Source organism: Pseudomonas sp. RP-B7, assembly GCF_059803535.1.
The window spans coordinates 111,785-164,605 of sequence record NZ_JAPFHC010000012.1 but is presented as its reverse complement, the minus strand read 5'-3'; the positions used below and the strand labels follow the sequence as shown (position 1 = coordinate 164,605).

At 59.5% G+C, this 52,821-nt stretch carries 59 protein-coding genes and 3 pseudogenes (1 of these 62 running past the window's edge); 43 read left to right on the top strand and 19 right to left on the bottom strand.

What is annotated here, in order from left to right:
* Positions 1-109: 109 nt before the first annotated feature.
* The 6 genes from OPU96_RS13930 to OPU96_RS13905 are packed head-to-tail and all read right to left on the bottom strand — an operon-like array spanning position 110 to position 6,270.
* Positions 110-1,624 carry an ABC transporter substrate-binding protein gene (locus OPU96_RS13930; protein WP_498559247.1) on the bottom strand — a complete coding sequence of 505 codons (1,515 nt, stop codon included), beginning with the start codon at positions 1,622-1,624 and terminating at the stop codon, positions 110-112.
* Between the two features lie 32 nt (positions 1,625-1,656).
* Positions 1,657-2,628 carry an ABC transporter ATP-binding protein gene (locus tag OPU96_RS13925; protein WP_226455352.1) on the bottom strand — a complete coding sequence of 324 codons (972 nt, stop codon included), beginning with the start codon at positions 2,626-2,628 and terminating at the stop codon, positions 1,657-1,659.
* Positions 2,625-3,581 (bottom strand): ABC transporter ATP-binding protein, encoded by a 957-nt coding sequence (locus OPU96_RS13920; protein ID WP_498559246.1) that lies wholly within the window; start codon positions 3,579-3,581, stop codon positions 2,625-2,627. The genes OPU96_RS13925 and OPU96_RS13920 overlap by 4 nt, the downstream gene beginning before the upstream one ends.
* A complete protein-coding gene (locus OPU96_RS13915) occupies positions 3,578-4,435 on the bottom strand; it encodes an ABC transporter permease (protein ID WP_305392280.1) in 858 nt (285 codons plus the stop codon). The genes OPU96_RS13920 and OPU96_RS13915 overlap by 4 nt, the downstream gene beginning before the upstream one ends.
* The gene (locus OPU96_RS13910; RefSeq protein WP_192298675.1) at positions 4,432-5,379 is read right to left on the bottom strand and encodes an ABC transporter permease; all 948 of its coding nucleotides are present in this window, start codon (positions 5,377-5,379) and stop codon (positions 4,432-4,434) included. Before OPU96_RS13910 ends, OPU96_RS13915 begins: the two co-directional genes overlap by 4 nt.
* Before the next feature lie 3 nt (positions 5,380-5,382).
* A complete protein-coding gene (locus tag OPU96_RS13905) occupies positions 5,383-6,270 on the bottom strand; it encodes a proline iminopeptidase-family hydrolase (RefSeq protein ID WP_192298674.1) in 888 nt (295 codons plus the stop codon).
* Between the two features lie 183 nt (positions 6,271-6,453).
* Here OPU96_RS13905 and OPU96_RS13900 point away from each other — a divergent pair, with 183 nt between their 5' ends.
* The gene (locus tag OPU96_RS13900; RefSeq protein ID WP_192298673.1) at positions 6,454-7,218 is read left to right on the top strand and encodes a LuxR family transcriptional regulator; all 765 of its coding nucleotides are present in this window, start codon (positions 6,454-6,456) and stop codon (positions 7,216-7,218) included.
* A gap of 94 nt (positions 7,219-7,312) precedes the next feature.
* The gene (locus tag OPU96_RS13895; protein WP_498559245.1) at positions 7,313-8,245 is read left to right on the top strand and encodes a proline iminopeptidase-family hydrolase; all 933 of its coding nucleotides are present in this window, start codon (positions 7,313-7,315) and stop codon (positions 8,243-8,245) included.
* 99 nt (positions 8,246-8,344) lie between these two features.
* Here OPU96_RS13895 and OPU96_RS13890 read toward each other — a convergent pair whose 3' ends face one another.
* The gene (locus OPU96_RS13890; RefSeq protein ID WP_498559244.1) at positions 8,345-9,847 is read right to left on the bottom strand and encodes a nucleobase:cation symporter-2 family protein; all 1,503 of its coding nucleotides are present in this window, start codon (positions 9,845-9,847) and stop codon (positions 8,345-8,347) included.
* A 172-nt stretch (positions 9,848-10,019) separates the two neighbouring features.
* On the opposite strand from OPU96_RS13890, the gene OPU96_RS13885 reads away from it, so the two are divergent.
* Both OPU96_RS13885 and OPU96_RS13880 read left to right on the top strand, forming a co-directional pair.
* Positions 10,020-10,967 carry a LysR family transcriptional regulator gene (locus OPU96_RS13885; RefSeq protein WP_305392278.1) on the top strand — a complete coding sequence of 316 codons (948 nt, stop codon included), beginning with the start codon at positions 10,020-10,022 and terminating at the stop codon, positions 10,965-10,967.
* 143 nt (positions 10,968-11,110) lie between these two features.
* On the top strand, positions 11,111-11,944 hold the full coding sequence (locus OPU96_RS13880) for a nucleoside-binding protein (RefSeq protein ID WP_192298669.1): 834 nt from the start codon (positions 11,111-11,113) through the stop codon (positions 11,942-11,944).
* A gap of 145 nt (positions 11,945-12,089) precedes the next feature.
* Here OPU96_RS13880 and punC read toward each other — a convergent pair whose 3' ends face one another.
* The gene (punC, locus tag OPU96_RS13875) at positions 12,090-13,274 is read right to left on the bottom strand and encodes a purine nucleoside transporter PunC (protein ID WP_498559243.1); all 1,185 of its coding nucleotides are present in this window, start codon (positions 13,272-13,274) and stop codon (positions 12,090-12,092) included.
* A gap of 122 nt (positions 13,275-13,396) precedes the next feature.
* Here punC and punR point away from each other — a divergent pair, with 122 nt between their 5' ends.
* Complete coding sequence (punR, locus tag OPU96_RS13870) at positions 13,397-14,317, top strand: DNA-binding transcriptional activator PunR (protein ID WP_226455345.1); 921 nt, start codon at positions 13,397-13,399, stop codon at positions 14,315-14,317.
* Here punR and OPU96_RS13865 read toward each other — a convergent pair whose 3' ends face one another.
* Positions 14,318-15,487, bottom strand: coding sequence for an aspartate aminotransferase family protein (locus OPU96_RS13865; RefSeq protein ID WP_226455344.1), 1,170 nt, complete (start codon positions 15,485-15,487; stop codon positions 14,318-14,320). It abuts the gene before it with no gap.
* Positions 15,488-15,590: 103 nt separating this feature from the next.
* Between OPU96_RS13865 and OPU96_RS13860 the strand changes: the two genes are divergently transcribed.
* On the top strand, positions 15,591-16,496 hold the full coding sequence (locus OPU96_RS13860) for a LysR family transcriptional regulator (protein ID WP_498559242.1): 906 nt from the start codon (positions 15,591-15,593) through the stop codon (positions 16,494-16,496).
* Here OPU96_RS13860 and OPU96_RS13855 read toward each other — a convergent pair.
* Positions 16,493-17,116, bottom strand: coding sequence for an HAD family hydrolase (locus OPU96_RS13855; protein ID WP_226455343.1), 624 nt, complete (start codon positions 17,114-17,116; stop codon positions 16,493-16,495). The genes OPU96_RS13860 and OPU96_RS13855 overlap by 4 nt on opposite strands.
* A 293-nt stretch (positions 17,117-17,409) precedes the next feature.
* Between OPU96_RS13855 and OPU96_RS13850 the strand changes: the two genes are divergently transcribed.
* Entirely contained in the window at positions 17,410-18,645 is a 1,236-nt protein-coding gene (locus OPU96_RS13850; protein ID WP_498559241.1) for an anthrax toxin-like adenylyl cyclase domain-containing protein, read from the top strand.
* Positions 18,646-18,720: 75 nt separating this feature from the next.
* On the opposite strand, the gene fabV is transcribed toward OPU96_RS13850, so the two are convergent.
* A complete protein-coding gene (fabV, locus tag OPU96_RS13845; RefSeq protein WP_498559240.1) occupies positions 18,721-19,917 on the bottom strand; it encodes an enoyl-ACP reductase FabV in 1,197 nt (398 codons plus the stop codon).
* Between the two features lie 308 nt (positions 19,918-20,225).
* Between fabV and OPU96_RS13840 the strand changes: the two genes are divergently transcribed.
* The 5 genes from OPU96_RS13840 (at position 20,226) to OPU96_RS13820 (ending at position 23,841) form a co-directional block, all read left to right on the top strand.
* Complete coding sequence (locus OPU96_RS13840) at positions 20,226-21,050, top strand: aspartyl/asparaginyl beta-hydroxylase domain-containing protein (protein ID WP_226455341.1); 825 nt, start codon at positions 20,226-20,228, stop codon at positions 21,048-21,050.
* Positions 21,051-21,199: 149 nt separating this feature from the next.
* On the top strand, positions 21,200-22,573 hold the full coding sequence (gene ppnN, locus OPU96_RS13835) for a nucleotide 5'-monophosphate nucleosidase PpnN (RefSeq protein ID WP_226455340.1): 1,374 nt from the start codon (positions 21,200-21,202) through the stop codon (positions 22,571-22,573).
* 172 nt (positions 22,574-22,745) lie between these two features.
* Positions 22,746-23,003: an AbrB/MazE/SpoVT family DNA-binding domain-containing protein gene (locus OPU96_RS13830; protein ID WP_226455440.1), complete on the top strand. Its 258-nt coding sequence runs from the start codon at positions 22,746-22,748 to the stop codon at positions 23,001-23,003.
* Positions 23,000-23,395, top strand: coding sequence for a type II toxin-antitoxin system VapC family toxin (locus tag OPU96_RS13825; protein WP_226455339.1), 396 nt, complete (start codon positions 23,000-23,002; stop codon positions 23,393-23,395). The genes OPU96_RS13830 and OPU96_RS13825 overlap by 4 nt, the downstream gene beginning before the upstream one ends.
* A gap of 71 nt (positions 23,396-23,466) precedes the next feature.
* Entirely contained in the window at positions 23,467-23,841 is a 375-nt protein-coding gene (locus tag OPU96_RS13820) for a hypothetical protein (protein ID WP_192298657.1), read from the top strand.
* A gap of 8 nt (positions 23,842-23,849) precedes the next feature.
* Here OPU96_RS13820 and OPU96_RS13815 read toward each other — a convergent pair whose 3' ends face one another.
* Together OPU96_RS13815 and OPU96_RS13810 are read right to left on the bottom strand one after the other, a co-directional pair.
* Positions 23,850-24,179, bottom strand: coding sequence for a hypothetical protein (locus OPU96_RS13815; protein WP_226455338.1), 330 nt, complete (start codon positions 24,177-24,179; stop codon positions 23,850-23,852).
* An 88-nt stretch (positions 24,180-24,267) separates the two neighbouring features.
* Entirely contained in the window at positions 24,268-25,194 is a 927-nt protein-coding gene (locus tag OPU96_RS13810; protein ID WP_226455337.1) for a LysR family transcriptional regulator, read from the bottom strand.
* 99 nt (positions 25,195-25,293) lie between these two features.
* Here OPU96_RS13810 and OPU96_RS13805 point away from each other — a divergent pair, with 99 nt between their 5' ends.
* Complete coding sequence (locus tag OPU96_RS13805; RefSeq protein WP_463984334.1) at positions 25,294-25,965, top strand: NADPH-dependent F420 reductase; 672 nt, start codon at positions 25,294-25,296, stop codon at positions 25,963-25,965.
* An 85-nt stretch (positions 25,966-26,050) separates the two neighbouring features.
* Here the strand turns inward: OPU96_RS13805 and mqo are convergent, their stop codons facing one another.
* Complete coding sequence (mqo, locus tag OPU96_RS13800) at positions 26,051-27,697, bottom strand: malate dehydrogenase (quinone) (protein ID WP_192298653.1); 1,647 nt, start codon at positions 27,695-27,697, stop codon at positions 26,051-26,053.
* A 497-nt stretch (positions 27,698-28,194) separates the two neighbouring features.
* Here mqo and OPU96_RS13795 point away from each other — a divergent pair, with 497 nt between their 5' ends.
* The 3 genes from OPU96_RS13795 (at position 28,195) to OPU96_RS13785 (ending at position 31,288) form a co-directional block, all read left to right on the top strand.
* Positions 28,195-28,830 (top strand): Wzz/FepE/Etk N-terminal domain-containing protein, encoded by a 636-nt coding sequence (locus OPU96_RS13795; protein ID WP_498559239.1) that lies wholly within the window; start codon positions 28,195-28,197, stop codon positions 28,828-28,830.
* A 288-nt stretch (positions 28,831-29,118) separates the two neighbouring features.
* Positions 29,119-30,306 (top strand): MFS transporter, encoded by a 1,188-nt coding sequence (locus OPU96_RS13790; protein ID WP_498559238.1) that lies wholly within the window; start codon positions 29,119-29,121, stop codon positions 30,304-30,306.
* A 142-nt stretch (positions 30,307-30,448) separates the two neighbouring features.
* Positions 30,449-31,288: a protein kinase family protein gene (locus OPU96_RS13785; RefSeq protein WP_192298650.1), complete on the top strand. Its 840-nt coding sequence runs from the start codon at positions 30,449-30,451 to the stop codon at positions 31,286-31,288.
* A 359-nt stretch (positions 31,289-31,647) separates the two neighbouring features.
* On the opposite strand, the gene cysC is transcribed toward OPU96_RS13785, so the two are convergent.
* Together cysC and OPU96_RS13775 are read right to left on the bottom strand one after the other, a co-directional pair.
* Positions 31,648-32,268, bottom strand: coding sequence for an adenylyl-sulfate kinase (cysC, locus tag OPU96_RS13780; RefSeq protein WP_498559237.1), 621 nt, complete (start codon positions 32,266-32,268; stop codon positions 31,648-31,650).
* Positions 32,269-32,463: 195 nt separating this feature from the next.
* Positions 32,464-32,649: pseudogene (locus OPU96_RS13775) on the bottom strand (hypothetical protein); the annotation flags it as partial.
* A gap of 103 nt (positions 32,650-32,752) precedes the next feature.
* Between OPU96_RS13775 and OPU96_RS13770 the strand changes: the two are divergent.
* The 4 genes and pseudogenes from OPU96_RS13770 to OPU96_RS13755 all read left to right on the top strand — a co-directional run.
* Positions 32,753-32,851, top strand: a pseudogene (locus OPU96_RS13770) (hypothetical protein); the annotation flags it as partial.
* Between the two features lie 185 nt (positions 32,852-33,036).
* Complete coding sequence (locus OPU96_RS13765; protein ID WP_498559236.1) at positions 33,037-33,249, top strand: hypothetical protein; 213 nt, start codon at positions 33,037-33,039, stop codon at positions 33,247-33,249.
* Between the two features lie 1,117 nt (positions 33,250-34,366).
* On the top strand, positions 34,367-34,705 hold the full coding sequence (locus OPU96_RS13760; protein ID WP_498559235.1) for a hypothetical protein: 339 nt from the start codon (positions 34,367-34,369) through the stop codon (positions 34,703-34,705).
* A gap of 25 nt (positions 34,706-34,730) precedes the next feature.
* The gene (locus OPU96_RS13755; RefSeq protein ID WP_498559234.1) at positions 34,731-35,411 is read left to right on the top strand and encodes an SOS response-associated peptidase; all 681 of its coding nucleotides are present in this window, start codon (positions 34,731-34,733) and stop codon (positions 35,409-35,411) included.
* Here OPU96_RS13755 and OPU96_RS13750 read toward each other — a convergent pair.
* The 3 genes from OPU96_RS13750 to OPU96_RS13740 all read right to left on the bottom strand — a co-directional run bounded on the left by OPU96_RS13750 (position 35,408) and on the right by OPU96_RS13740 (position 39,168).
* A complete protein-coding gene (locus tag OPU96_RS13750) occupies positions 35,408-36,202 on the bottom strand; it encodes a DNA adenine methylase (protein ID WP_498559233.1) in 795 nt (264 codons plus the stop codon). The genes OPU96_RS13755 and OPU96_RS13750 overlap by 4 nt on opposite strands.
* A 156-nt stretch (positions 36,203-36,358) precedes the next feature.
* Positions 36,359-37,411 (bottom strand): phage portal protein, encoded by a 1,053-nt coding sequence (locus OPU96_RS13745; RefSeq protein ID WP_498559232.1) that lies wholly within the window; start codon positions 37,409-37,411, stop codon positions 36,359-36,361.
* Positions 37,411-39,168 (bottom strand): terminase ATPase subunit family protein, encoded by a 1,758-nt coding sequence (locus OPU96_RS13740; protein ID WP_439856410.1) that lies wholly within the window; start codon positions 39,166-39,168, stop codon positions 37,411-37,413. Before OPU96_RS13740 ends, OPU96_RS13745 begins: the two co-directional genes overlap by 1 nt.
* Positions 39,169-39,319: 151 nt before the next feature.
* On the opposite strand from OPU96_RS13740, the gene OPU96_RS13735 reads away from it, so the two are divergent.
* From OPU96_RS13735 to OPU96_RS13625, 23 genes and pseudogenes are all read left to right on the top strand, one after another.
* Entirely contained in the window at positions 39,320-40,198 is an 879-nt protein-coding gene (locus tag OPU96_RS13735; protein ID WP_498559231.1) for a GPO family capsid scaffolding protein, read from the top strand.
* Positions 40,199-40,243: 45 nt separating this feature from the next.
* Entirely contained in the window at positions 40,244-41,251 is a 1,008-nt protein-coding gene (locus OPU96_RS13730) for a phage major capsid protein, P2 family (protein ID WP_439856412.1), read from the top strand.
* Positions 41,252-41,262: 11 nt separating this feature from the next.
* Positions 41,263-41,979: a phage terminase small subunit gene (gpM, locus tag OPU96_RS13725; RefSeq protein WP_498559230.1), complete on the top strand. Its 717-nt coding sequence runs from the start codon at positions 41,263-41,265 to the stop codon at positions 41,977-41,979.
* Between the two features lie 98 nt (positions 41,980-42,077).
* Positions 42,078-42,374, top strand: a complete 297-nt coding sequence (locus OPU96_RS13720; protein ID WP_498559229.1) for a hypothetical protein — start codon at positions 42,078-42,080, stop codon at positions 42,372-42,374.
* Positions 42,371-42,832 (top strand): head completion/stabilization protein, encoded by a 462-nt coding sequence (locus tag OPU96_RS13715; RefSeq protein WP_498559228.1) that lies wholly within the window; start codon positions 42,371-42,373, stop codon positions 42,830-42,832. The genes OPU96_RS13720 and OPU96_RS13715 overlap by 4 nt, the downstream gene beginning before the upstream one ends.
* On the top strand, positions 42,832-43,044 hold the full coding sequence (locus OPU96_RS13710; protein ID WP_065945722.1) for a tail protein X: 213 nt from the start codon (positions 42,832-42,834) through the stop codon (positions 43,042-43,044). The genes OPU96_RS13715 and OPU96_RS13710 overlap by 1 nt, the downstream gene beginning before the upstream one ends.
* 27 nt (positions 43,045-43,071) lie before the next feature.
* Entirely contained in the window at positions 43,072-43,425 is a 354-nt protein-coding gene (locus tag OPU96_RS13705) for a putative holin (protein ID WP_498559227.1), read from the top strand.
* A gap of 1 nt (position 43,426) precedes the next feature.
* Positions 43,427-43,705, top strand: coding sequence for a phage holin family protein (locus OPU96_RS13700; RefSeq protein WP_498559226.1), 279 nt, complete (start codon positions 43,427-43,429; stop codon positions 43,703-43,705).
* On the top strand, positions 43,702-44,547 hold the full coding sequence (locus OPU96_RS13695; RefSeq protein ID WP_498559225.1) for an N-acetylmuramidase domain-containing protein: 846 nt from the start codon (positions 43,702-43,704) through the stop codon (positions 44,545-44,547). The genes OPU96_RS13700 and OPU96_RS13695 overlap by 4 nt, the downstream gene beginning before the upstream one ends.
* Positions 44,544-44,747 (top strand): hypothetical protein, encoded by a 204-nt coding sequence (locus OPU96_RS13690; protein ID WP_498559224.1) that lies wholly within the window; start codon positions 44,544-44,546, stop codon positions 44,745-44,747. The genes OPU96_RS13695 and OPU96_RS13690 overlap by 4 nt, the downstream gene beginning before the upstream one ends.
* Positions 44,744-45,229 (top strand): hypothetical protein, encoded by a 486-nt coding sequence (locus tag OPU96_RS13685; RefSeq protein WP_498559223.1) that lies wholly within the window; start codon positions 44,744-44,746, stop codon positions 45,227-45,229. The genes OPU96_RS13690 and OPU96_RS13685 overlap by 4 nt, the downstream gene beginning before the upstream one ends.
* A complete protein-coding gene (lysB, locus tag OPU96_RS13680; protein WP_498559222.1) occupies positions 45,226-45,669 on the top strand; it encodes an Rz-like lysis system protein LysB in 444 nt (147 codons plus the stop codon). Before OPU96_RS13685 ends, lysB begins: the two co-directional genes overlap by 4 nt.
* Positions 45,584-45,769: pseudogene (gene lysC / locus OPU96_RS13675) on the top strand (Rz1-like lysis system protein LysC); the annotation flags it as partial. The gene lysB and the pseudogene lysC, both read left to right, overlap by 86 nt.
* Positions 45,766-46,248 (top strand): phage tail protein, encoded by a 483-nt coding sequence (locus OPU96_RS13670; RefSeq protein WP_498559221.1) that lies wholly within the window; start codon positions 45,766-45,768, stop codon positions 46,246-46,248. The pseudogene lysC and the gene OPU96_RS13670, both read left to right, overlap by 4 nt.
* Positions 46,238-46,705: a phage virion morphogenesis protein gene (locus tag OPU96_RS13665; RefSeq protein ID WP_498559220.1), complete on the top strand. Its 468-nt coding sequence runs from the start codon at positions 46,238-46,240 to the stop codon at positions 46,703-46,705. Before OPU96_RS13670 ends, OPU96_RS13665 begins: the two co-directional genes overlap by 11 nt.
* A gap of 62 nt (positions 46,706-46,767) precedes the next feature.
* Positions 46,768-47,652, top strand: coding sequence for a hypothetical protein (locus OPU96_RS13660; protein ID WP_498559219.1), 885 nt, complete (start codon positions 46,768-46,770; stop codon positions 47,650-47,652).
* Between the two features lie 98 nt (positions 47,653-47,750).
* Positions 47,751-48,323, top strand: a complete 573-nt coding sequence (locus tag OPU96_RS13655) for a phage baseplate assembly protein V (RefSeq protein ID WP_498559218.1) — start codon at positions 47,751-47,753, stop codon at positions 48,321-48,323.
* Positions 48,320-48,664, top strand: a complete 345-nt coding sequence (locus tag OPU96_RS13650) for a GPW/gp25 family protein (RefSeq protein ID WP_498559217.1) — start codon at positions 48,320-48,322, stop codon at positions 48,662-48,664. Before OPU96_RS13655 ends, OPU96_RS13650 begins: the two co-directional genes overlap by 4 nt.
* Complete coding sequence (locus OPU96_RS13645) at positions 48,661-49,572, top strand: baseplate J/gp47 family protein (RefSeq protein ID WP_498559216.1); 912 nt, start codon at positions 48,661-48,663, stop codon at positions 49,570-49,572. Before OPU96_RS13650 ends, OPU96_RS13645 begins: the two co-directional genes overlap by 4 nt.
* On the top strand, positions 49,572-50,189 hold the full coding sequence (locus OPU96_RS13640; protein ID WP_498559215.1) for a phage tail protein I: 618 nt from the start codon (positions 49,572-49,574) through the stop codon (positions 50,187-50,189). Before OPU96_RS13645 ends, OPU96_RS13640 begins: the two co-directional genes overlap by 1 nt.
* A complete protein-coding gene (locus tag OPU96_RS13635) occupies positions 50,186-52,090 on the top strand; it encodes a phage tail protein (RefSeq protein ID WP_498559214.1) in 1,905 nt (634 codons plus the stop codon). The genes OPU96_RS13640 and OPU96_RS13635 overlap by 4 nt, the downstream gene beginning before the upstream one ends.
* A gap of 8 nt (positions 52,091-52,098) precedes the next feature.
* The gene (locus tag OPU96_RS13630) at positions 52,099-52,536 is read left to right on the top strand and encodes a phage tail assembly chaperone (protein WP_498559213.1); all 438 of its coding nucleotides are present in this window, start codon (positions 52,099-52,101) and stop codon (positions 52,534-52,536) included.
* A 120-nt stretch (positions 52,537-52,656) separates the two neighbouring features.
* Positions 52,657-52,821 carry the start of a phage tail sheath protein gene (locus OPU96_RS13625; RefSeq protein ID WP_498559212.1) on the top strand. It continues 1,011 nt past the right edge of the window, so 165 of the gene's 1,176 nt are visible here — the first part of the coding sequence; its start codon is at positions 52,657-52,659; its stop codon lies beyond the right edge, outside the window.

Below are 52,821 nucleotides of genomic sequence, written 5' to 3'. Positions count from 1 at the left end.
CCCCCCCCCCCCCCCCCCCCCCCCCCCCCCCCCCCCCCCCCCCCCCCCCCCCCCCCCCCCCCCCCCCCCCCCCCCAAGCCCGCTCCCACATTTTTTATTGCGGTGTTAGCTAGTTTTTCACCACTTCTTCAAGGGTGAAGCGGCCCAACGGGTTCTGCAGGAAGTTACTGATATTGCTGCGCGAGATATTGATATACGGGCTGTAGTACAAGTCGATCCAGTTCACATCCTGCTTCGCCAACTTCTGCAATTGCACATACATCTGCTCACGCTTGGCCGGGTCCGCTTCGATCCGCGCGGCTGCCACCAGGCCCTTGACCTTGTCGTTCTTGTAGCGAGTCATGTAGTTCTGGTTGGTGTCGTGGCCCAGCACGAAGGTGGTCTTCTGGTCCGGGTCGAGGATGTCGTTGGTCCAGTACATCACCGAAATATCGTACTCACCGTCCACCAGCATCTGCCAGCTCTGGGTCGGGTCGACCTTTTGCAGGTTGGCGGTCACGCCGACCTTGGCCAGTTGGTCCTTGATGATCACCGCGATCTGCTCGTCGGCTTCGTTGCCGGCGTTGACCACATAGTTGAGCTTCAAGTCCTTGGCACCGGCAGCCGCCAGCAGTTTCTTGGCTTCGGCCGGGTCGTACGGGCGTTGCAGGTTGTTGGCGTAGTGGTACAGCGAGCCCTTGGGGATATAGGAATACGCCACAGTGCCCTGACCGTAGGTGGCGGTCTTCACCAGCGATTGTTTGTCGATGGCCAGGTCCAGTGCCTGACGCACTTCGGGCTTGGCCAGCAGGCCGTGCTCGTGGTTGATCAACAGATGATCTTCACGGGTCGACGGGTCGGCGTGGATCACCACGTTCTTGTCTTTCTTCAGTTCTTCAACCCGCGAGAACGGCACGAAGATCGCCGTATCCAGCTCGTTGTTCTGCACCATGCGCATGCGCGTGTTGTCGTCGGTCACCGAGACCCACTCCACGCCATCCAGGCTCACGTTCTTGGCCTGCCAGAAGTTCGGGTTCTTCTTCAGGATCACACGATCGCCCTTGCGCCACTCGTCTACGGTGAACGCGCCGGAGGTCACCGGGTTTTCCGAATAGGCGTCTTCGCCCATCTTGGTCATGGCTTTTTCCGACAGGATCGATACCGTCGGCGACGCCAATTGCGAGAGGAAGGCTACGGCCGGAGTCTTGAGGGTGACCACCAGGGTTTTCGGATCCGTCGCCTTGGCCGTGTTGATCAGGTTGAACGGGTCAGCCCACAGCGAAGCCTTGTTGTCGCGGATGCGCAACAGGCTGAACGCCGCATCCTCGGCGGTGATCGGCGAACCGTCGGAGAACTTCGCATCCCGCAGCTTGAAAGTGTAGGTCAGGCCGTCCTTGGAAATATCCCAACTTTCTGCCAGCCCCGGCTCCATCTTGGTGCCCAGGTTATCCACGCGCACCAGGGTGTCGTAAACGTTGGCGAACACCCAGGTATCGCGGTTTTGCGCGCTTTTGATCGGGTCGAACGTGGTGCTGTCTTCACGACAGCCGATGGTCAGTACCCCAGCGGCTTGCGCCAACCCGGTAGTCAGGGACCATAGGGTCAATGTAGCGGCGGCGAGAGACTTCAAGTGGCGCGATTGCATATCACAACTCCTTGTTAATGAATGGCAGAGGGTTAAAGCAAGGGTTCTTCAAGCACGCAACTGTATCGATGCTCGTGCAGGAAATGGGTGGGCGGCAACACCGCGGCACACATCGTTTGCGCATGCCGGCAACGCGGGTGAAAGGCGCAACCAGTAGGCAGATTCAGTGGGCTCGGTGGCTCACCAGGCAAGGGTTCAGTAGGCAAAGGTTTGTGCGGATCGATCTCGGGAATCGCCTGGATCAGCGCAGCCGTGTACGGATGGCGCGGCGTGGTGAAGACCGCTTCCACCGGCCCTTCCTCTACGATCTTGCCCAGGTACATCACCGCCACCCGGTCGCACAGGCGGCGCACGATGGCCAGGTCATGGGCGATAAACAGGATCGCCAGGTTCATGCGCTGTTGCAGTTCCAGCAACAGGTTGATGATCTGGCCCTGGATCGACACATCCAGTGCCGCCACACACTCATCGGCAATGATCAAGCGCGGCTCCACCGCCAGCGCCCGAGCGATGCCGACGCGCTGGCACTGGCCGCCGCTGAGGGCGCCGGGCTTGCGGCTGGCCAGTTCGGGGCGCAGGCCCACCAGTTCGAGCAGTTCATCGACCCGGGCCGGGATCTGCCCTGGCGCGACCTTGCGCTGCACCCGCAGCACTTCGGCGATGGTTTCACCGACGGTGTGGCGCGGATTCAGCGCGGCGTAGGGGTCCTGGAAAATCATCGCGGTTTCATGGCGCAGGCGTGCGATGTCGATGGGGCTGCCATGGGCCATGTCGACGCCATCGAACAGCACCTGCCCGGCGCTGATCGGATTGAGGTGCAAGATCGCCCGGCCCAATGTGCTCTTGCCGCTGCCGGACTCGCCGACCAAGCCCAGGGTTTGCCCCGCCGCCAGGTTCAGCGAAACCCCGTTCACCGCCCTCACCCACTGCTTATTCAAGCCGAACAAGCCGGTGCCGGACGCGGCGAATTTCACTTCCAGGTCCTTGATCTGCAACAGGCTCATGCCGGCCCCCCCAGTGGGTAATGACAGGCGACTCGCGCACCTTCCGGCAGCACTTGTGTGCACAAGGCGCCGACCTGCGGGCAGCGCGGGCTGAAGCGGCAGCCGGCGGGCAATGCATCGAGCAGCGGCGGTTGCCCGGCGATGGTGCGCAACAAGGCGTGACCGCTGCTATGGGCCGGTTGGCAATCAATCAGGCCCGCCGTGTACGGGTGTTGCGGATGGGCCAGCAGTTCGTACTTGCTGCCGTGTTCACACAGGCGCCCGGCGTACATCACCGCGATGGAATCGCAGGTCTGCGCCACCACGCCGAGGTCGTGGGTGATCATGATGAGCGACAGGCCGCGACGGTCGCGCAGGTCCAGCAGTAGCCGCAGGATCTGCGCCTGCACGGTCACATCGAGCGCAGTGGTCGGCTCGTCGGCGATCAGCACTTTCGGGTTGCAGCCCAGGGCCACGGCGATCATCGCGCGTTGGCGCATGCCACCGGAAAACTCGTGGGGGTAGTTGTCGACTCGCGCCTGGGGATCGGGAATGCCGACTTGGCGCAGCACCTCGATGGCTTGCAGGCGTGCGTCTTTTTTCGAGGCACCCTGATGCAGGCGAATGCCCTCGGCGATCTGTTCGCCGATGCGCATCAGCGGGTCGAGGTGGCTGCTCGGGTTCTGGAAGATCATGCCCAGTTGCCCACCGCGCACAGCCCGCATGCCGGCATCGTCCAACTGCAACAAGTCCTGTCCGGCAAGCCGGACGGCGCCGCCCTGCACGCGCAGGTTCGGCGACGGCAACAGGCGCATCAGGCCGCGACAGGCCATGGTCTTGCCCGAACCGCTCTCGCCCACCAGGCCGAGGATTTCGCCTTCGGCCAGCTCAAACGACACGCGATCCACCAGGGTCACATCGCGCCCGGCATTGTTGGCAATCACACTCAGGTCCTGCACCTGCAACAGGCTCATGAACGATCCCCCAACACTTGCGCGACACCATCGGCCAGCAGGCTGAAACCCATGGCCAAGGTGACGATGGCCAGGCCGGGGAACGTACAGATCCACCAGGCGGTGGTGATGAACGCCTGCCCTTCGGCGACCATCGTCCCCCACTCGGCAGTGGGCGGTTGCACACCCAGCCCCAGGTAGCTCACGGCCGCACCGTTGAGCAGCACCAGTACCGCGTCCGACATGGAAAACACAATCGAGCCAAACATCGCATTCGGCAGCAGATGCCGGAACAGAATGCGCCCATGACCAAAGCCCAGGCTCTTGGCGGCCAGGGCAAAATCGCTTTCCTTGAGCACCAGGATCTGCGAGCGGATCAAGCGCGCATACGACACCCAGCCCACAAGCGCCATGGCGATGTAGAAACTCTTCAGGCCCGGCCCGAGGATGGCCATGATCGCCAGCATCAGCACCAGGAACGGAAACGCCAGGATCACGTCGATCACGCGCATGCAGAAGCTGTCGAAGCGCCCGCCGATATAGCCCGACACCGCGCCGACAAAGGTGCCGATCATGAACGGGAAGATCACCCCGACAATCGCCAGTTGCAGATCGATGCGTGCGCCCCAGATCACCCTGGAGAGAATGTCGCGGCCGTAGTTATCGGTGCCGAAAGGATGCGCCCAGCTGGGGCCCAACAGGCTGAAATCGGTGTTCTGCGCAATCGGGTCATAGGGCGCGATCCATGGCGCAAGCAACGCCAGGACAAACCACAACAGCAGGATCAACAACCCCCACGCAGCGGTCAGCCGACCATTGCGAAAACCCAAGCGCAGGCGCAAGCGCCAGGGTGCAATCAACGGGCGGCTGCTCATTGCATCTTCACCCGTGGGTCGAGGGCCACCGTCACCACGTCGGCGACAAAGTTGACCAGCACCGTCGCACACGCCAGCACCATGGCCACGCCCTGCACCACCATGTAGTCACGGGTGAAAATGCCGCGCACTAGCAATTGGCCGATACCGGGGATGGCGAACAGGCTTTCGATCACCACCGTGCCGCTGATCAGCCAGCCGATATTCACCGCCAGCAGGTTGACCGCCGGCACCAGGGAATTGGGCAGTACATGCCGGCGAAATACCGCGGCTTCTGACAGACCCCGTGCCCGAGCGGCGGTGACGTGATCGGCTTGCAACTCCATCAGCATGCTCGCACGCAGGTTGCGCACCAGCACCGCCGACAGCGCCAGGGCAATGGTCAGGCACGGCAAGACCATATGGTGCGCCTTGTCGAGAAAGGTGCGGCCGTAGCCGGATACCGGGAACAAGCCCCACTGCACGCTCAACAACAGAATCAGCATCAAGCCCAGCCAGAATGCCGGCATGCCCAGGCCGACCGTGGTGAACACCCGGATCAGGTTGTCCACCCAACCGCCTTTATTGCGCGCCGCCAGGGTGGCCAGCGGCACCGCGATCAGCAACGCCAGCAGTACGCTGCCGAGCACCAGCACCAGGGTCGGCTCGATGCGGGTGACGATCAGTTTCAAGGCGTCAACCTTGTATAACAGCGACTGGCCGAGATCGCCCTTGAGCAGGTTCTTCAGGAAGTAGAAATATTGCAGCCACAGCGGCTGGTCGAGGCCGTACTGGGCGCGGATCTTCAGCAACGCATCCGGCGTGCTGCGCGAGCCGAGCAAGGCGCGCGCCGGGTCGCCGGGGATCGAGCGCACCAGGATGAAGGTGATCAGGCTGATGCCAAACAGCACCGGCAGCAATTGCAGTGGCCGGGACAGCACAAAACGGTAGCGCGCCAGGTTCATCCGTCAGCCTCGGTGACGCGCGAGGAAGTCGAGTAGCACCGGGAAGTACGCCTGGGGCTCTTCGTAAAACGGCATATGGCTGCTGTTGGGGAATACGTGCAGTTCAGCGTGCTTGACCGCCATCTTCATGCGCATGGCGCAGGCCGGGGTGAGTTCGTCGTGTTGGCCGGTGGTGATCAGTGTCGGCATCTTGAACTCGGCCATTTCGGCGATGCGGTTCCAGTCCTTGAGGTTGCCGACGTAGAGGAATTCGTTGGGGCCTTGCATGGTTTCGTACGGGCCCATGTTCCAGTCGCCGAGGGAGCGCTTGACCGGCTCCGGCCACTCGTCCAGGCGGCACACGTGACGGTAGTTGAGCAGGGTGATTGCGGCCTGATACTGCGGATGATCGAGGGTGCCCATGGCTTCATGGCGCTGCATCATTGCCACGGTTTCGCTGCCAAGGGCACCGCGCAGGCGTTCAAGTTCCTGGGACAAGTGCGGAATGTCGCCGACGGTGTTTTCGAGGATCAGGCTTTTCAGCGCATCGGGGTAATGAATGGCGTATTCGATGCCGAGCCAACCGCCCCAGGAGTGCCCGAGCAAATGCACACGCCCCAGGTTCAGGGTTTGGCGGACGGTTTCGACTTCTTCGACATAACGGCCGATTTCCCACAGGGAAACATCGGTGGGTCTGGCTGATGCGCCCGTGCCAAGCTGGTCGAATGCAACCACTCGCAGGTTATGCTCCTTGAGCCAGCCATGGGCGTCGCGCAAATAGTCACACGGCAGGCCCGGGCCACCGTTGAGACACAAGAGCACCTCATCGCCGTCGCCGAAGCTGTAGACCACGAGGTTGTGGCCGTCGACTCTCACGTTGTATTGCTGGTCGGGGGCAATTTCACGCCACATGCATACGTTCCTTGTGTGGTATCAGCCTGGCTGGCAGCGGCCGTTGATCAGGCCAACACTACCGAGGTTGCCGTGCGTCCATAACCTAGTATTTCTTATAGGTTTGGCCTGGCAGTCCTTCGCCGGGGCGTGGCATTCTACTTGCCGCAAGTCGAGATTCAAATGAATTCGGGAGCAGAACGGATGCTGGCCAAGCTTACTGCCTTCAATAATCGTCTGATGCCGGGCAGGAGCCTGGACGAACAGATGGACAACACCTTTATCCTCGCCCAACAGTTGGGTTTCGATGCGCTGGTGTACGACTACACCCCGGTGCCCATCGATCACGACGGCGCCTTGATCACCCCCTCGGTGCTGGAGTTGCGCAACACCCCACCAGACTGGCACGCCTTGTGGTGCAGCGAAGGCTTCTACCAGATCGACCCGGTGCAACACCTGGCCTTGAGCACGGTATCGCCGTTTGTCTGGTCCTACGAGGCAAAAGCCCAGACGGCCCTGCAAAAGATCATCGACCCCTGCCATGCTCCTGTTTCGTCCTACCTGCACGAACGCCAACTGACCTGCGGCGTCAGCGTGCCGATCCACCTGCCCCGCGGCGGTTTCGCCTCGTTGACGGGCTTGCGCATCGGCAAGGCGCGCAGCGTACTGGAGGATGCACAGCAGACCCTCGCGGATTTCAGCCTGATTACCCACGCCTTGCAGGAAGCGGCCTACCCGCTGTTCAGCAAAGAGCTACGCACCTACCCGCATATTCACCTGACCAAACGCGAACGCGAGTGCCTGAAATGGGCCGCCGACGGCCTCACTGCGGCCGAAATTGCCACGCAACTGAGCCGTTCGCTGGCCGTTGTGACCCTGCACCTGGCCTCGGCGATGCATAAACTGGGGGCCAAGAACCGCGTGCAAGCGGTGGTCCGTGCCACCCATTACCGGCTCCTGGAAGATTGACCAGAGAGTAAAACCTAGCTGTTTTGCTAGTTACCTAAATTTGGCGTGCCGACTATCGTGTCCCTGATCCTTTTTTTCACGAGCAGGGTACGAAATGGAATTCATCGAAAAAATCCGCGAAGGGTATGCGGCGTTTGGCGCCTACCAGACTTGGTACCGTGTTACCGGCGACCTGACCACCGGCCGCACGCCGCTGGTGATCATCCACGGCGGCCCCGGTTGCACCCACGACTACGTAGACGCCTTCAAGGACGTCGCGGCCAGCGGCCATGCCGTGATCCACTACGATCAACTCGGCAACGGCCGCTCCACCCACTTGCCGGATAAAGACCCGTCGTTCTGGACCGTCGAGTTGTTCCTCGACGAACTCGACAACCTGCTCGACCAACTGAACATCAGCGACAACTACGCAATCCTCGGCCAGTCCTGGGGCGGAATGCTCGGCAGTGAACATGCGATCCGCCAACCCAAAGGCCTGCGCGCGTTTATCCCAGCCAACTCGCCGACGTGCATGCGCACCTGGGTCAGCGAAGCCAATCGCCTGCGCAAGCTGTTGCCCGAAGGCGTGCACGAAACCTTGCTCAAGCACGAAGCCGCCGGCACCTACCAAGACCCGGAATACCTCGCCGCCTCGCGGATTTTCTATGACCAGCACGTGTGCCGGGTCAACCCGTGGCCGGAAGAAGTGGCGCGCACCTTTGCCCAAGTCGACTCAGACCCCACGGTGTACCACGCCATGAGCGGCCCGACCGAATTCCACGTGATCGGCAGCTTGAAGGACTGGAAGTCGATTGGCCGGTTGTCGGCGATCCAGGTGCCGACCCTGGTGATCTCCGGCCGGCACGACGAGGCCACGCCATTGGTGGTCAAGCCGTTCCTGGACGAGATCGCGGACGTGCGCTGGGCACTGTTTGAAGACTCCAGCCACATGCCCCATGTGGAAGAACGCCAAGCGTGCATGGGGACTGTGGTGAAGTTTTTGGATGACGCCTGTTCTGTAAAACACCAAGCGCTGAAGACGGGCTGAATTCCACATGTGGGAACGGGCTTGCTCGCGAAGGCGGTGTGTCAGTCAACAGATTCATTGGCTGATCCACCGCCTTCGCGAGCAAGCCCGCACACATTTTTAAACCTCGGTGGCCTCGGGCAGGGCCGTGCGCTTCTGCACCTGCGCCACCAACGGGATTTCCTTGCCCTCGGCATCAAACAATTTCCCGCCCCGGAAGTAATCCCCATCACGCAACGCCGCCACATCTTGGAAGCACAAGCTGCGTTCCGTCCCCGCCACGAACACCGATTGCTGATCCGAATTACCCGCCGTGAAGTGGTTGAACGCCAGGTTCAACAGGATCGCCATGATCGCCGACGAGCTGATCCCCGAATGGAAGATGGTCGCGAACCAACTCGGGAAATGATCGTAGAAGCTCGGCGCGGCAATCGGGATCATGCCAAAACCGATGGAAGTGGCGACGATGATCAGGTTCATGTTGTTGCGGTAGTCAACCTTCGACAGCGTGCGGATCCCGCTCGCCGCCACGGTGCCGAACAGCACAATCCCGGCCCCGCCGAGTACTGACGTGGGCACCGCCGCAATCACTCGGCCCATGAACGGCAGCAGGCCGAGGATCACCAGGAACAACCCGCCCGTGGCCACCACAAAGCGGCTCTTGACCCCGGTAACCGCCACCAGGCCGACGTTCTGCGCAAAGGCGCTCTGGGTGAACGAGCCAAAGATCGGCGCAAACATGCTCGACAGCATGTCGGCGCGCAAGCCGTTGCCCAGGCGCTTGGAGTCGACCTTGGTGTCGATGATCTCGCCGACCGCAAGGATGTCCGCCGAGGTTTCCACCAGCGTCACCATCACCACGATGCACATGGAAATGATCGCGGCCACATGGAAGGTTGGCATGCCGAAATGGAATGGCGTAGGAAAACCGAACATCGGCCCCTGGGTCACGCCGGAGAAGTCGGCCATGCCCAGGAACACCGCGATCACGGTGCCGATCACCATCGCCAGCAGGATCGACAGACGGGAAATGGTCGCGCTGCCGATCTTGCTCAACAACAGCACCAGCACCAGGGTCAGCGCCGCCAGGCCGATATTCGACATGCTGCCAAAATCCGCCGCACGGCTATTGCCGCCCATGGCCCAGCGCGCCGCAACGGGCATCAGGGTCAGGCCGATGGTGGTGATGACGATGCCGGTCACCAACGGCGGGAAGAACTTGGTAATTCGCGAAAACACCGGGGTAATCAGCAACCCGATGAACGACGCGGCCATCACCGCGCCGAGAATCGCTGGCACCCCGCCAGCGCCGTCGCTGCCAACGATTGCCACCATGGTTGCCACACCGGCAAACGACACGCCCTGCACCAGCGGCAACTGACAACCAAAGAACGGTAAACCCAGGGTTTGCAACAGCGTGGCCAGGCCACCGGCAAACAGCGACGCGGCGATCAACAAGCCGATGTCCGCCGGCGACAGCCCGGCCGCCTGGCCGACGATCAACGGCACGGCAACGATGCCGCCGTACATGGTGAGGACATGCTGCAGGCCGTAAGCCATGTTGGCGGCGACGCCGAGATTTTCATCTTCAGGCCGCTGCGGTGAAGCCTTCGGGATAGTCATGGTGAGGGGATCTCTGTTTTTGTTGTGCAATCACTGTATGCAAAGGAAACAGAGGATGTCCATAGAGTTGTATACAATCAATTTCACAACAAGCTGGTAATCGCCGTTACAAAAATCCATTCAGCCGCCCTGCCCTGTGGCTCGAACACCTGCGCAAAAGGACCTGAAAAAAATGCTCAACCGCAAACTGCGCATCCACGCCCCGGCCATCTACTACTTCGACATGGTGCGACGCTGTCACTCGATCCGCGAAGCCGCGCGGCGCCTGAACGTGGCGTCGTCGGCGGTGAACCGGCAGATCCTCAAGCTGGAGGACGAGATGGGCGCAACATTGTTCGAGCGTTTGCCCGGCGGCCTGCGCGTGACGGCGGCGGGCGAGATCCTGACGCGCCACATCAGCTTGCTGCTGCAGGATGTGGAACGGGTGCGCGGCGAACTGGATGGCTTGCATGGTGTGCAGACCGGCCACGTGGAGATCGCCACGGTGGAAGGTGCCGCCGTCGAACTGCTGCCCACCGCACTCAAGCGCATGCGCGAGCGCTATCCGAAGGTCACGATTGGCGTCACGGTGCAGGGTTCGCAGTCGATCCCCAGCGCGGTGATCAACGGCCAGGCGGATCTGGGGCTGGCATTTGCCCTACCCCGCAGTGGCGAAATCACCCAGCTGTGTGTCGGCCATTTCCGCTTGGGTGCACTCATGGCACCGGCGCACGCGTTGGCGGGAGAAAGCTGTGTCAGCTACGGGCAGTGTTGCGAACACGGAGTGATCCAGGCCAAGAGCGAGCTGTCGGTGCACCACCTGATCGCGCCGCTGCACAAACGCGCAGCACCAGGCAAAGCCCTGCTGCACAGCAACTCGATGGAACTGGCCCGTCAACTGGCACGCCAGCAATTGGGCATCGCCTTCCAGACCCGTATCGGCATCGAGGCCGACCTGGCGCGCGGCGAACTGCTGCATATCCCGTTGAGTGACCAGGGCGGCATCTTCAGCGATTTGGGCGTGTATGCACGCAAGGAACGCGACCTGCCGGTGGCCGTGCAGGCGCTGGCGCATTTGTTGGGCGAAGAAATCGCCCTGCGCGAACGCGACGAAACCGGCGCAGCGCCACGTATTTCCTGACTTCTCAGGCAACCCGGCTGCTGCCGTTTCGGCATCGGCCCAGGCGAGATTCTGTTCTTTGGTGCGCGCCAGCGTTGTGTCGATACTGCGCCCGGCGGCCCCTGCAAGGCCGCCATGAGCCAAACGCCAAAGGAACTAAAACAATGAAAAAGGCACTGCACGGCGCAACCGTTTTACTCGCACTCCTCGGCGGCGGGGAGGCTGTCGCGGTGGAATGGATGAACAACAGCGTAGGATTCCGCTACGGCCAACAGTTCACCAATCCGAACAACCCCGACGAATTCAGCAAGCGCATCTACAGCTTCACCCACGCCAGCGGTTACGCGTACGGCAGCAACTTTCTGAACCTGGATGTATTCCTCTCCGACAGCAGCGACCCACGCAAGGGTACTGACCATGGCGGCAGCGAGGTGTATGCGGTGTACCGCCACCAACTGTATGCCTCACGGGTATTTGATGTGCCGCTGGGCACCGGCCTGATCAAGGATTACGCGCTGACCCTGGGCTTCGATGCCAACCGCAACAACAACTTCGCCTCGGCGAAAAAACGTGCGGTGGTGATTGGCCCGACCTTGAAGTTCAACACCGTCGGTGTGCTGGACCTGAGCCTTTTGTACTACAAGGAAAAGAACCACACCGGCATCCCTGGCGCGCGGGAGTCGAACCACACCTTCGACGACACCTACATGCTCAACCTGACCTGGATGCGCCCATTCGAAATCGCCAACCATGCGGCGAAATTCCAGGGTTTCATCAACTACGTCGGCGAGAAAGGCGAGGACTACCACGGCCGCGACACCGCGCCGGAAGCGCTGATGCGCAGCGCGTTGATGGTGGCGGTGCGCCCGGGTAAAAGCGTGAAGCCGAACCTGTATCTCGGCGTGGGTTATGAGTATTGGCACAACAAGTTTGGTGTGGACGGCGGCCGGGGCAGTCGTACGTCGACGCCGACGGTGAATATGGAAATCACCTTTTAGCCTACCGCCAGGCAACTGAAGAAACCGGATCAAAATGTGGGAGCGGGCTTGCTCGCGAATGCGGTGTATCAGTTGGAACAGCATTGACTGATCTAGCGCATTCGCGAGCAAGCCCGCTCCCACATTTTTTCATCGAGTTTTCAGGTCAAACGTTCGCCAGTTCGCCATTGTCAGCCTTCGGCCGCGCCAGCCAATAACCCAACACCGCCAGCGGCGCGGTCGCCAACATCACAATCACAGTAATCAATAGCGGCTGGTCGATCAGCGACGACACCAGCAAGCTGCTGAGAAAGCACAGCCCCAGTTGCAGGGTGTTTTGCAGGGCGGCCGCCTTGCCGGAGTTTTCGGCAAATGGCATCAGTGCATTCGCCACCACGATGGGGTAACTGGCACCGTTGACCAACGCCATCAGGCAGAACGGAATCAACAACGTGGTGAGAGTCGGCACGCTCAACGTCGCCACCAGGTACAACGCCAAAATGCTGATGCAATACGCCACCAGCAACCAGGGCAACAGCGTCTTGCCCTGGAAACGCTGCAAGGCGCTGCGGCAGCTATAACCTCCGACCAGAAACGCCAACGTGGGCAACACGTAGCTCAGGCCAATATCGTTCGGGCTGTAGCCCATGTCGCCAAGGATGAAGGGGGAAGCCGTCAGCCAGGCGAAGAAACTGGCAGAGCAGGCAGCGAAGATCATTACGTTGCCGGTAAACACGCGGGAACCGAGCAACTGGCCATAACCGAGGCGCACAGGTTCGCTTTCTTGCGTCCGACGTTTCGGCAAAGTGCGCAGGAACAATGTCGGCAATAACAGCAGCAGCGACACACCGAGCAATACCCCGAAGATCGCCTGCCAACCCAAATGGTTCAACACCAGCGCCCCCAGCAACGGCGCCAGGGCCGGCGACAGAGACATCAACGGCATGATGCTGGCGAACACGCGATGAGCCTTGTCGGCCGGATAACGGTCAATCACCAGCGCCTGCCAGCTCACGGCGGCGGAACACACGCCAATCGCCTGGATAAAGCGCAGCGCAAGCAACTGCGCCGCCGTCTCGACCCAGAACATACCCGCGCAACCCAGCACAAACAGGCTCAAGCCCGCGAGCAGGATCGGCTTGCGCCCCAGGCGGTCGGACAACGGCCCCCATACCAACTGCCCCAGCGCAAAACCGCCAAGGAAAATACTCAAGCTGGCGCCCACCGCCCCCGCGCCAATCTGCAACTGCGCGCCCATGGCGCCGAACGCCGGTAAGTACATGTCCATGGCGAGGTAACCGAGCATGCTCAGCCCCGCCAGATACCAAGTGAAACCAAAAGAATTTTTCATCGAAGCCTTGTTGATCCTGCCATCAAACTATTTGCTGACTGGCGCCTATTATGAAGCTGACAGTTCCTGTGTGAAGCGATAATAATTGGATACTCTTATCAATAATTTTGAAGGCAGCCGTCATGTGGTCCGAATACTCCCTGGATGTAGTCGATGCGGTGGCCCGGCATGGCAGCTTCAGCGCTGCGGCGCAGGAATTGAACCGCGTGCCGTCGGCCATCAGCTATACGGTGCGTCAGATAGAGGAGTGGTTGGCCGTGCCGTTGTTTGTGCGGCGCCACCGTGATGTCGAGCTGACTGCGGCCGGCCGACTGTTCGTCGACGAAACCCGTGGGGTCATGAAAAAAATGCTCGGCACCCGGCGCATGTGCCAGCAGGTGGCCAACGGTTGGAGCGGCCAGTTGAAAGTCGCGGTGGATTCCATCGTCAAACCCCAACGTTGTCGGCAATTGGTGCTGGATTTCTATCGCCAATTTCCCGAGGTGGAACTGCTGCTGGAATACGAGGTGTACAACGGCGTGTGGGATGCCCTGGCGGACGAACGCACCGACATCGTGATCGGCGCCACCAGTGCGGTGCCCGTGGCCAGCCATTTCACCTTTCGCGACATGGGGCTGTTGAATTGGCTGTGCGTGGTCAGTGCACAGCATCCGCTGGCGGCGGTAGAAGGCCTGCTCAGTGACGATCAACTGCGGCCCTTCGCCTCGCTGTGCATGACCGATACCTCGCGCAATCTGCCCAAGCGCGACACCTGGACCCTGGATAATCAGCGGCGGCTGGTGGTGCCGAATTGGCCGTCGGCAATTGATTGCCTGCGCGACGGCCTGTGTATCGGCATGGCGCCGGCGCATCAGGTATCGCCATGGATCGAGCGCGGCGAGTTGGTGGCGCTGCAACTGACCCGGCCGTTTCCGGCCAGCCCTTCGTGCGTGGCCTGGGCGCCGAACAAACTGTCGCCGGCGATGGCGTGGCTGTTGGAATACCTCGGAGACACTGAGACCCTGAACCAGGAATGGCTCAATGGGCCCACACTCACCCTGTGATCAATTCAGTAGGCGGGTGATGGCTCGCACGATCATCTCGACCTCTTTCGCCTCCAGCGTCAGCGGCGGCAGCAAACGGATGACCTTGCCCCGCGTCACGTTGATCAACAGGCCATGCTCCTGGGCTGCACGCTGGGCCAGGTCGCGGTAAGGGCTGGCCAGTTCGATACCGATCATCAGGCCCTGCCCGCGAATCGCCAACACTTGCGGATGCTCGCTCAATTCCACGCGCAGCCGCGCCAGCAAGCGTTCGCCCTGTTGCGCGGCGTTCTGCAGCAAGCCTTGCTCCTCAATAATCTCCAGCACGGTGCAGCCCACGCGGCAGGCCAGCGGGTTGCCACCAAACGTGCTGCCGTGGCTGCCGGGCGTGAACAGTTGCGCCACCGCCGCGCGCGCCAGGCAGGCACCAATCGGCACGCCATTGCCGAGGCCTTTGGCCAGGGTCATCACATCCGGCACGATGCCTTCATGCTGGAAGGCAAACCAACGCCCCGTGCGGCCAATGCCGGTCTGGATTTCGTCGAGCATCAGCAGCCAACCGTGGCGCGTACAGTGATTGCGCAGGGCTTGCAGGTAACCCGGCGGTGCAGGCAGTACGCCACTTTCACCTTGGATGGGTTCCAACAGTACCGCTGCGATACGCGTGCCGAACGTTTGGGTGATGGCTTCTATCGCCGCCAGGTCCCCAAAAGCCACCTTGAGAAAATCCCCTGGCAAACGCTGGAAGCCCAGGCGTACCGATGGCCCATCGCTGGCGGCCATGGTGCCAAGGGTGCGGCCGTGGAAAGCGTTTTCCATGACTACCACCAGAGGCTCTTCGATGCCTTTTTTCCAGCCATGCAAACGCGCCAGCTTCAACGCCGTCTCGTTGGCTTCGGCCCCCGAGTTGTTGAAGAATGCGCGGTCCAAGCCGGACAGTCGGGTCAGGCGCTGGGCCAGCCGTTGCTGCCAGTCGATGCTGTAGAGGTTGGAGGTGTGCAGCAGCAAACCCGCCTGTTCGCTGATGGCTGTCACCAATTTTGGATGGGAATGCCCGACGTTGGTCACGGCCACGCCCGCCACTGCGTCCAGGTATTCGCGGCCCTGGTGGTCCCATAGGCGCGTGCCCAGGCCGCGGGTAAAGCTCAGGGCCAAGGGTTGATAAGTGCTCATCAGGCAGGCGGCGGTCATGGTGTCAGGCTCCAGTGCTTCATTGTGATGCCAACAGTATCGTTAGCCACCTGAGCTGGATAAACTGCGCTTTCCTGCAATAACTTTAAACCAGGGATTGATAATGGACCTGTTCCAGGCGATGTCGGTTTACGTGAAAGTAGTGGAAGCCGGCAGCATGACCGCCGCCGCCCAGGCCTGCGGGATGTCGACCACCATGGTCGGCAATCACCTGCGCGCCCTGGAGCAACGCCTGGGCGTCAGCCTGCTCAAGCGCACCACTCGCAAACAGAGCCTCACGGAATTCGGCGGGCAGTATTACCAGCGTTGCCTGGAAGTGCTGGGGCTGGTGGCCGACTCCGAACAACTCGCCGAACAAGCCCACAGTGATGTGCCCAAAGGCACCTTGCGCATCACCGCCCCACCCGCCTTCGGCACCGAGCGCCTGGCCCCGGCCTTGAGCGAATTCTCCCAACGCTACCCGCTGATCAAGCTGTATGTGGTGCTCAGCAATCAACGCATGGACATGGTCGACAGCGGCTTCGACGTGGCCATCCGCCTGGGCGAACTGGAACCCTCAAGCCTGATCGCCCGGCCGATGCAGGATTACACCATCACCCTCTGCGCCTCACCGGGCTACCTGGCGCGACATGGCACACCACAGACTCCCGAAGACTTGCAGCAACATGACTGCCTGGCGTTCGCCTACCCGTCCACCGACGATTGGCGCAACGCCGACAAGCTGTGGCGCATGAGCGGCGCGGCAGGCGAAGTGGAAATCCCGGTGTCCGGCTCGCTGACCATCAACAGCTCCCAGGCCTTGCGCCAGGCAGCCGTGCAAGGCATGGGCATCGTCATGCTGCCAGATGCCCTGGTGCAGCCCGACTTGCAGGAGGGAAAACTGGTGGCCTTGCTGACGGCCTACCAACTGCCCAGTCGCCCCATGCATTTGCTGTACGGCCAGGACCGTTACCGCCTGCCCAAACTGCGAGCATTCGTCGATTTCGCCATGGAAAAGTGGGCGCGCTAGAAGCCCACTCCCAACTCACGCAACCGCGCTGCGGTGTGCTCGGCCGACACATGGTGAATGCCTTGCCAACCGAGGGCGACGGCGGCGTCAATATTGCCGGCGACATCGTCGATAAACACGACTTCAGCGGGCTGAATATCCGGCAAGTGCGCGCGGACCTGGCCAAGGCTTGCCTGATAGATCGCCGCATCGGGCTTGATCAGTTTCAATTCGCCTGACACGACGATGTCGCGAAAGCACTGCAGGAACGGGTAGTTGGCCCGCGCATAGGGAAAGGTCTCGGCAGACCAGTTGGTCAGCCCGAACAACGGCATGCTGGCCTGGTGCAATGCCTTGAGAATCGCCACGCCTTCGGGCAAGGAGCCACGCAGCATCTCGTGCCAACGCTCGTAATAGGCCTGGATCAGGCGTTCATGCTGGGGAAATTGCTCGATCAGGCTGCGGGTGCCGTCCGCCAGGCTGCGACCGGCGTCCTGCTCGGTGTTCCAGGCTTGGGTGCAGATGTTGTCGAGGAACCATTGCCGTTCGTGGTCATCGGCAATCAGCTTGCGGTACAGGTGGTGCGGGTTCCAATCGAACAGGACACCGCCAAAATCAAAAACTACTGCACGAATAGCCATACCCACCTCCGTTAGTGTGATACGCCAGTCTCCCATGCGCATGGCACGCCCCGGCAAGCAAACATGCGTACGACTGTTCTGATAATTTCACGGCACATGAACAGAATACAGAGCTATGCCCCTTGTATTACGGCCTTGAACACTTCCTCTGCGCTTCTTTTTCAAATCGTTAGTAACACTCACTTCTCCCAACAAAATAACAGTTGCTCTAGTGTTTCCTACGTGACCGAAGGAGCGCTTTGGGCTGGAAGGGAACATCCAACGTCCCGACGAACACGAAGTGGAGCAATTCAATGACCGGTTTACTCACCTCGGCTATTTCACCTTCTGCGCTGAGCTTGAACACTTTGCAACACACCCTACCCCATCAACCGGCTGGCCCCCTCCAAGACATGAATGATCCGGTATACGCGGCGTTCGAACGTGTCCGAGGAAAGACCGGAATAGTCCCGAGCCACCTTGTGCCCTTGCAGAGGATTGCGGCGCAGACCAACTCCATCATCGGCGTACGCCCCGTGGAAGCGGTCGCTACCGGATTGATTGAGAACGGGCATCCCACCAAGGACTATCATATCAAGGGAAAAAGCGCCAACTGGGGGCCGCAAGCGGGCCTGATCTGCAAGGACCAGGCCTTCAGCAAGCTTGAAAAGTTCAAGGTCTGCGAGCCCGAAAAGGTTGCGCGAGCCAATAGACAAGTCGAGGAATGCATAAAGGACAAGCATGCGGTTGCGATCCCCTTGAAGCTCTCACGCAACCGCCTCGGCGAGTTGATACAACTCGGTCAGATCACTCAGCTGGCCGTGAACGAGCAGGACGGCACGCTGCGTTTCAACGCCAGAGCGCCAAGCCAGGAGGTGTATGCATTCGAAGGCAAGCGCACAGCGCCAACAGAAGACAGCTATGCCATTACCCATAAGGACAAACCCGTCGAAGTCCTGGCCAAATCCGAAACAGGCAAGGCGTTGACAGCCGACTATGACCTGCACATGGTCGCGCCCCACCTCAGCGATTTCGGATCACAGGATAAGATCCCGGTGCCCGATATTGCGCACAGTGTTTTCACGCAGAGAATTGATCGCTACAGACTGCAACAACCAGACCCGTCGGTGTTCGAGGTGCCCGAAGCGTTACGCGCAGACTATGAAGACACCGAACATTTCTATCGAAAGGAAGACTTCGACCTGGGCAACGCCACACAGCGAATAACGGACATGATAAAGCTGATCAATCACCAGTTGGTCGGTGATGGAGAGCGGGTGGTTCACCACAATGCGGACTCTGGCAGCCCTGCGACGGACGTTGCCGCCAATTACCCGGCAACGTTCTTCCTGCCGACCCGGCTAGGGCGATATGACGAAATCTGCATCATCAACGACCGCAAAGAGATGGCTGAACTGATAAGAACAGCCAAGGACAGCGGCTATCACGTGCCCCTGAATCCACTTTGGGAAAGCGAAGTGAACAGTATCAAGCGCTCTGGCTTCGTCCAGGCCCAAGGACGGTTGGCGTCAGCCTTTGGCCAAGGCTGACGCTGTGAGGCGCAAACAAGACAGCAGCCTCATGACACGGCGATTGAGGCTGCTGTTGTCGACCCCGACACCTATTTATGCAGAGACAAGACCATTGATTTTCACGGTCGGATTCACATCAGCGTCGTAGTCCACGCCCTCGACCTCGAAGCCGAACAAGCGCAGGAATTCAGCCTTGTAGCCGGCGAAATCGCTGATCTCGTCGACGTTGTCATCGGTCACCTGATCCCACAATGCTGCCACGGCGTCCTGGACCTTCGGCTCCAACTCGGCCAGGTCGGCACGCAGGCGGCCGTCGGCGTCGAGTTTCGGCTGGCTGCCGTACAGGCTGTCCTTGAACAGGCCGTAGACCTGCTCGATGCAACCTTCGTGGGTGCCCTGCTCTTTCATCACTTTGAACAGCAGCGACAGGTACAGCGGCATGATCGGGATTGCCGAGCTGGCCTGGGTAACCACGGCCTTAAGCACCGACACACGGGCATCGCCCTTCAGCGCAGCAAAGTTGTCGCGCAGGGTCAGGACTTTCTTGTCGAGGTCTTTCTTGGCTTCGCCGATGGAGCCGTTCCAGTAGATGTCCTGGGTCAGCTTTTCACCGAGGTAGGTGAACGCGGTGGTCTTGGCGCCTTCGGCCAGAACGTCGGCGTCACGCAGGGCGTCGATCCACAGCTGCCAGTCTTCACCGCCCATCACTTTGACGGTGCCGGCGATTTCTTCCTGGGTCGCAGGCTCAAGGGTGGTATCGACCACCACGCCCTTGTCGGTGTTGATACCCCGCAGGGTCACAGCCTTGCCGATCGGCTTGAGGGTGGAGTTGTACACTTCACCGGTTTTTGGATCGGTGCGGCGTGGTGCGGCCAGGCTGTAGACCACTAGGTCGATCTTGCCCAGGTCTTTCTTGATGGTCTCGATGGTCAGGCGCTTGATCTCGTCGGAGAACGCGTCGCCGTTGATGCTCTTGGCGTACAGGCCTTTCTCGACGGCAAACTTTTCGAATGCAGCGCTGTTGTACCAACCGGCGGAGCTGAGCTTGCCTTCTTCGCCCTCTTTCTCAAAAAACACGCCCAGGGTGTCGGCGCCGCAGCCAAACGCAGCACTGATGCGCGCGGCCAGGCCGTAGCCGGTGGAAGCGCCGAGGACCAGCACCTTCTTGGGGCCGCCTTCGATGGCGCCGTGTTGGGTCACGTAGTCGATCTGTTCCTTGACGTTCGCTTCACAGCCAACAGGGTGAGCGGTCACACAGATAAAGCCACGAACCCGCGGTTTGATGATCATAAAATTTCTGCCTCTTCCAAGGGGTCGATGGCCAGTGGTGGCCATTCAACTTCAATCGTACCGGTCTATGACGTCCGAAAAACCGAAGCGTCACGATAGTCGCAAATCTTCTGTTTACAAAATCCAATCGGTAAAACCCATATCCGGTGAAAAACTGTGTAAAGCCTTCACAATTTTGCAATATTTAAAACGACTCTGCGGCACCGGACGCCTTATCATGGCGCGATTGTTTCAACATGTTTCAAACCCCACCACTCGCGGCCACGGATACGGACCTGTCGAATGGCGTCCTGCCGGAGCTGAGCTGCATGAACACGTCTGCCCTACGCAAAAAAGCGGTGTCGATCGCCTGGATACTCGGCGTTTTGCTGATCATTTGCCTGTTCCCCCTGACCACCGCGGTGTTTCTTGGCCTGGTACTGGTCTGTGGGATCTACGACTTCCTGCGCAATGGGCTGTATGACGCCCCCACCATCAAGAAGTACTTTATCGGCAGCGGCCGCAACACCTGGCTGCTGGCGCCGTTCAACACGCTGTTCGACCTGTTGAGCTCGCGCAATCGCCACGTTTATACGATGCACGACCTGCCGCCCGCCTGGCGCGAAGACTTGCAGCAAGTGATCGATGAGGCCATGGCCCACAAGGGTGAAATCATCGGTTACCTGGATGAACGCATGGCCGAGAAAAAACGCGGCATGTTGTTTTTCCAGTGGTACGGACGCCCAATCGAAACCACGCTGGACATCCCGAAACTGCGGGAAAAACTGCCATTCGTGAAGACCGTCGGCGTATCGGTATTCAACGAAAACCGTTCGACCTCCTTTCACTTCGGCCCGCTGCGCATGATGTTTCGTGTGCTTTACAACATGGCACCTGCCCCCCATCACGAGGGCGTGTACATCCAGGTGGGCCAGCACAAACATTACTGGCACGACGATCCACTGTTTATTTTCGATGACACGTTGATGCACGCATCCTTCAATAAAAACGACGCCAAGCGCTACTGCCTGTTTATCGACATCGTGCGACCAACGCCGCTGCCTTCGGTGCTCAAGGCCGTGATCGCGGGGTTTGCCGGGATGGTCTTTACCCTGCGTCGGGTTTTCTACAAAAACTGGAAGCTGATTCAGTAAGTTCTGCGGCATGATGGTGCGGGACGGTGTTTGCACTCGGCCTTGGGCCTGAGGTAAATATCCGTCTCGTGCGACCGAGTTCGGCGCCCATTCTTCTCTAGCCATCGCAGCCCATGGGGGTGCGATGGCTGCGCTTTCAAGGAATCAGAATGCCCCAACGTCAAGTCATCAATGCCTCCGTCAGCCCCAAGGGCAGCCTCGAAACCCTGTCTCAACGTGAAGTGCAACAACTGAGCGAAGCCGGCACCGGCAGTATCTACACCCTGTTCCGCCAGTGCGCCCTGGCGATCCTCAACACCGGCGCGCATATCGACAACGCCAAGACCATCCTCGACGCCTACAAAGATTTTGAAGTGCGCATCCACCAGCAGGACCGCGGCGTGCGCCTGGAACTGCTGAACGCGCCAGCCGACGCGTTCGTCGATGGCGAAATGATCGCCAGCACCCGCGAAATGCTGTTCAGCGCCCTGCGCGACATCGTCTACACCGAGAACGAGCTGGACAGCCAGCGCATCGACCTGAGCAACTCCCAGGGCATCACCGACTACGTGTTCCACCTGTTGCGCAACGCCCGTACGCTGCGCCCCGGTGTCGAGCCTAAGATCGTGGTGTGCTGGGGCGGGCACTCGATCAACACCGAAGAATACAAATACACCAAGAAAGTCGGCCACGAACTGGGGCTGCGCAGCCTGGATGTGTGCACCGGCTGCGGCCCGGGCGTGATGAAAGGTCCGATGAAAGGCGCGACCATTTCCCACGCCAAACAACGGATTACCGGCGGGCGCTACCTGGGCCTGACCGAGCCGGGCATCATTGCGGCGGAAGCACCGAATCCGATCGTCAACGAACTGGTGATCCTGCCGGACATCGAAAAACGTCTGGAAGCCTTCGTACGTGTCGGCCACGGCATCATCATCTTCCCGGGCGGCGCCGGGACGGCCGAAGAGTTCCTGTACCTGCTGGGCATCCTGATGCACCCGGACAACAAGGACCTGCCGTTTCCGGTCATCCTCACCGGGCCGAAACACGCCGCGCCATACCTGCAGCAACTGCACGCGTTCGTCGGAGCAACCCTTGGCGAAGCGGCGCAGGCGCACTACCAGATCATCATCGACGACCCGGCCGAAGTGGCCCGCCAGATGACGGCCGGGCTCAAGGCAGTGAAACAGTTCCGTCGCGAGCGCAACGACGCGTTTCACTTCAACTGGCTGCTGAAGATCGATGAAGGTTTCCAGCGCCCCTTCGACCCGACCCACGCCAACATGGCCAGCCTGCAACTGAGCCATGCGCTGCCGCCCCATGAGTTGGCGGCCAACCTGCGCCGCGCGTTCTCGGGCATTGTGGCGGGCAACGTCAAGGACAAAGGCATCCGCCTGATCGAAGAGAACGGCCCGTACGAGATCCACGGCGATGCGGCGATCATGAAACCGCTGGACGAGCTGTTGCAGGCATTCGTCGCCCAGCACCGCATGAAGTTGCCGGGCGGCGCGGCGTATGTGCCGTGTTACCGCGTGGTGCAATAACGCCATCAGTTGGTCATACGTTGTAGCGCTTTGGCCACGTTGCCGGGCGTGCTGATGCGGTGAATCGGACTAGGGTTCAGTTATTCCGATTCACACACTGCACGAGGCGCAACCTATGGACCAACGGATCTTGTCCTCCATAATTCCTTACCCTAAGGTAAGGAATATCACCATGGAGATTCTCACTATGGCAACCGCCACACTTACCTCAAAAGGGCAAATCACTATTCCCGTTCAGGTCAGGACCGCCCTGGGCCTGGAAACAGGCGACCGCGTGGAATTTGTCGAAATGGAAGACGGCCAGTTCTCGCTGATTGCGGCGAGCAAAACCGTGCATGACCTCAAGGGCCTGATCCGCAAACCCGCCAAACCCGTGTCCCTTGACGACATGAGCCGCGCCATCGCGGCGCAAGGGGCAAAAGCGCGATGATCGGCCTGGATACCAATGTGCTGGTGCGCTATGTCACCCAGGATGACCCTGTGCAATCGCCCAAGGCATCCGCGCTGATCGAATCGCTCACCACCCTGTCGCCGGGCTTTGTCAGCCTGGTGTCGGTAGTTGAACTGGTGTGGGTTCTGCAAAGTTGCTACCAATGCCTCAAGCAGGAGGTGGTGACGGTGCTGGAAACGCTTTTGCGCACCCGTGAAATCACCCTCGAGCATGCCGAGATCATCTGGCAGGCACTGCGCCGCTTCAGCGCGAACAAAGCCGATTTTGCCGACTGCCTGATCGAACGCTGCGGCCACGCGGCGGGGTGTGAGTACACGGCCACCTTTGACATTGAAGCAGCCAGGGCACCTGGCATGAAACGACTGGGCTGAACCGTAGTGTTGCGACGACATTGAGGCTTTGGTAAAAATCCCGTTCAACGTTGATCGAGAGAAAGACCCACGTGCGTACGCTTCTTCTCGCAATCCTGAGCATTGCATCGCCCTTGGCCAGCGCCAACACCATCATCTGGCCCGACCTCCCACAAACCTGCTTTGTCAGTGGCCGCTCCGCCACCAGTGCGGACGTCGATACGGGTTGTGCGGCGTTTCTTATCAATGTGAAAGGTGAAGCGGCGGGTACGCCGATCAAGCTGGATATTCCGCAGTACGCGATGCATGTCGACGAAACCACCGGCAAGGAAACGCCGGTGATCATCATCCAGGCGGAAGAGAACGGCGAGATCAAGGCGGTGGGTTACAAGGAACTGGGCACCGATCAGCTCGGTGCCGCGCTATTGCGGGAAGTTCGGCTGCTGGGTATCAAGAAGCCGAGCTAGCCTGGGGCTCAACGCACCCAGCCACCACCCTGCCAGTGGTAACCATCACTACGTTGCACCCAATGCGGATGCACGTAGCGATACCCCTCGCGCACCGGCTCCCAATGGCCGTGAACCGCAACGTAACGCCCACCCGCCCAACGCCAGTAACCGCGCGACCATACGTAGCCATAACGGACTGGCGGCTCGACTTCGATCACCTGCACGGGCGGCGGCTGCGGGGCAATCACCTCGACGTATTCACGCTGAACCGGCCTGCGTTCATGCACGACACGCTCTTGCACACACCCGGATGCCGCGACGACCACCGCCGCCAATGCCGCATAACGTAGCAACATACAAACCCCTCGGGCGTCATCGCCCTACACCTGCACCGACAAAATCCCCCCTTGCTGCAGCCACGCTCCTGCTTGGCCTGGAGTATTTTTAACAGGTCGTGTCTGTCGGGTTGCTGAACCCATCACCGCCGAAACGCTGCAACACGGCCTCGACAAATCGCCGCAGCTTGGCCGTACGCTGCCGGTTGGCGGTATAGACCAGATGCATCGGCCGACTTGGCGCATCGAAGTCAGGCAGTACCCGGACCAACTCGCCCTTGGCCAACGCCACACGCAAGAAATCTTCCGGGCCGAGGACGATACCAAAACCATCCAGCGCAGCGGACATCAGGGCCCTGCTTTCGTTGATCCGCAAACGACTGGCAACCGGCACGGTGTACGACGTCGCGCCCTGGTGAAAAACCCACTCGCGATCCGCCGGGCGAGACCAAAAGGCGTAGCCCAGGCATTCGTGGTGCTCAAGGTCTGCCGGCGTCAGCGGTAGACCTCTCGCTGCGAGGTAAGCGGGTGCCGCGCAAACCACCAGACGATAAGGCGCAAGTGGTCGCGCGGTGAGGCCGGTGGTCGCGAGGGGACCAATGCGAAATGCCACCTCGTAACCCTCCTCCACCAGATCGACGAATCGGTCGGTCAGGTGCAGGTCGATTTCCACATCCGGGTGGTCGCGTAGAAATTGGGTGATCAAGGGCATCAGGCTGTAGGAACCAAACGTCACCGGCGCAGTGACTTTCAGCTTGCCGCGCGGCGTGTCGTTCATGATCTGCGCCAGCGAGTCGGCGGCATCAGCCTCCGTCAGGATATGTTTGCAACGCTCGTAGTACGCACTACCCAACTCCGTCAGGCTTTGCCGCCGCGTGGTGCGGTTGAGCAGGCGGGCACCGAGACGTTGCTCAAGTGCCGCGACGTGTTTGGCGACCATCTGTGCCGACATGTTCAAGCGCTCGGCCGCACGGGCATAGGAGCCTGATTCGGCAGCCATCACGAAAGCCTTCATGCTTGAAAGACGGTCCATCATTCCCTACTCCCAGTAACAACAGCGACACCAGAACGATCATTTATCACCAAATGGTTGCCAATCATCATAACCACTCCCGCAATTCACTGGAGCAAGGACATGAACATTGGCGTTATTGGAGCAGGATTCATCGGGCGCGCTGTTGCCCAGTTGGCCCTGGCTGCCGGGCACGAGGTGATGTTGAGCAACTCCCGTGGCCCACAAACCATGAGCAGCGTGCTCAGCGGCATACCCGGTGTTCAAGTCGGCCGCGCGGAAGACGCCGCCAAGTTCGGCGAACTGGTGCTCATAGCGATTCCCCTGGAGCACTATCGCGCCGTGCTCCCGCAATGGCTGGAAGGCAAGACGGTGATGGATGCCAACAATTACTATCCGCAGCGCGACGGGCACATCCCGGTGCTGGACCGTTTTGAAACCACCACCAGCCGGCTGCTCGCCGACCATCTGCCACACGCGCACGTAGTGAAGGTGTTCAATGCGATCTTTGCGCCGGAGCTGACCCAGGATGCGCGCCCTCACGGCGCCACCGACCGCCGTGCGCTGCCAGTGGCTGCGGATGATGCAGCGGCAAAGGCGCAAGTGATCCGATTGCTTGATGAGTTGGGTTTCGACGCGGTGGATGCCGGTGGGCTGGATGAAAGCTGGCGATTTGAGCGGGCCAAACCGGCCTATTGTGTCCGGTTGGACCAGCACGCCTTGAAGGCGGCGCTGGCCGCAGCCGAGCGAACGGTGGAATTGCCTGCAGTCGAGCGGGTTCGCACCCACGGGTAACCTGCGCACAAAAAAAAACCGCTGACCGTTGCCGGTTCAGCGGGCTTTTTTGTTTCAGCGTGGTCCGTGGGACCACAGCTGTTTCTTACAACGCCAGGTCAGACGCCGGCTTGCTCGGCTCAGCCGCAGGCTTTGCAGCCTCGACAGCCTTTGGCGCAGCGCTTTGTGGGATCACAGGCGGTGTCGGCAGTTGCAGGACACCAGCGGTGTAGGCCCATTCCTTGGCAACCGCTTCAGGGCTGTCGTTCAGCTTGGTGCCATAGCTCGGTACGATCTGGTGCAGCTTGGCCTGCCACTCAGGGGTCGCAACCTTGTCCTTGAACACTTTCTGCAGCACGGTCAGCATGATCGGAGCCGCGGTGGACGCGCCCGGCGATGCACCCAGCAAGCCTGCAATGGTGTTGTCGGCAGAGCTGACCACTTCGGTGCCCAGTTTCAGGACGCCGCCCTGCTCTTCGTCACGCTTGATGATCTGCACGCGCTGACCGGCTTGCCACAGGCGCCAGTCTTCTTTCTTGGCGTTCGGGAAGTACTCTTGCAGCGCCTTGAAGCGGTCGTCATCCGACAGCATCAGTTGGCCGGCAAGGTACTCGACCAGCGGGTATTCACGAATACCGACTTTGGTCATTGGCCAGATGTTGTGGGTGGTGGTGCTGGTCAGCAGGTCCAGGTACGAACCTTCCTTCAGGAACTTGGTGGAGAAGGTCGCGAATGGGCCAAACAGGATCACGCGCTTGCCATCCAGCACGCGGGTGTCCAGGTGCGGAACCGACATCGGTGGCGCGCCAACCGACGCTTTGCCGTAGGCCTTGGCCAGGTGCTGCTCGGCCACGGTTGGGTTATCGGTCACCAGGAACGAACCACCTACCGGGAAGCCAGCGTATTCCCTGGCTTCAGGAATGCCGGATTTTTGCAGCAGGTGCAGTGCACCGCCGCCCGCGCCGATGAACACGAACTTGGCGTCGGTTTCGGTCTTGGTACCGTCTTTCAGGTTTTTGTAGCTGACACGCCACGAACCGTCGGCGTTCTTGGTGATGTCCTGCACTTCGCTCGACAGTTTCAGGTCGAACTTGGGCGTGGTTTGCAGGTGAGCGACGAATTGGCGCGTGATTTCGCCAAAGTTCATGTCAGTACCCAGCGGGCTCCAGGTAGCCGCAATTTTCTGGTTCGGGTCACGCCCTTCCATCATCAGCGGGACCCACTTGGCGATCTGCGCCGGGTCTTCGGAGTACTGCATGCCGGCAAACAGCGGGCTGGCTTGCAGGGCTTCGTAACGCTTCTTGAGGAACTTGATGTTGTCATCGCCCCACACAAAGCTCATGTGCGGAGTGGTGTTGATGAACGAACGTGGGTTCTTCAGCACGCCCTGCTGGACCTGCCAGGACCAGAACTGACGGGAGATCTGGAATGCTTCGTTGATTTCGACCGCTTTCGGGATCTCAACGTTGCCGTTCTTGTCTTCCGGGGTGTAGTTCAGTTCAGCCAGAGCCGAGTGACCGGTACCCGCGTTGTTCCAGCCGTTGGAGCTTTCTTCGGCGACGCCATCGAGGCGCTCGACCATCTCCATCGACCAACCCGGCTCCAGCTCATTGAGCCATACACCCAGGGTTGCACTCATGATGCCGCCGCCGATCAGCAGCACATCGACTTTCTTTGCCTCTTCCGCGTGAACGGACGTGATCCCCATCGACAAAGCCAGCCCCAGCAGGGCAGTGTTTACTTTCTTAAACATCAGTAGCACCTATGATAAAACGCCATCCGCCCCACTGCCCCTAATCATGGGCAACCCTCCTTCATGCTGCGCCAGGCAACGCACCGCGAGGTAGGGTTTGCACATTCACTTCAGGACCGCAGGGTGGGCACACAAGGCCGACGTATCGACCTCACTTTTATGTCCCTTCTGCGCTGACTTCTTATCATTATTGGCTTCAGCTACCTCGGCGACAGTCATCCGCCGGCACGTATTCGGGTGTACGTGCCGAGGAAAGCTCAGACCAAGATGGCGCGCAGAATATCATGCCCGAGGAGGATGGGGCGTCTGATGTGGACTCAGCGGTCGAATCCCGACATCGGCGGGCTACCGGAGGAAACGCCAGACCGGAGCAGATCGGAACCTTTCGCCTCCCGCCACAATCGATATTGTCATTGTCCGGTAACGCTGTAACAGCAAATGCATTTAACTAATCTACAATCATCGAAACGTATTAAAAAGGATCTCTCGTGAGAAGCATGACGAAGCCGAATAATCAATACAACGATGATGAAATAGATCTCCTGCCGTTCATCCATGCCTTATGGAAAAATAAAATAAAAATAATTATAGCCGTCGTGATTGGAGTAGTGATTGCGTTGGCTGCGTTTTACTTTTCACCCCCTAAATGGGTTGCCAGCAGCTATATCACCAAAGGCTCGTTGTTGAGTATGTACAGAGAAGTGCGCAGCACCGAAACAGTGCCCGTCTCGACGACACAACCGATAGAAATCAAGCTCTACAGCTCGATCCAGGACGATGTGTACTACATCGCCATGGGCATCATGACAGCCAACAAGGTTGACATCGTGGGCACACCCCAACCCTACGTCCATTTGGCGTCGTTCAAGGCAAACTCAAAAGAACTGGCTATATCGAAACTGAAATCGATATTGGATACCGCCAACACACAGGCCCTTGCCCTCAGCCTACCGTCCCTGACGGTTGATCACAGCCTCAGGGCATTCAACACCCTGGGTAAAGTCAAAATAAAAAACGCAAAAGCCATAACACCGTATTTGGTGGCGGGTATTTTCCTGGGACTATTAGTGGGGTGTTTATTGGCCTTACTACCCCTGCTCAAATCTCATTATGAGCGTAAGAATCGCGACTAACACTATTAATGCTGGACAGACCATAAGAACCACTATTTAAAAACAATCAGCGCATTCGCAGCGGTTTGTATTAAACACTCATCGAGGATTCGAGCGATCGTATGAAATCCCTGCGCCACCACTCACTAACGACTCTTCTACCCTGCGCATTCTACGGACCAAACCACACCTGAACGCCAAGCACCTGAAAGCCCTGAGCTCTGGCGTGAAAAGCCTTTCCTAGACGCCTCCCTTGACGTTCTTTAGCATCACCGGCTTACCTTGCGCCCCTTGAGAACAGAGCATCCCATGTCCACCCAACAAACACCTGGGCACGTACTGCCCGCGCGCAGCGCCGCCAAAATGGAAGCGGCGATGGCCGTCGGCAGCTTCGCGATTGGTACCGGCGAATTTGCGATCATGGGCTTGATGCCCGACATCGCCAGCAACCTGCACCTGAGCGAACCCCAGGTGGGCCATGCGATCAGCGCGTATGCCCTGGGCGTAATGGTCGGCGCCCCGCTGCTGGCAATCCTTGGCGCCAGGCTATTGCGCAAACATATGCTGCTATTGCTGATGGGCCTTTATGCCTTGGGCAACCTGGCGACCGCCTTCACCCCGACGTTCAGCTCCCTGGTGGCGTTCCGCTTTGTCAGCGGCCTGCCCCACGGTGCTTACTTTGGGATTGCCGCCGTAGTAGCGTCCAGCATGGTGCCCTCGGACAAGCGCGCCGGTGCAGTCGCGCGCGTAATGATGGGCTTGACTCTGGCCATGCTACTGGGCAATCCAATCGCGACTTTCCTGGGGCAGCATCTGGGATGGCGTTCGGCGTTTGCGCTGGTGAGCCTGATCGCCCTCTGCACCATCGCCCTGGTCTGGCGCTTCGTCCCCGAGCGTCATGACGAACCGCGCAGCGACCCACGCAAGGAACTGCGCGCTTTCACCAAACCCCAGGTGTGGATGGCCCTGTCGATTGGCGCCATCGGTTTTGCCGGCATGTTCTGTGTCTTCAGCTATCTGGCCCCGACCATGCTCGAAGTGACCAAGGTCGCGCCTCAGTGGATCCCCTTCGGCCTGGCCGCATTTGGCGTTGGCGGCATCATCGGCAATATTGCCGGCGGAAAGCTGTTCGATCGTATGCAGTTCCGCGCCGTGGGGTTGATATTGGTGTGGTCGATGGCCGTGCTGGTGTTCTTCCCTTTCGCTGCCGGATCGCTTTGGGGTGTGTTGCTGGGCATCGGCCTGGTCGGCACCATGGTGTCACTGGCAGCACCGCTGCAGATCCGCCTGATGGACATTGCCCACGAAGCACCAAGCCTGGCGGCGGCGTCCAACCACGCGGCATTCAACTTGGCCAATGCGTTGGGACCATGGTTTGGCGGGATCGCGATCACTGCAGGCCTGGGGTGGACCAGCACCGGCTACATTGGCGCAGCGACCGCCTTGATTGGACTGGGGCTTTACCTGGTAGCCCGGCGGATGCGCGGAGGCAATTAAACGATCGAGACGCACCTGTCAATGGAATAAAGCCCAGCTGCGGATAGTTATTTATTTATCAGACAGGTTAGGTTCAGGTTGGATCCAATAGCACCTCACGTGTAACATTCCCGTCATATTTCCTCCATGACAAGGACGTGTTTTGATTTTCCCCGACCCAGGTGTGCTTCGGAGCTTTCCAGCAACACTCGACCACCGCAACGCCAGGATTTTTCTGACACAAGAAACAGATAGCAGTGTCGAGTTGGCGATCCAGAGTCTGATCGACAGCCGACACCAGCTACCGCACCGCATCAGCGCCCCGCTTCAAGGCATGGAAAGCGACCTTTTTGCCAAGTTTCAACCCCTCGACAGCCTCAAGCCAAAATTGAGAGTGACCCTCGGACGTGCCAAGCGCGACGGCGCGTTCGATTGGCCGGTCGAAGAAGTCATCAACACCTACGGCGCACAGAAACGCGGGGCCCCCGTCGCCAACTTGCTGGGCTTTGGCTACAGGAAATCGGCGATTGGCTTGATCCAGGAGTTTTTTATCTTCACCGAAATGCTCGATGACCATCTCAATGGTCTCGAGTGGCTAAACCAGAGCCGCGACATCCGCAGCCTGATCACGCGGTCATTCGACCTGCTTCGCGCCCTGCACGAAAAAGGCATCGTGCATATGGACTTCTGGGCAAACAACGTGATGATCAATTTTGACGACGCACGCCCCGCAAAGGCAATTGATCTGGAAAACTGCTTCCTCACTCCGACGGACTACTTGGCCGAAGTATTAGCGTTTCAATTCGGGTTCTATTATCGCCGGGAAGTCTTCCGCTTTGTGATCGAACAGGAATACGACCAACTCGTCATGGACGAGTTGAGCAAATATGGCGATATCGATCGTCGTCGATTCGACAGCATCTATGCAGCAAGCAAGTATGAAAATATAAGCCGCCGAGCCAGACGGGAGATTTTTCATAAGGGCACGGTGACTACAGGGTGAGGCCAAATCCTGAATGCCATCCGGCAGCAGGGTACGGATTCAGTGACGGCAGCGCCGCAAGCATGGGGTTTACAGCGGCCTTATAGGGTATGTTGCCCCCAGGACTTTTTATCAAAATCCCGGCCAAGCGATAGTCTCAGACCTGAATATCAACTCATAAAATCACTCAGCATGTACCAAGTCCAATCGTTTAATCCCAACAAAACGGGTCGAGACTTTATAGTCGGCGATATCCACGGACACTTCAGGCTTTTAGGCATCGTTTAAAAACATCGGGTTCAATACACGTCGGCTGTTCTTCTGATGACGGGGCAGTAACACTCATTGAACTCAGTTTGTCCTGTGCGTGAAGCGGCTGATTACTTGTCGGTTCCAGGCAGGATATGTTCTTCCACATATTCAATCAGTCGACCCAAGCTGTGCTCAAACGTCTGGCCAGCGGTGTCGATGATCAGATCAGGGGCCAGCGGCGGCTCGTAAGGCGCGTCTATACCGGTAAAATCGCGAAGCTCTTTGGCCCTGGCCTTGCGGTATAGACCCTTGGGGTCACGCATCTCACAGGTTGCCAAGTCTGCCGCTATGTAGATCTCATGAAACGAAGTGTTGCAGGCGACGGCACGCGCACGCGCCCTCCCCTCACGATAGGGTGAAATAAACGCCGTGATGCAAATCATGCCCGCATCGGCGAACAGGGCCGCCACTTCACTTACCCGGCGAATATTTTCTGTTCTATCGTCTTCTGAAAAGCCCAAATTGGCGTTAAGCCCCTTGCGGACATTATCCCCGTCAAGGGTGTAGCACGCGTAACCCGACCTCAACAGGTGAGCCTCCAACGCCATCGCCAGACTCGACTTGCCAGAGGCGGAGAGCCCAGTGAACCAAAGTACAGCGCCGGGATGCCCCATGTAATGGGCACGCTCAGCCTGGCTCACATGGTGGCTGACAGAAGTCAAATTCTGGTTATTGACCGGCGAATTCATAAAATAGTCTAGCGCCTCACAACACATTGATTATGTCCGCCCGAGCATTCCACTCGGCAACGTTTTATTGTAGCTGGCAAACCTCGACGTCACCGCACCAGGCAATCAGCCAAAACCTCTTCCAAATACCCAGATAGATATTCGGCTGGAAAGGCGTGGGCTGCGCGTACTCCACCAACTCTGGCTGTTCAGCGCTGCATGGCCCAACTCACCTGGCTGAGCCAGCTCGGTCTCCCGTCGCTTAGCCCTGGCCTGGGCGACCGGCTTACAATCGAAGGCTCGGCTTTCCTGATAAACTGTCTTGCCATCCCGATTGATCCGTATCTGCGCCGCGTAGGCTGTCGAGTTGTCCTTGCGCTTACGTGCTGTGATCGTGCCCATTTCCAGTTGCTACATTGCCGAATGTCGATCGCTACTACGTAGCTACCGACTTCAGAAAACAAGGGAACACGGGTAAAAACCGCCGTATAAAAGATCAGTATTAATGAACTCCGAAAAAGCCGAATCCCCAGCAAACGCTAACCTTTCCCACTCCGAGCCCTCTCGCCGCTTCAGCGTCGCGCCGATGATGGATTGGAACGACTAAACCTACAGACCTTATAATCCGCCCCCTCCGACCCCACTCAAAAAAACCTGTACCACTTTCGTACCACGGTGCATATCACAAGCGATAGTTCCACCCTCCTATCTGCCTAGTAGCTTTACGCTTATCCTTCGTTTACCGGGGCTTGCTTTTGCAGGTCATTTCCCGCAACACGAGGAGTCAGCATGGCAAATGAAGGCAACGTAGGTGTGGCGTATTTGATTGAATGCGCCGAGCGCGCGACGACCGACCGCCAACGCAGTGCGATCTATGCGGCACTCGCCGAGGCCGGGGGCGATGCAGCGCAGGAGTATCTGGTTGAGCTGGCTCGCTATGAAAAGTCGGAGACCAAAAAGGCTACGCTGATCAAGCTGATCGGAAAGGCCAGCCGGGAGTAATTTCGTTACCAATAACGCCGCGCATGTTCAAAAGGCCCCCGCATCTAAGCCAGGTGTGGGGCCTTTTTTTTGGCACTGCGGAAACCAACACCGTCAGGGCTGTTATGCGCCGTGTCGCGCTGCAATGCTGATCGATAGTGCCTGTCGCTCCAATCCCAGCAAGCTCGACAACTGACTGCATTTATAGCTTTAGCGCGCGCGAAAGTGAGACGGATGAGCAGTGCGCAATCATGCATGCGGCGTCAGTTCATCCCCCGGCCTAGGTACATTCAGGATTTTCATGTTGACCCATGGGAAACAGGTTAGGAGGGTTAGTTTTTTGCTGGATGCTGTGAAAGCCTTGTCTGATGCGGGTTTGCGAAGATTTGGTGAAGTTAGCTTTTGGTTAGCGATGGTAATTACCTAACCTTTATTGATGTTAAATATTCAATATTTTTATTCCTTTAAAAACAGACAGTTACAGACTCCTAACTTTTAACCTAACCCAACCTAACCCATCGAAGTTAGGTCTCTAGTCCAGCAAATACGGGGCCTCCAGCCGAACACACCCCACTCAAAAAAAACCTAACCCTTTTCCCGAGGCACCAACTGGATTTGGCTGCTCATGAGCGTTTGTGAGCTTTTGAGAAAACTGCCCACCTTCGCAGGGTTCCGCAGGCTTTTAACCTCCCCACAACGCCGAGCAAAGCCCCAGCCTGGGCCGCTGTGAATGGTCCGCAGGCGCGCAGAAAAAACGACCCATTTAGCCCGCAGGCGAGGTGGGGGGACGACGGCGCGCGCCGGGTGGTGAAGCACGCCACTGTCCCGGTGTGGCACGCCTGTGGCCCTGAGTGTGGCACGCCAACTCCCCACGCTACCGGCAGCTCTCTGGGTTCCGCCAGCGCTGCCCCCGAAGCCCCGTGCTTATTGGCCCGCGCGGCCGCTTTGGCTTGCCGTGACACCCTGCAAATGCTATGTTGGACTGGGCTTTTTCATGCTGCTGAAGGGCAAACTTTCATCTATCCCAGCTGACTTTTTCTGACCCAAAGCCCCCCTCCCTCCTACAGTTCGTCGCCTCAAATCGCGTCATGGGCAAACCTCGATTACTGTACGCACATACAGTATTGGATTCGCCCCCATGAATAACGATGAAGACACCCTCGGCTGGCTTGGCCTCCCTACCCCATTGCAAATGTACCGACAGCACTGCCGCCTCCTGGAGAACGAGATCCAGGACCTGAACGTGCAACTGCGCAAAGCGCGGGAGGATGTTTTCGGAATCAGTCAGATGCTGCTGACTACCCAGGCGAAGAACGCCGAGTTCGCCGGATACCTCCGTCAGAGAGGCGGCGAAGCGGCTGAGATGCGAAAGCAGATCGACACGCTGACGATGTCATTGAGCGCAAGTCAGCGTGAAGTCGAAGGCCTGAAGCGAATCGTCAACGAGATGAGACCTCGACCGACCACGATTGTCTAAGATCAAACGGAAGGAGGGATTGGCTATGTGCGGAAGGCTGTCGCAGTACAGGGGAATCCACGACTTCGTTGCGGCGCTGAGCATGCCCAACGCCCTGGCAAACTCAGTGGGTGACCAACCGATCGAACGGTACAACGTTGCTCCGACGACCCAGGTGGCATTGCTGCACCTGCAATGTGAACTGCTGCACGCTGATCCAGTTCGCTGGGGATGGCGACCGCATTGGGCGAAAGACCGCGCCGCACCGATCAACGCACGCGCCGAGAAGGTAGCCCACGGCCCATTCTTCCGAGCGATCTGGCCGTACCGTGCGATCACGCCTATCGACAATTGGTTTGAGTGGGTGGATGAAGGTGGACCGAAGAAACAGCCCTACCTGATCCGCAGGCGGGACGGTGCGCCGATCTTTTGCGCGGCCATCGGCCAGTTTCCAGACGCGAATGAAGGCCAAGGCGAGCATGACGGCTTCGTGATCATCACCGCCGACAGTGCCGGCGGCATGGTGGACATTCACGACCGTAGGCCCGTGGTACTAACGCCGAGCCTAGCCCGCGAATGGCTGGACCCGGCAACGCCAAAAGAGCGTGCCGAGCAGATGGTGTTGCACCAGGGCGAGCCGGCCGAGGCCTTTGAATGGTTCAAGGTCAGCACCGCCGTGGGCAACGTGAGAAACAAGGACGCCAGCTTGATCGAGCGAGTGCCCTAGAAAAGCCCCCCCAATACTGCTGGCTCCCAATTCATAATCACCAGCTCACCGCTAACCTCGCTTTTCCCCTGCCGTTGGTTCGCCGTGCTGTAGCGGATGTCCACCGTTTCAAAGTGAAACCCATCAAACACACGCCGAATATCAGGGTGGTCGTTGATGCTGACCATCACCTTCCCCTTGCAGCGCCGCATGAACTCGGCCATCCGCTCGTAGTTTTCAAAGGGAAAATCCACCCCGTAGCCGGCGGTCTGCCAGTAAGGCGGGTCCATGTAGTGGAAGGTGTGTGGCCGGTCGTAGCGCTCGGCACATTCCAACCAGCCCAGGTTCTCAACATAGGTCCCGGAGAGGCGCTGCCATGCAGCGGATAAGTTCTCCTCGATCCTCAGCAGGTTTATCGCCGGCCCGGTGGTGGCCGTGCCAAAGGTCTGCCCACTGACTTTCCCCGCGAATGCATGGTGCTGCAGGTAGAAAAACCGCGCAGCCCGTTGGATGTCGGTGAGCGTTTCCGGCCTGGTCATCTTCTGCCATTCGAACACCTGGCGGGAGCTGAGTGCCCACTTGAACTGGCGCACGAACTCTTCAAGGTGGTTCTGCACCACGCGGTACAACGTCACCAAGTCGCCATTGATGTCGTTAAGGACTTCAACCGGCGCGGCCTGGGGCCGCATGAAGTAAAGCGCGGCGCCGCCGGCAAAGACCTCGACGTAACATTCATGTGGCGGGAACAGCGGAATAAGGCGATCTGCCAGGCGACGCTTGCCGCCCATCCACGGGATTATCGGTGTGCTCATAAGTGATCCTTGTTTCGACAATTGGATTCGCTTAGGCTTCGCACCCCCTGCGCAGTGGGGCGAGGCCTTGGTTGGAGCACTCGGCTGGTTCGAGTGTTTCAGCGTCGAACCGGTGTTGACGCACCGGTTCGTCGCCTCGTTTACTGCGCGGGGGTACTACTTCCCCCCGGTTGGAAGCTCAAATTCCTTGAAGCTGACGACCTCTTCACCTAGCCACTCGTTTACCTGGGCCAGCCTCGCCTGCAGCGGTTCCAGTTCGTTGACCGCCCAAACCTCAGCAGCCTCCCGCAACGAACCAAACCCGCCTGCGTTCTGCGGCACGATGCCCATCAACTGCGGCGGAATGCGCAACGCCGCAAGCAGATCGTCGCGGCTGATGTTCTTGATCGAGCTGAATTCATCCTTGGCCGCAACCTCGCTCACCGGGATGAGCTGAATGCCGTCCTTCTTACCAGCCGGGGCGTACACAAATAAGTTGCGGAAGTTGCCAGGCCCTTTGGAGTTCTTCAGGGCGGTGCGCAGCGAGTCGATGTCCTCTTCCTTCTGCGCCGCGTCGGTCATGTACAGGATGAAACCCGCGTGGCTGCCGTTGTTGTAGTACTTGCGCCGGAACAGCGTGGCGCTCTCGTTGAGCAGCGCACTTTGCAACGCCGCCAACCACTCCGGCAGGCCGTAGATCTCCTGATTGATATCAGCCTCGCGCAAGTGGCAGATCGAGCCAGGTGCAAACTCGTGCTCATCCTTCCACCCTCGCACTTGGAAATAGGTCTCCATGTCCACGCCCCGGCGCATGTACTTCGCCAGTGGCGGCAGCAAGCCCATAGTGTTGCGGAGCATGTTGTTGCGCTTTTCGAGGTAGCAGTTGCCACACCAGAGCCAGTCCAGGGCGAACTGTTCGAAGGCCTGGCGGCTCAACAGCCGGTGGGGCACGAACGTGCGGGCGAGCATGTTGCGCTTGAAGTTCAGCCCAGACTGAAGGTACACGCTGGCCCGCGTCGTCTTCGCCAGGCCATCCATGGACATCGGAGTTTCGAACCAACGCCCGTTGGCCCAGCACTCCAGATAGTCGAGAATTTCCCGACTATCCAGTACCGGTGTTGGATCACCGAAAGTGAACGCCTCAACCGGCCCGGATTCAGGCGGTAGCAAGTCCCCTTCAATGGGTGGCTGAGCGGTGGCCAGCTGGGTTCCGCGCTTACGTCTGCTCATCAGTAGGACTCCATAAATCCGGTGTTCGCCGTGGTCTGCCCTTCGAGGGGTTCGTTGTGCAGTGCGTGGAACGTTGCCCACGCCAAATCGGCATGGCCGGTTTCGTCAGTGCGACCGGCCGTGTAAGTAAACTGGCGCCCGGAGGCGGTGATTGTTTTGCGGATCGCCATCAGGGACTGGGCCAGGTCGGTCCAGCCAGCATCGAACTCCAACCGTCCGTTTTTAATGACGTCGTAGGCCTTCAGCACCAGGCGGGTTTTGACTTCGGGCGAATAGCTGAACGCGGTGATGTTCGGGAAGAATTGCTTCACCAGCTGGGCCACGCCTGAGCCCATGCCAGTGATGTCGATACCGATGTAAGTAACCCAATAACGCTTCGTGACCTGGCGGATCGCCTCAGCCTGGGCCGCAAAGTCCATGCCCCGGAACTGGTGTTTCTCCAGCACCCGGAACTTGCCACCCGGCACCATCGGCGGTGCGATCACCACCAGGCCGGCGCTGTCGCCACTCTCGGCAGGGTCGTAACCCACCCAGACCTGACGATCCCCAAACGGCCGCGCAGCAAACGGTTTGTAGTCCTGGGCCCACAGATCCCAACTGTCCACCATGCAGGGCTGCAACATCGCCAGCGGGAAAATACTCGCCCCGTCGTCGATGAACTGGCACATCAGTAGGTTCTGGAAGGCCTCGGCATCGTATTCCTGGCGCAGCTCGTCAAGGTCGAACAGGTCGCAGCCACGGTCTTCCGCGTCCAGGATGGTGACGATCTGCCGCCAGACCCGGTCCTCGCAAAGCCGCCCCTGTTGCAGGGCGTTGTGGGAGACGTCGATCTTGACCCGTTGTGCCGCCGGTTTGCCCTTGTTGAACCGTTCACCGGTCCAGAACGTATAGGCTTCGTGCGCCATGCTGGAAGGCGTCGAGAAGTAGGTGCGCCGATATTGCTTCTGCATCGCCATGCCGCTGGCGACCTTGTTGAGTTCCTTGAACTTGAACGTCCAGAAGAATTCGTCGAAGTAGAAATTGCCGTGGTAGCCCTGAGCCGTGCGGGCGTTGGTGCCGAGGAAGTGCAGCTCTGCGCCATTGCCCAGAATGATCGGGTCGCCTGTCAGCTCGACACCGACCACCTCGCGGGCAAAGGCTTGGATGTAGGCCTTGAAGATGTGCGCCTGGTTTTTCGAGGCAGATAGGAAGATCTGATTGCGACCGGTAGTCAGCGCATCGATCAGCGCTTCACGGGCGAAATAGTACGTCGCGCCGATCTGCCGTGACTTGAGGATTGCACGGGTCCGCTGATTGCCCGCCTTGTACCAATCCAGCTGATAGCCGAAACAGCCGTCAATGAACGCTTCTGTCAGCTTTTCGATGTGCTCTTCGTCGAACTCGTTGCGCTTCGGTGCCTTCTTCGGCCCCTCGTTGCGTTTGGCCAGGTTCGGGTTCAACTCGGTTTCGGTACCGCCATCGTTGAAGCGCTGAATGCGGGCCTGCCGCTCCAATTGGCGGTGCAGCAGGTCAATTTCCTTGTAGTCCGATCCTGACTTCGGGTCCTTGAGGATCAGTTGCACCAGGCGCGCTTCCGTCGCTGCCTGGATGCGCTCCAGGGGTGTCGCCCGGTCCCATTCGTCGCGGGCCTTCCAGCTGTGCAGGGTTTTTTCCTTCTCCCCGATCAGCTCGGCGATCTCGCACACGCGATAGCCCTGCCAGTAGAGGTGCTTGGCATGGCGGCGGTGATCAGTGGGCAAATCGACGATGGCATTCATGGCGCAGATGCTGCCGCCCGCGCGCGTACAGTTCCCGCGCCGGTCCTTGTAGTCCTGCGGCCTACAACTGCGCCTCGTTGCCCGTCGCGCTCGCGCTCAACAACATGCGCTCATCGCCAAGGCACACAGCCACCGCACTGAGGATTCACGCATGGCCGGCAAAACCGACACCCCAACCAAGAAACATCGCTCCAAGTTCTTCCGCGTCGCCGTCGAAGGCGCCACCACTGATGGCCGCCAGATCGAACGCCAATGGTTGGTCGATGCCGCCGAGACCTACAGCCCCAACACTTACGGCGCCAGGGTCTGGATCGAGCATATGCGCAGCATGCTGCCCGACAGCCCGTTCCGTGCTTACGGCGATGTGGTCGCGCTGAAGACTGAGGAAGTCGAGATTGCCGGCGCCAAAAAGCTCGCCCTGTTTGCCCAAATCGAACCCACCGCCGACCTGATCACCATGAACAAGGCGCGGCAGAAGCTGTTCACCAGCATCGAGATTCGCCCAAAGTTCGCCGACACCGGGCGCGCTTACCTGGACGGCATCGCGGTCACTGACACTCCCGCAAGCCTGGGTACCGAAATGCTGACCTTCAGCGCCCAGAACCCGACCATGAACCCGCTTGCAACCCGCAAGCGCGACCCTGGCAACCTGTTTTCCGAGGCGGTCGAGATCGAACTGGAATTCGAAGAAGTTGAGGACGAAAACGGCAAGGTCGTAGGCCTGTTCAACCGCGTTCTCGAACTACTCGGCAAGAGCAAGGACAAGGAAGGCAAGGACGCCACTCTTTTCACTGAACTCGGTGAGGCCGTTGAAGCCATGGCCGAGCACGTCGCCAACCAGGGCGAAGCATTCACGGCGGAAAAATCTGCTCGTGAAAAGCTCCAGACAGCCCACGACAAGCTGTCCGCCGACTTCACGGCGCTGGTCGCCAAACTCGAAAAAACCCCGGACACCACCGGACAGAAACCGCAGTACTCCGTTCGCCCGCCGGCTACGGGCGGTGACGGCGCACTCGTCACCGACTGCTGATCCACACCACGGACAACACCCAGCCAAGGAACATCGGAGAACACCATGCGTAACGATACCCGCGTCCTGTACAACGCCTACCTGCAACAACTCGCGCAACTGCACGGCGTGAGCGACGTCACCACCAAGTTCACCGCTGCCCCAAGCGTCGCACAGACACTGGAAACCCGGATTCAGGAATCCAGCGAGTTCCTCAGCGCTATCAACGTGTTTGGCGTTTCGGAGCAGTCGGGTGAAAAAATCGGCATCGGTATCGACGGCACTATTGCCAGCACAACCGACACGACCCAAAAGGACCGCGAGCCCCGCGACCCGAGCGGTCTGGATAGCCGTAAGTATCTCTGCACCCAGACCAACTTCGACACTGGCATCCGTTACCAAAAGCTCGACCAGTGGGCCAAGTTCAAGGACTTCCAAGCCCGCATTCGCGACGCAATCATTAAAGCCCAGGCCCTCAACCGCATCATGATCGGCTGGAACGGCATCAGTCGCGCGGAGACCTCCAACCCAGCCACCAACCCAATGTTGCAAGACGTGAACATTGGCTGGTTGCAGAAAATGCGCCTGGAAAACGCCGCCCGCGTGTTGCACGAAGTGGTCGGCGGTAGCGGAAAAATCGAGATCGGCACAGGCAAGGACTTCGAAAACATCGACGCCCTGGTCGTCAGCATGGTCAACGAGTTCATCGAGCCCTGGTATCAGGAAGACACCGATCTGGTGGTGATCTGCGGCCGCCAACTGCTGGCCGACAAGTACTTCCCGATCATCAACAAAACCCAAGCCCCGACCGAGATGCTCGCGGCCGACATCGTCACCAGCCAGAAGCGCATCGGCAACTTGCCAGCCGTGCGCGTGCCGCACTTCCCACCGAACGGCCTGTTGGTGACCCGCCTCGACAACCTGTCGCTCTACTGGCAGGAAGGCACCCGCCGCCGCACCGTCGTGGACAACGCCAAACGCGACCGCATCGAGAACTTCGAATCGGTCAACGAAAGCTACGTGATTGAAGACCTGGGCTGCGCTGCCATGGCCGAAAACATCACCCTGAGCTGAGGCAGGCGATCATGACCAACCCTTGCCGCCATCACTTCCAACGCGTCACAGCAGCCATCGCAGCGGCTGCTGTGGCTGGTCCTGCCATGACCATGGAAGGCGCATCTATTTACGAGCTGCACCTCGCGAAGCTACAGCAGGACTACCTGCGCCTGAAACAGGTGCAGTCGATCGAAGGGAAGGCAGAGCTAAAACGGCAATTGCTGCCTGAATATGTGCCGTACGTGGCAGGTGTCCTTGCCGAAGGCAAAGGCGCGCAAGACCAAGTACTCACCACTCTGATGGTGTGGCGAATGGATGCCGGCGACTTTTCCGGCGCCCTGGACATTGCGCAATACGTGATCAATCACTCTCTGCTGATGGCTGATCGCTTCGAACGCACCACGGGCACCATCGTCGCGGAAGAAATTTCCGAAATGGCCCTGAAGACTCAGAAGGCGGGAGGCTCTTTTGATCTGGATCTGCTGCTACGCACCGAGCAGATCGCGGGGCAAGAGGACATGCCCGACCAGGCCAAAGCCAAGCTGCACCTGGCGTTAGGCAAAGCGTGCGCCGAGAAGGTTTCCGACGATGAAACCCCGGAAACCAAGGTGATCGCCATCGGCTACCTGGAATCTGCCAAGAACTACCTGGCTCGCGCCATTGAGCTGCACACCAACTGCGGCGGCAAAAAGGATCTGGAGCGCGTTGAACGCCTCCTCAAAAAATACGCTGCTCCCAGCAGCTAACCGAGCGTCCCCACGCACCCCGCCGGCTCGGGGCGGATCGGCCAGGCCGCTCCTCCTGAACGTGAAGCCCCGACCACCGGCGATCTATCGGAGCAGTCATGAACACCGCCTTTGCCAACCTCTTTCAGACTGATTTCACTCCCACGGAATCCGAACGGCGCCTGTCAGCTGCTGCTGAACAGTACGTCGCCGAAACAGAGGCTTATGACCGCACCGTCTGCACTGGCCCCATCAAGCACGGGTCCATCATGCCGGCCACCCCACGCGAACACAGCCTTGTGAATCGCAACGCCATGCGGGCAATGGACTACCTCTGTACGCAGCACCCCGAATTCACCCGACAGCAGATCCGCCGCGCAATATCCCGCGTGGATCTCCGAGGCCCTTCCCTGTGAGCGCATTTGTAGCCAGCGGCCCAGTCACCGGCGGTCACATCAACACCGACCCGTTTTGGCCCTCGATCGACCTGGACAACTTGCGCGCCACCCTGCGCATCGACGCCAGCGTCACCCCGGCTCGCCTGGAGACTGCCGTGATCGCTGCCGCCATCAACCTCAACCGCGAACTGAGGATGTGGAAGGCCAAGCACCAGGCCGCCGGCTACACCACGTTGGCCGACGTCCCCGACGACAAAATCAACGACGTGTCGGTCCAGGCCCACCTCTACCGTCGCGCGATCGAGGCCGGTACCGGCGCCGAAGTCTGTGAGCGGTACCGCGACTACAGCGCGACCAACACCGGCAGCGACAAAGCCGAAGAAACCGCCCCAACCATCGACGACTACCGCCGAGATCTTCGCTGGGCTGTCCGTGACTTCCTCGGAATCAGCCGCACCACCGTGGAGCTGATCTGATGCCCGTCGCCGTTCGCACCAACCAAAACGACACCGTTGACGCCCTCTGCTGGCGGTTCTACGGCCGCACCGCCGGTGTTACCGAGGCCGTGCTTGAGGCCAACCCCGGCCTGGCCGACCACGGCCCCATCCTGCCGCAAGGCCTTGTCGTCAACATGCCCGAAGCCCAAACCACCGCGCCCCAGCGGCAGATGGTGCAGCTATGGAACTGACCCTCTGCATCCAAGGAAAACCCCACCATGGCTGATCCGACTTCCAGCGTTGTGACTGGGCTGCTCATTGGTTTGGGCCTGTCCACCGTAACGCCCGTCATCGACGACGGGGCGCTGTTCGGCGCCGTCCTCGGCGCATGGCTGGTGACCAGCCTTAAGCGCGACCTGAAGGTCTGGCAACGCCTGGGCTCGCTGTTTCTGTCGGCTGGGGTGGGCTACTTGTTCGCGCCCATGGCCTTGCAAGCAATCCCGTTCATCACCAGCGGCGGCAGCGCGTTTCTCTGTGCCCTGGTGGTCATCCCGATCAGCATCAAGCTGATGGTGTGGGTGGAAAAAGCGGACATCTGGGACATCTGGCGGCGCATCCGAGGGGGCACCTGATATGCCGAACATCGAACTGGCTGTTCAACTCATCACGGCCGTCGCCTACCTGCTGAGCGCCTTGCGCCTGGCCTGCTACACCCGAGGCGATGCGCGGTATCGGCGCAGCATCTCGCTGCTGGCGAGCCTGTTTGGCTCGGCGCTGTGCATCTGCGGCCTGGAGATCCTGCTGAATCGCCAGCCCACCAGCCTCTGGCAAGCCGTGTCCATCGTGCTGCTCTGCACCCTGATTTTCCGTTCACGCGGCAACGTCGCCGCCCTGTTGAGGCCCAGCGCATGACCACCACCCTTCGCCACGGCGACCGCTCGCAAGCGGTACTGATCCTGCAAAAAAACCTCGTCAAACAAGGTGCCAAACTGACGCCGGACGGTGACTACGGCGACGCCACCGAAGCCGCCGTGCGTGCCTACCAGCTCAAAGTCGGCCTGGTCGCTGATGGTGTCGCCGGCACCAAGACCCAAGCCAGCCTTGCCGGTGGCGACTGCGCCCTGTTCCTGCGCAACGCCGATCTGGTGACCGCTGCCGATCGCCTTGGCGTGCCACTGGCGAGTATCTACGCGGTCAACGAGGTGGAATCCAAGGGCAAGGGCTTTCTCGACAACGGCAAGCCGGTGATCCTGTTCGAACGGCACGTCATGTACCGCCAGCTCGCCAAGGCCCGCCACCCAGGCGACGACCCGGCCGAACTCAAACGTCACGCCGACCAACTCGCGGTCGCCAGCCCTGCCCTGGTCAACCCGAAGTCCGGCGGGTACAGCGGCGGTACCGCCGAACACCAGCGCCTGGCCATGGCCCGCCTGATCGACGACACCGCCGCGCTGGAGTCCGCTTCCTGGGGCGCCTTCCAGATCATGGGCTTTCACTGGCAGCGCCTCGGCTATGCCAGCGTGCAGGACTTTGTCGCGGCGATGAGTGCCGGCGAATCGCAGCAGTTCGATGCCTTCACGCGCTTCATTGAAACCGACCCGGCGCTGCACAAGGCGCTGAAGGCGCGCAAATGGGCCGAGTTCGCCAAGCTCTACAACGGGCCGGATTACCTTCGCAATCTGTACGACACCAAGCTCCAGCGCGCCTACGAGCGGCACGCGGGCTGCGAGTGCGGGCAAGGGGTGGCGGCATGATCGACTTCGACGCATTGGAAAAGCTGCGGGTACAGGACGGCGATGTGCTGGTGGTGCCGGAATCGACAGGGCATGACGATATGCAGCTGTTGGCCGAGTCCATCCAGATCATGAACGGCGCCCGGGCGGTGGTCGTGCGCGGGCCGATCAAGCAACTCGACACCGCTGGCATGAACAAACTCGGCTGGTACCGCGCATGAAACCAAAAATCGCTTACCTCGAAATTTCGCCACGCATGAGCGGCAAGACCGCCCGTTTGATTGGCTTCGCAAATCAGCTGAAAAGCGAGGGAAGGACGGTGATCTTCGTCACCCCTATGGCTAAGGCAATGCCATTCCCACCGCAGATGCCGGGGGTCATTGTCTTGTCTGATGGTCAAGCCCCTCCCCGTGGTACCGACTTGTCGGACGCTGTTTGGATCTACGACGAATTTGATTTTCTCAAATCAACCAAACTACGCGACGGCGCCTACTACGCGACAACCGCAAAGCGCTTTAGAGAACTTGGGGTCGACAGCCCTGAAAATGATTTGCTGCTTGAGCTGATAGAGGCCAACGGCAACCGGTTTGAGCGGCATTTTTTGTTCTTCGGATTGCGGCCGGACAGCTGGTTTACCGACGGACGTGCCTTCCACACCGACGAGCAGTTCCGGCTGTCTTTTATTGGCGAGTTCCTGAAATGAGCGCCCTGCGCCAGGCCCTGTACGGCATTGCCCTGCTCGGCGCCCTGGCGCTGTTGATCTGGGGCCAGGAAGCGCGCATCAACGTCGCCGAAGGCAAAACCGAGCTGGCAAAGGCTGCGGCCAAGACCGCCCGTGACGACGCCGACCGCAACCTTGAAACCGCCAAAACCCTCACCTCCACCCTTAAACAGGAACGCGATGCACAGAGCCTCCTGCGCAGCCAGCAGGACCAACTGCGCTTGGGCCTGGCGAAGCGCGAGCGAACCATAAAGGAGCTGAAACTTGAAAACGACGAACTTCGCAAATGGGCTGATCAGCCTTTGCCTGACGCTGCTCGCCGGCTGCGCGAGCGCCCCGCCCTCACCGGCGCCGCCGCTTATCGTGACTGGCTGTCCGGCCGTGACGCCGTGCGTGCTGCCGGCGACCAGCCCGCTCAATAACGGCGACCAACTCACCGACCAGGACCGCGCCGAAGCCGCCTGGGCCGAGTGCGCCGCCCAGGTCGATATGGTCTACAAACACCAACAGGCGAACCCATGAACAAGCACGAAAGCCTGCGCGCCCACCTCTTGGCCACCGTCGCCGAGTTGAAGCACGACCCCGACCGCCTGTTGATATTCATCGACAACGGCAAGGTCCGTTGCACCGCCGCACATACGCTGTCGTTTGAATACAGCTTCGATCTGCAGATCATCCTCACCGCATTCGCCGGCCACCCTGACAGCGTGTTCCTGCCCATCCTGGCTTGGCTCAGCGTCAACCAGTCCGAGCTGCTGGAGAGCCTGGACAAGGTCAAAAATGGCATCCAGTTCGAAGCCGACATCCTCGACAAGGAAAAAGTGGACCTCAGCATTACCTTGCCGCTGACAGAGAAAGTCATCGTAGGCAAGGATGCCCAGGGCAACACCACCGTGAAGCACCCGAACGAACCGCAGTACGTGGTGGGCTACCTCGATCCAAACTGGAAGCCGGGGGCCCAGGGCAACACCAGCGAATGGCGGGTGCCTGATGGCGAATAACCTGGAAGCGCTGGAGACCTGGGCGTCGGTGCTGCTGGAACGGCTGGAACCGGGGGAGCGCAGCAAACTTACCCGAAGCATTGGGCAGGAGCTGCGCCGTAGTCAGCAGAAGCGAGTGATGGCCCAGGAGAACCCGGACGGGAGCAGGTTTGCGCCGCGTAAGCAGCGGAACCTGAGGGGGAAGCAAGGGCGGGTCAAGCGGAAGCTGGTGATGTTCAAGAAGCTGCGTACCGCGTCGTATCTGAAGGTCCGTGGGGATAGCAATACCGTGTCGGTGGGCTTCACCGGACGCGTTGCCCGTATTGCCAGGGTTCACCAATATGGGTTGAAGGATCGGGCGGAACGTAGTGCCCCTGATGTGCGTTATGAACAGCGAAAGGTTTTGGGGTTCACGGATGTTGACCTTGACTTTATTCAAGATCACCTGCTTGCATATCTAACAGCACAAAAATCATAGTTAGTGGAGGCCGAACTCATATAAACTCGTCGACCACTGGCGGTTTCACATTGGGAGCACACATGGACTTAGTGATAAATTTAATTGGAGCAGTGGCCAAAATCTTATGGCCAATTCTAGGTTTCACCATATTATTAACTTTCAGAAAAGAATTATCAGAGATACTCAGGCGAATTAAAAAAGGCAAAGTTCTTGGTCAAGAAATAGAGCTATCGGGTTCTTTAGAAGAATTAAGACTTTCAGCAGAAACCACAAAAGTCGTCGCTGAAAGCATTCCTTCTTTAGATCCAGAACCGACCACAGCAATTTTGGAACAGACCGAACAAGACGAGATCAAGCATATTTTAGATGAAGCCACAAAATCACCTAGAGTTGCATTAATCACGCTTAGTGGGTACATCGATATCGCTGCCCGTAGAGCACTTGCAAGCACTGGACATTTAAGTAACCATCGCGTTTCCTCTACTGAAACCATGGAAAAACTCAGTAAAAGTGTCGGCGGACTTTCCGATAGCATCCTCAATTCAACCAAGCTATTCATGATGGTCAGAAACAAACTGATTCATACAAAGGAAGCTTCTGAGGACGATGTAATAAGCGCGCTTGACTCTGGAATAACCATACTGAGAGCCCTCAAAGCGCTCCCTATACAAAAAAATATTGTACGCCATGTAAGGGTCCCGTTATTTAAAGACCCAGGATGCCAGATTACAGTTGGCGGTCTTGGTGTGATTTTAGAGTTAGTAGGTCCGGGAGGCATTAAAAAGAACCAAATAATTTTTCCGACTCTTCGCGATTGGTTTGAAGTTGGTCAGGCAGTCAGTTGGGAATGGGATCTTTCAAACGTCTGGCAGGAGACTTGGTATATAGAGCCAGAGACAGGAGCAAAAACAATGGGTTGGCACAGCTCTGGAGAGTTTATTGGGCGATCGCTCGACTCCATTTAAACCACTCAAATCGCAACCTCTGAGCCATCGCTTGTAACCATCCGTAATACAAGCAGCAATCGCTGCACTCCCGTACGCGTGGCGCCACCATCGGCGCCATGAACGACTTCGCCGCCCTCTCCCGCATGCTCGAAAACCTCATCCGCTTCGGCGTCATCGCCGCCGTGCAGATGGAGCCCCCGCGCGTGCAGGTAAAAACCGGTTCACTGACCACCACCTGGCTACCCTGGCTCGCCCTGCGCGCCGGTGCTGATCGGGAGTGGGACCCGCCCACCGTCGACGAACAGGTCATCCTGTTCAGCCCATCCGGCCAGCTCGCCAACGGCGTCGTCATCACCGGCCTGCCCAGCGACCACATCCCCGCCAACGGCAACCGCGCCGGCCTGCACCGTCGTACCTACGCCGATGGCGCGGTGATCGAGTACGACAGCGTCGACCACCACCTGAGCGCCATCCTGCCCGACAGCGGCACCACCAGCCTGGTCAGCAAGGGCGGCATCAACATCATCGGCCCGATCAATCACCAGGGCGACTACAACCAAACCGGCAACCAGAACGTGGTCGGCCTGGTGACCGTTTCCGAAGACGTGGTCGCGGCCAATATCAGCTTGGTCAAGCATCTGCACATCGGCGTAATGCCAGGCAGCGGGAAAACGGGGAAACCAGAATGAACCGAGAAACCGGCGGCGCCATCAGCGAACTGAGCCTCATCAGCCAGTCCATCAGCGACATCCTCACCACCCGCATCGGCACCCGCATCATGCGCCGCGAATACGGCAGCCTGATCCCCGAGCTGGTCGACCACCCCTTCAACGACGCCACCCGCCTGCGCGTGTACGCCGCCGTTGTCATGGCGCTGATGCGCTGGGAGCCGCGTATCAGCCTCAGCAGCGTTCAGTTCATCGGCGCGAACCTGCAAGGCCGGGCGGTGTTGGAGTTTGAAGGCAGCCTGGTGGACACCAATGAGGCGCTGAGCCTGAGCGTGCCGCTGCAAATGGGTGGCAGCGTATGAATTCCTTTGCCGCGATTGACCTCAGCCAGCTCCCGGCGCCGCAGATCGTCGAGCAGATCGACCTGGAGCTGATCCTGGCCGAGCGCAAGGCGTACATGATCAGCCTGTGGCCGGTCGAGGAACAGGCGATGATTGCCGCCCGCCTGAAGCTGGAATCCGAGCCGCTGACCAAGCTGCTGCAAGAGAACGTCTACCGCGAAGCAATCTGGCGGCAGCGGGTGAATGAGGCGTCCATGGCAAACCTGCTGGCCCTGGCCAGGGGTGCCGATCTGGATCAGTTGGCGGGCAACTTCAACGTCAAGCGCCTGGTGGTGCAGGAGGCCAAGCCGATGGCGGTGCCGCCTGTGGCGCTGCTGATGGAAAGCGACGACAGCTTGCGCGAACGGGCGCAGATGTCCTGGGAGGGGCTGAGCACCGCAGGCCCGCGCCAGAGCTACATTTTCCATGCGCGTGGGGCTGATGGCCGGGTTGCCGATGCGACCGCTGAAAGCCCCTCGCCTGCCGTTGCCGTGGTCACCGTGCAATCGCTGCTGGGGGATGGCACTGCATCCGCCGACCTGATTGCCGCCGTTCAAAAGTACCTCAGCGACGATGACCGCCGGCCCGTGGCTGACCGCCTGACCGTCCAGGGCGCGCAGATCCTCCGCTACCAGGTCAAAGCCAAACTCTATCTGCTGACCAGCGGCCCCGAGTCGGAACCGATCCTGGCAGCGGCCGAACAGAGCCTGCTGGCCTACGTCGGCCAGCGCCGTCGCCTGGGTATGGAAGTCTCGGAAAGCGCCGTCTATGCCGCACTGTTCGTAGAGGGCGTGCGCAAGGTGGTGCTGGAAAACTGGGTCAATATCGTCGCCACCAAGGCCCAGGCCCCCTACTGCACCGGCGTCACCGTCAAACGGGGCGCTGAGTAATGGGCGCCCAGCAGCTCCTGCCGAACAACTCCACGCTGCTTGAGATCCAGGCGGCGCAGGCGCTCGCGCAGATCCAGCGCGTCCCAATCCCGCTGCGGCAGTTGTGCAACCCGAACACCTGTCCGGTCGCCGTGCTGCCCTACCTGGCCTGGGCCTTCTCCGTCGATCGCTGGGACAGCAACTGGAGTGAAGCCACCAAGCGCGCGGCCATCCGTTCATCCCGCTACGTCCACGCCCACAAGGGCACCATCGGCGCCCTGCGCCGGGTTGTCGAACCGTTGGGTTACCTGATCGAGGTGGTGGAGTGGTGGCAGACCGTACCGGAGGGCGTGCCGGGCACCTTCGCCCTGAAGATCGGCGTGCTGGACACCGGCATCACCGAAGAAATGTACATGGAGCTTAGCTGGCTGATCGATGACGCCAAGCCCCTCACCCGCCCATTGACCGGCCTGGCGATCAGCCTGGAAACCGCTGGCACTGTGTTTATTGGGGCTTGCGTTTATGAAGGCGACGAACTCAGCGTTTACCCACCGACCCAGCGCGACATAGACGTCAGCGGCGTATTCCGCACCGGTGGCCGCGAACATCATATCGACACGATGGACATCTACTCATGACCGACCAAAACACGCAGTTCTTCGCGATCCTCACCGCCATCGGCGAAGCCAAATTAGCGAACGCCACAGCCCTCGGTACGTCCTTGGTCTTGGCCCAGATGGCCGTGGGTGATGCCAACGGCACCGACCCTATCCCCAGTCGCACACAAACCAAACTGATCAATGAGCGCCGACGTGCACCGTTGAACCAGGTGAAGGTAGATCCGGCCAACGCTAGCGTGATCATCGCCGAGCAGATCATCCCCGAGAGCGTAGGCGGCTGGTGGGTGCGGGAGCTTGCGCTGTATGACGCGGACGGCGACATGGTCGCGGTCGCCAACTGCGCACCAACGTACAAATCGCTGCTTGCCCAAGGCTCAGGCCGGACCCAAATAATCCGGATCAACTTGATCGTCAGCAGCTCGGCCAACATTGAGCTGAAAATCGACCCCAGCGTCGTGTTGGCAACCCGCGAATACGTCGATACCTCAGTTATCGAGGCGCTGGCAAAGGTGGACTTCAAACATTCGGTACTGGCCGCGACCACGGAAAACATTGTGCTGAGCGGCCTACAGACAATTGACGGAGTGTTGCTTTCCGCCGGCTCGCGAGTGCTGGTAAAGAATCAGACCCAGGCAAAGGATAACGGCCTGTATGTGGTTCCCGCAGCGGGTGTGTGGAAGCGTGCCCTGGACGCAGATACCAGCATCGAGGTGACACCGGGTCTGTTCGTGAGCGTAGAAACAGGCACCGTCAACGGCGACAGCGTTTGGCAACTGGTAACCGATGCGCCGATTGTTCTTGGTACGACCCCGCTGTCCTTTGAAATGGCGGTGGGTCGCACCGGAGTTGTTGCTGGCTCCTACAACAAGCTTACCGTCGACAAGTACGGCCGCGTAATCGCTGGTACAAACCCGACAACGCTGGCCGGCCACGGGATCACCGACGCGCTACCAAACACTGGTGGCGTTCTGTCCGGCAATGTTCAGATGACAGAGAACAGCAGGCTCTATGCCGCGCCAGGAGTCACTCCCTCGTGGACTGTAGGCCTGCACGCCGGCACGGCTTCTTCGATTAAGGGTGGGGTAGGGTTTTACGGTGGTGCAGATGGAGCCTTCAAGGTTGCATATATGGGGCTCGGAACTGAATCCTACTCGACTGGGCTGGGCATTCGCATTAAGTCGGAAGGCGTCGTCGAAATCGGCGGCACCATCACCGGCAATGGGGCGGGTTTGTACTCTGTGCCATTTTCTGCGCTGACGGGAGCGCCCACTACTCTATCTGGCTATGGAATTATCTCTGCGAGCCAGACTGAGGCTGAGCAAGGTTCGGATACAACCAAGCCGATGACGGCCTTGCGCGTCTGGCAGGCCATCGCTGCGAAGGTTGTGCAGGCTACGGCGTCTGTCGCTGGCATTGCCCGAATCGCGGCTCAGTCAGCTGTAAACACTGGAACGGAGACTACAACGATCGTCACACCGGCGACATTAGCCGCGCGCTTGACGGCGTTGTGGCAGGCCGCGCAAGAAGGCGTATTGGGCGTTGTGCAGCTTGCAACCCAGGACGAGGTTAATGCGGGAGCCGATGATGCGAAGGCCGTCACGGCGAAGAAAATGCGCTTAGGCTTTCAGTTCATCAAGGGTTCAAATGGCGCCTTTGTTCTGCCGACGTGGCTGGGTGGTTTTATCATCCAGTGGGGCATGACGACCTCAATCCCCAGCGGCTCGATGGTGTCGTTTAACTACCCGATCTCCTTCCCTGCCTCGGCGGTATTGCCTGGGGCGTTTCGAGTCGGCACCGGGAACAATTCGGCCACCGTCGGAACCACGCTTAACTCAATTTCAATCACCAACCGGCCGCACTACTCGGCCGACTCTTCGGCGGCGGCCAACGTCTATTTCTTTTTCTGCTTCGGTTATTGAGAGGTCCCATGGCTAAGTATTTAGTTCTAAATGAAGCCCGTGAAGTGGTCACGCAGTTGATCAAGGGTGTGCACGAGATACCTTCGGACGCCGTCCTCATCGATGATCAGCGGTGGTACGAAGTGACGCAGGACAATAGTTGTGTGTGGCACCTCAGCGAAGCCGGGGAGCTGACACAGCTACCGAAGGAAGTGATCAGCGACGATCTGCTGCCCCATGAGTTTGAGCGCGAGTGGCGTAATCAGGTGGTGGCTTCAACCGAGTGGCTGGTTACGCGACATCGTGACGAGCAGGATCTTGATCGGCCTGCGACGCTGACTGCTGAGCAATTCGCGGAGCTACTGACATATCGACAGGCGCTACGCGATTGGCCCCAATCTCCAGACTTCCCGACGCACGAGCACCGACCGATGCAGCCAGAATGGTTACTTGAACAGGTTCAATAGCAACTGCCTGAGCGTCCCCGCCCTTGTATCACTGCAACCTACAACTCCCGCCGCTCGCCCAATCGCCGCGCGCGCGGCAGCCTGTGCACTGTCATTCCATCACAGCGCAGGCAACCACCCATGGCCGGTACAGACTATCTCCACGGCGTGCGGGTTCTCGAACTCAACGACGGCACCCGCCCCATTCGCACCATCGCTACCGCAGTCATTGGCCTGGTTTGTACGGCTGAGGATGCGGACCCGCTCACCTTCCCGCTGGACACCCCGGTCCTGCTGACCAACGTG

What these genes read in the sequence shown, in the direction of transcription:
- OPU96_RS13930 (WP_498559247.1), bottom strand. Translation starts at nt 1,624, where the DNA reads ATGCAATCGCGCCACTTGAAGTCTCTCGCCGCCGCTACATTGACCCTA.
- OPU96_RS13925 (WP_226455352.1), bottom strand. Translation starts at nt 2,628, where the DNA reads ATGAGCCTGTTGCAGATCAAGGACCTGGAAGTGAAATTCGCCGCGTCC.
- OPU96_RS13920 (WP_498559246.1), bottom strand. Translation starts at nt 3,581, where the DNA reads ATGAGCCTGTTGCAGGTGCAGGACCTGAGTGTGATTGCCAACAATGCC.
- OPU96_RS13915 (WP_305392280.1), bottom strand. Translation starts at nt 4,435, where the DNA reads ATGAGCAGCCGCCCGTTGATTGCACCCTGGCGCTTGCGCCTGCGCTTG.
- OPU96_RS13910 (WP_192298675.1), bottom strand. Translation starts at nt 5,379, where the DNA reads ATGAACCTGGCGCGCTACCGTTTTGTGCTGTCCCGGCCACTGCAATTG.
- OPU96_RS13905 (WP_192298674.1), bottom strand. Translation starts at nt 6,270, where the DNA reads ATGTGGCGTGAAATTGCCCCCGACCAGCAATACAACGTGAGAGTCGAC.
- OPU96_RS13900 (WP_192298673.1), top strand. Translation starts at nt 6,454, where the DNA reads ATGCTGGCCAAGCTTACTGCCTTCAATAATCGTCTGATGCCGGGCAGG.
- OPU96_RS13895 (WP_498559245.1), top strand. Translation starts at nt 7,313, where the DNA reads ATGGAATTCATCGAAAAAATCCGCGAAGGGTATGCGGCGTTTGGCGCC.
- OPU96_RS13890 (WP_498559244.1), bottom strand. Translation starts at nt 9,847, where the DNA reads ATGACTATCCCGAAGGCTTCACCGCAGCGGCCTGAAGATGAAAATCTC.
- OPU96_RS13885 (WP_305392278.1), top strand. Translation starts at nt 10,020, where the DNA reads ATGCTCAACCGCAAACTGCGCATCCACGCCCCGGCCATCTACTACTTC.
- OPU96_RS13880 (WP_192298669.1), top strand. Translation starts at nt 11,111, where the DNA reads ATGAAAAAGGCACTGCACGGCGCAACCGTTTTACTCGCACTCCTCGGC.
- punC (WP_498559243.1), bottom strand. Translation starts at nt 13,274, where the DNA reads ATGAAAAATTCTTTTGGTTTCACTTGGTATCTGGCGGGGCTGAGCATG.
- punR (WP_226455345.1), top strand. Translation starts at nt 13,397, where the DNA reads ATGTGGTCCGAATACTCCCTGGATGTAGTCGATGCGGTGGCCCGGCAT.
- OPU96_RS13865 (WP_226455344.1), bottom strand. Translation starts at nt 15,487, where the DNA reads ATGACCGCCGCCTGCCTGATGAGCACTTATCAACCCTTGGCCCTGAGC.
- OPU96_RS13860 (WP_498559242.1), top strand. Translation starts at nt 15,591, where the DNA reads ATGGACCTGTTCCAGGCGATGTCGGTTTACGTGAAAGTAGTGGAAGCC.
- OPU96_RS13855 (WP_226455343.1), bottom strand. Translation starts at nt 17,116, where the DNA reads ATGGCTATTCGTGCAGTAGTTTTTGATTTTGGCGGTGTCCTGTTCGAT.
- OPU96_RS13850 (WP_498559241.1), top strand. Translation starts at nt 17,410, where the DNA reads ATGACCGGTTTACTCACCTCGGCTATTTCACCTTCTGCGCTGAGCTTG.
- fabV (WP_498559240.1), bottom strand. Translation starts at nt 19,917, where the DNA reads ATGATCATCAAACCGCGGGTTCGTGGCTTTATCTGTGTGACCGCTCAC.
- OPU96_RS13840 (WP_226455341.1), top strand. Translation starts at nt 20,226, where the DNA reads ATGAACACGTCTGCCCTACGCAAAAAAGCGGTGTCGATCGCCTGGATA.
- ppnN (WP_226455340.1), top strand. Translation starts at nt 21,200, where the DNA reads ATGCCCCAACGTCAAGTCATCAATGCCTCCGTCAGCCCCAAGGGCAGC.
- OPU96_RS13830 (WP_226455440.1), top strand. Translation starts at nt 22,746, where the DNA reads ATGGAGATTCTCACTATGGCAACCGCCACACTTACCTCAAAAGGGCAA.
- OPU96_RS13825 (WP_226455339.1), top strand. Translation starts at nt 23,000, where the DNA reads ATGATCGGCCTGGATACCAATGTGCTGGTGCGCTATGTCACCCAGGAT.
- OPU96_RS13815 (WP_226455338.1), bottom strand. Translation starts at nt 24,179, where the DNA reads ATGTTGCTACGTTATGCGGCATTGGCGGCGGTGGTCGTCGCGGCATCC.
- OPU96_RS13810 (WP_226455337.1), bottom strand. Translation starts at nt 25,194, where the DNA reads ATGATGGACCGTCTTTCAAGCATGAAGGCTTTCGTGATGGCTGCCGAA.
- OPU96_RS13805 (WP_463984334.1), top strand. Translation starts at nt 25,294, where the DNA reads ATGAACATTGGCGTTATTGGAGCAGGATTCATCGGGCGCGCTGTTGCC.
- mqo (WP_192298653.1), bottom strand. Translation starts at nt 27,697, where the DNA reads ATGTTTAAGAAAGTAAACACTGCCCTGCTGGGGCTGGCTTTGTCGATG.
- OPU96_RS13795 (WP_498559239.1), top strand. Translation starts at nt 28,195, where the DNA reads ATGACGAAGCCGAATAATCAATACAACGATGATGAAATAGATCTCCTG.
- OPU96_RS13790 (WP_498559238.1), top strand. Translation starts at nt 29,119, where the DNA reads ATGTCCACCCAACAAACACCTGGGCACGTACTGCCCGCGCGCAGCGCC.
- cysC (WP_498559237.1), bottom strand. Translation starts at nt 32,268, where the DNA reads ATGAATTCGCCGGTCAATAACCAGAATTTGACTTCTGTCAGCCACCAT.
- OPU96_RS13765 (WP_498559236.1), top strand. Translation starts at nt 33,037, where the DNA reads ATGGCAAATGAAGGCAACGTAGGTGTGGCGTATTTGATTGAATGCGCC.
- OPU96_RS13760 (WP_498559235.1), top strand. Translation starts at nt 34,367, where the DNA reads ATGAATAACGATGAAGACACCCTCGGCTGGCTTGGCCTCCCTACCCCA.
- OPU96_RS13755 (WP_498559234.1), top strand. Translation starts at nt 34,731, where the DNA reads ATGTGCGGAAGGCTGTCGCAGTACAGGGGAATCCACGACTTCGTTGCG.
- OPU96_RS13750 (WP_498559233.1), bottom strand. Translation starts at nt 36,202, where the DNA reads ATGAGCACACCGATAATCCCGTGGATGGGCGGCAAGCGTCGCCTGGCA.
- OPU96_RS13745 (WP_498559232.1), bottom strand. Translation starts at nt 37,411, where the DNA reads ATGAGCAGACGTAAGCGCGGAACCCAGCTGGCCACCGCTCAGCCACCC.
- OPU96_RS13740 (WP_439856410.1), bottom strand. Translation starts at nt 39,168, where the DNA reads ATGAATGCCATCGTCGATTTGCCCACTGATCACCGCCGCCATGCCAAG.
- OPU96_RS13735 (WP_498559231.1), top strand. Translation starts at nt 39,320, where the DNA reads ATGGCCGGCAAAACCGACACCCCAACCAAGAAACATCGCTCCAAGTTC.
- OPU96_RS13730 (WP_439856412.1), top strand. Translation starts at nt 40,244, where the DNA reads ATGCGTAACGATACCCGCGTCCTGTACAACGCCTACCTGCAACAACTC.
- gpM (WP_498559230.1), top strand. Translation starts at nt 41,263, where the DNA reads ATGACCAACCCTTGCCGCCATCACTTCCAACGCGTCACAGCAGCCATC.
- OPU96_RS13720 (WP_498559229.1), top strand. Translation starts at nt 42,078, where the DNA reads ATGAACACCGCCTTTGCCAACCTCTTTCAGACTGATTTCACTCCCACG.
- OPU96_RS13710 (WP_065945722.1), top strand. Translation starts at nt 42,832, where the DNA reads ATGCCCGTCGCCGTTCGCACCAACCAAAACGACACCGTTGACGCCCTC.
- OPU96_RS13705 (WP_498559227.1), top strand. Translation starts at nt 43,072, where the DNA reads ATGGCTGATCCGACTTCCAGCGTTGTGACTGGGCTGCTCATTGGTTTG.
- OPU96_RS13700 (WP_498559226.1), top strand. Translation starts at nt 43,427, where the DNA reads ATGCCGAACATCGAACTGGCTGTTCAACTCATCACGGCCGTCGCCTAC.
- OPU96_RS13695 (WP_498559225.1), top strand. Translation starts at nt 43,702, where the DNA reads ATGACCACCACCCTTCGCCACGGCGACCGCTCGCAAGCGGTACTGATC.
- OPU96_RS13690 (WP_498559224.1), top strand. Translation starts at nt 44,544, where the DNA reads ATGATCGACTTCGACGCATTGGAAAAGCTGCGGGTACAGGACGGCGAT.
- OPU96_RS13685 (WP_498559223.1), top strand. Translation starts at nt 44,744, where the DNA reads ATGAAACCAAAAATCGCTTACCTCGAAATTTCGCCACGCATGAGCGGC.
- lysB (WP_498559222.1), top strand. Translation starts at nt 45,226, where the DNA reads ATGAGCGCCCTGCGCCAGGCCCTGTACGGCATTGCCCTGCTCGGCGCC.
- OPU96_RS13670 (WP_498559221.1), top strand. Translation starts at nt 45,766, where the DNA reads ATGAACAAGCACGAAAGCCTGCGCGCCCACCTCTTGGCCACCGTCGCC.
- OPU96_RS13665 (WP_498559220.1), top strand. Translation starts at nt 46,238, where the DNA reads ATGGCGAATAACCTGGAAGCGCTGGAGACCTGGGCGTCGGTGCTGCTG.
- OPU96_RS13660 (WP_498559219.1), top strand. Translation starts at nt 46,768, where the DNA reads ATGGACTTAGTGATAAATTTAATTGGAGCAGTGGCCAAAATCTTATGG.
- OPU96_RS13655 (WP_498559218.1), top strand. Translation starts at nt 47,751, where the DNA reads ATGAACGACTTCGCCGCCCTCTCCCGCATGCTCGAAAACCTCATCCGC.
- OPU96_RS13650 (WP_498559217.1), top strand. Translation starts at nt 48,320, where the DNA reads ATGAACCGAGAAACCGGCGGCGCCATCAGCGAACTGAGCCTCATCAGC.
- OPU96_RS13645 (WP_498559216.1), top strand. Translation starts at nt 48,661, where the DNA reads ATGAATTCCTTTGCCGCGATTGACCTCAGCCAGCTCCCGGCGCCGCAG.
- OPU96_RS13640 (WP_498559215.1), top strand. Translation starts at nt 49,572, where the DNA reads ATGGGCGCCCAGCAGCTCCTGCCGAACAACTCCACGCTGCTTGAGATC.
- OPU96_RS13635 (WP_498559214.1), top strand. Translation starts at nt 50,186, where the DNA reads ATGACCGACCAAAACACGCAGTTCTTCGCGATCCTCACCGCCATCGGC.
- OPU96_RS13630 (WP_498559213.1), top strand. Translation starts at nt 52,099, where the DNA reads ATGGCTAAGTATTTAGTTCTAAATGAAGCCCGTGAAGTGGTCACGCAG.